Below are 56,462 nucleotides of genomic sequence, written 5' to 3'. Positions count from 1 at the left end.
CCTTTCCTCGGGGAGCGGATTCGGGCGGGGGGGTCGCGTCACCTCTCCAGTCTGAGGCCATGGGAGGCCTTTACGCCACCTCCCGTGGACAACGGGTTCTCGATCCAGTTGATCGCCACAGGCCCTGAAGGCGCCGCTACCGGGAGGTGAGGGCCTTCCCCTCCCCTTCCACGAAGGCCAGCAGCTTCGCGAGGCCCGGCCCGGGAGCGCCCTTGGTGAGCAGGGTGATGGGGCGCCCCACCTCCGGCGTGGAAGGGCTGGTGAGCTTCTCGGCCTTGAGGGCCGAAAGGGGGCCCAGGCCGATGGAGCCCGGGGTGGCGGCCAGGGCCTGGATGACTTCGGGCGTAGAGCCGGACCACCGGACGGCAGATGCATAGGCAGCGCCATCCATCACCTGCTCCTGGAAGATCTTGTTGGTCCCCGGCATCTTCTCCCCCAGGATCACCACCACCTTGAGGTCCGGCCCGCCCACGTCCTTCCAGTTGGTTGCCTTCCCGGTGAAGAGCGCCTTGAGCTGGGCCTTGTCCAGTTCGAAGAGGACCAGATCCCCATGGAGGAAGACGTTGATCTTGTCGAAGCCGATGCGCCGGGCCACGAAGGCCTCCTGCCGGATCCCCTTGTGGCCCCGGGAGGCCATCAGTTCGAACCAGGACGCCGGGCTGAGGCCGGCGGCCGCGGCGTCCACCTCGCCCTTGTCCAGGGCCAGCAGGGCCACTTCGGGGCCGTTCTCCTGCAGCTCCAGGCGCAGGCCGGCGCGGGCTTCGAAGGCCGCGCGCACGGGCTTGAAGATGTTCTCCATGGGGGCGGCACCGCCGTCGATGCGCAGCGCCTGGGCGCCGAGCTGGAGGGACAACAAGGCGAGCAGGGCAAAGCGGAACATGGCACCCCCTGGGAAGATCCGGCTCTCCTGGTTTCGGCCGTTCCCGCTAGATCTTTAGACCCGTCTCGACCATCCGGTGGAGAACGTCCGCGGCGGGCTGCAGCCGCCTGCCTTTGCGGCTGATCAGGCCCAGGGTGCGCGTGACGGACGGTTTCACCAGGGGCACGCCCACCAGGCCGGTCTGCGACAGGGCCGGTTCCGGCAGGGCCGCGATGCCCAGCCCGGCCTCCACCAGGGCCAGGGCCCCGGCCACGTGGCTGGCCTCGTGGAAGACCGCCGGACGCAGGGGCACCCGGGCCAGGGCATTGTCCAGGAGGGCCCGGTTGCCGCTGCCTGAGGCCACCCCGATCAGGCGCTCTCCGGCGATGTCGCCCCACGCCACGGCCCCGCGGGAGGCCAGCGGATGGTCCCGGCGCATGACGAGGACGAAGGGCGCCTCGGAGATGGCCTTGAACTGGATTTCCGGCTCCTGGGCCCCCAGGAAATTGATGCCGAACTCCGCGGCGCCGGATACCACCTGGGCCAGCACCTCCCGGGCGCCCTCGTCCAGGACCCGGATGCGCACCTCCGGGTGGTCCGCCGCGAAGGCCGCCAGGATCCGGGAAAGCGGACGGATCGCGGAGTGGACGCAGGCCACCGTCACCCGGGCGTTTCGCTGAGCCTGCTGTTCCTTCAGTCCCCGCATCGCGGTCTCAAGTTCCTCCACTACGGTTTTGGCGTGGACGAGAAAGTGGGCGCCGGCCTCGGTGAGCGCCACCCGGCGGGTGGTGCGCTCGAACAACCGGGCCTTCAGGGCCCCCTCCAGCTTCCCGATCCGCCGGCTCAGCGCCGGCTGGGAGAGGAACAGGCCCTCCGCGGCGGACATGAAGTTCAGCGTCTCCGCCACCGCCAGGAAGGCCTGGAGCTCGCCGAGTTCGAAATTGATCTGTTTCATGCATTGATCCATAGGAATTATGCAATTCCAAGATACTCCCGACCGGGGCCTAATGGTGCGGAAGGAGTCTCCATGTCGTCGGTTCGGCCCGCTCCCGGCTTCCGGGTCACCGCGGTCATCATCGCCAGCGCGCTCTTCATGGAGCAGCTGGACGCCACGGTGCTCACCACGGCCCTTCCGGCCATGGCGCGGAGCTTCGGCGTGCCGCCCCTGCACATGAGCGCGGCCCTCACATCGTACCTGCTGGCCCTGGCCATGTTCATCCCCGCCAGCGGCTGGTTCGCGGACCGCTTCGGGGCGCGGCGGATGTTCCGGGCGGCCATCGCCGTCTTCACCCTGGGCTCGATGCTCTGCGGCCAGGCCCCGAACCTCCCGTTCCTGGTGGCCGCGCGGCTCCTCCAGGGCCTCGGGGGGGCCATGATGGTCCCGGTGGGCCGGCTCGTGCTGCTGCGCACCGTGGCCCGGGAGGACCTGGTGGCGGCCATGGCCTGGTTCACGGTCCCGGCCCTGCTGGGGCCCGTGGTGGGCCCGCCCCTGGGGGGGTTCCTCGTCACCTTCGCGTCCTGGCGCTGGATCTTCTACCTCAACGTGCCCATCGGGATCCTCGGCATCTCCCTGGTCACGCGCTACATCCGGGACGTGCGCGACGAACCCCCGGGGCCCTTCGACCTGGGCGGGTTCCTGCTCTCCTGCGTCGCCCTCTCCTGCCTCATGTTCGGCCTGGAGGCGGGGAGCCGCGGCGGCGGCACGGCCCTGCCCGGAACGGCCGCCGCGCTGGCCGCGGGCGTGCTCGCGGGGGCGGCCTACCTGCGCCACGCGGCCGGAGCCTCCCACCCCATCCTGGACGTCTCCCTGATGCGGGTGCGCACCTTCGGCATCTCCGTCGTCGGCGGTTCCCTGACGCGCATCACCAGCGGGGCCCTGCCCTTCCTGCTGCCCCTGATGCTCCAGCTGGGCTTCGGCCTCTCCGCGGCCCGCAGCGGCCTCATCACCTTCTGCACAGCCGCGGGCTCCATCCTCATGAAGATGGTCACGCCGCGGATCCTGCGCCGCTTCGGCTTCCGGGCGACCCTCACCTGGAACGCCATGATCGCCTCATCCTTCCTGGCCGTGTGCGCCACCTTCCGCCCCGGCTGGCCCGTGCTCTGCATCAACGCGGTGCTCCTGGCGGGGGGGTTCTTCCAGTCGCTGCAGTTCACCGCGCTGAACACGGTGGCCTATGCCGACATCCCCCAGGCGCGCATGAGCGCGGCCACCAGCTTCTACTCCACCTTCCAGCAGCTGATGCTCTCCATGGGCATCTGCATCGCGTCGGCCGCGCTGGCCCTGTCCATCCGCGTCTCGGGCCACGCCGGTCCGCAGCTGTCGGACTTCTCCGCGGCGTTCCTGGCGGTGACCGCCCTCTCCTTCCTTGCGGCCCCCGTGTGCGCGCGCCTCCCGGCCGATGCCGGGGCCGGCATGACCGGGCACCGGCCGCGTGAAGCGGGTGTCGGGGAAATGTCGCGGGGCGCGTCCCGCGCCTGAGCCGTTCGGCGGCCGCCGGAACGTTCACCCTCCCTCCCGTGACGTCCGCCATCCCCCGCGCGCCGCTGGGCGGGGGCCCGCCCGGAGTCCCGGGGGCGTGGCAGGCCCCTTGCTGGAAAGGGGACAGGAGCCGCGCTCCGCTTGAGGAGATGGGAACATGGAAAGGCGCACAGGAACTGGCCCCAGGAGGGCCTTGCATCGTGCCGGCATCGCAGGGCCGCTCATGGTCCTGGCGGGGTGCGCCCTGCCGGTGCCCGCGACCATCAACATCTACGATCTCTCCGGCTCCAACCTCATGCGCTGCGAGTCCATCACGCGGGACCCGGGGCGCACCCGGGGCATCCTGCAGTGCAGCGCACCCGGCGGAGAGAAGTTCCAGGGCGAGTGGGTCACCATGGCCCGCACCGCGGAAAAGGCCACCGGCGCCTGGGCCTCCCTGCCCTCCACCTCGGGCGACGCGCTCGCGGCCCGGTGGAGCTGGGGCGCGAGCTACGGCGTGGACCTGGAGTCCCTGGCGGGGAACTACGGCATGTTCCTCCTCTACGGCAGCAAGGGCACGGTCATCGACGGGGTGTTCCTCTTCCGCGGCGACCGGGCCGGGATCATGGGCGTCGCCACGGACAACAAGGGCCACCGCTACAAGGTCATGGGCTGAGGAGCTTGGGCATGCGCAAGACGATGATCGCACTGGCCTGCGCCGCCACCCTGGCGGGAGCGGACCTGAGGGTGCAGCTCCAGGTGAGCTCACCCCAGGGCGGACTCAGGGACGTGGCCGGAGGACGGCTGGGCTACGGCCTGGGCGTCCACACGGAGATCGCCCTGGTCAACGGCGACACCCTGCGGCCCCGGGCCGACCTGAGCTTCTTCCCGGTGCTCAAGCTGGCGGGAATCGAGAACAGATACTCCAGCCTGGGCCTGGGCTGCGACTACCTCCACCACCTCCCGGGGCGCCTGGATTCGTTCTACCTGGTGGGCGGGGCCTCCGTCCTGCGCTGGTCGACGCAGACCGTGGGCATGGGCTCCGGGGACACCACCCGGCTGGGCCTGTCCCTGGGCGCGGGCGTGCGCGTCACCGCCTCGCTCGGGTGGGAGGGCCGGTACAGCTACTCCCCGCTCAGCCAGGACATCAAGGCGCGCACGCTTGGCATGGGCTTCACGTACCGGTTCTAGCTATCATCTCCTCCAGGAGGCCGGCTTGGACGTGGCATGGTACTACTCGACCGGAGGGCAGGACAGGACGGGCCCGGTGGCCTGGGCGGACATCGAGGCCGCCTACCGCAGCGGCGTCATCGGCCCCACAAGCCTGCTGTGGGCCTCCCATCTCGCGGGCTGGGTCCCGGCGGCGACCCTCCTCGACGCCCCGGCGCCGCCGCCCATCCCCGAAGCCGCCCCGTCCCCCGCGCCGGGGGCCCGGGCCGCGTTCCACTGCGGCCTGTGGTCCCTGCTCAGCATGTTCCTCTGCTTTCCCGTGGCCCTCGGCCTGGGCGTCGCGGCCATCGTCCAGAACCAGAAGGCCCAGCGCCTGGCGCGGGAGAACCCCGGCGCCTACCTGAAGCCGGGCAGCGGCGGGCTGGTGATGGCCATCATCGCCCTGGCCATCCTCCCCCTCCTGGCGGTCCTCGGCATCGCCAGCGCCATCGCCATCCCGGCCTTCCTCGGCCAGCGGGACCGGGCCCGGGACAAGGGCGCCGTCGCCAACCTGAATTCCGGACTGTACGCCCTCGCGGGCGAGTGCGACCTGCTCAAGGGCCGCTCTCCCCAGGAGGTCAAGGCCGGCCTGGAGGCCGCCCTGCGCAGGGACGCCTCCCGGAACCCCTGGAGCCCCCAGGGGCCCGCATTCACCTACGCCGTCGAGGTGGTGGGCGGCCAGGACGGGGACGGCTTCAAGGAGGCCGCCCGGGCCGCGGGCGGCGCCCTGGGGGAATGCGCCTACGTCGTGCAGCTCCCCGCGGAGCGCCAGCCCGGCATGCTGGGCGGCGCGGTGCGCCTGAAGCACCCGGTCGCGGGCTCCACCTGGTACGTGAAGGTCATCCCCCTGGACTGAAGAGGTCCTCGTGGCGGAAGGGCCTGGCGCCGGGCCCCGCGTAGTCCGCCACGACCTGGCCGCTGCCGCGCAGGAGGTACTTCACGGTGACCAGGCCCTCGATGCCCACCGGGCCCCGGGCGTGGATGCGGGAGGTGCTGATGCCCACCTCGGCGCCGAACCCGTAGCGGTAGCCGTCCGCGAAGCGGGTGGAGGCGTTGTGGTAGACGCCTGCGGCGTCCACTTCGCGCAGGAAACGCTCGGCCGCCTCCGGGTCCTCCGTGACGATGGCCTCGGTGTGGCCGCTGCCGTGGGCGCGGATGTGGGCCAGGGCGGCGTCCAGATCGTCCACGATCCGCAGGGCGAGGACGGGCGCGCCGTACTCCGCGTCCCAGTCCGCTTCGGTGGCGGGGAGCAGGTCCGGAACGAGGGCGAGGCAGCGCGGGCACCCGCGCAGCTCGGCCTCCGGCAGGCTGCGGGCCAGGAGGGGCAGGATGCCGGGGGCGCAGGCCCGGTGCACCAGCACCGTCTCGACGGCGTTGCAGGCGGCGGGGTACTGGAGCTTGCCGTCCCGGGCCAGGGCCACGGCCATGGCGGGGTCCGCGGCGGCGTCGATGAAGAGGTGGCAGATGCCCTCGGCGTGGCCCAGCACGGGGATGCGGGTGCGCGCCTTGATGGAGCGCACCAGGGCGGACGACCCCCGGGGGATGACCAGGTCCACGTCCGCGTCCAGCGCCAGGAGTTCGTCCACGTCGGCCCGGCCCTGGAGGAGCTGCAGGGCGTCGGCGGGAAGGCCCCCGGCCTCCAGGGCCCCGCGCAGGAGCCCCACCAGCGCGCCCACCGACGCGGCGGCCTCGCTTCCCCCCTTGAGGAGGGCGGCGTTGCCGCTCTTGATGGCCAGGGCGCCGATCTGCACGGCGGCGTCGGGCCGGCTCTCGAAGATCACCGCCAGCACGCCGAGAGGCACGCTCACGCGCTCCAGGAGGAGGCCCTCGTCCAGGAGCCTGCGCAGGTCCACGCGCCCCAGGGGGTCCTTGAGCCCGGCCACGGCCTCCAGTCCCAGGGCCATCTCCTCCACCTTGGCGGCGTCCAGCTTCAGGCGCTGGAAGGCCGAGGCGTCCAGTCCGCCCGCGGCCAGGAGGGCGCGGGCCGCATCCAGGTCCAGGGCGTTGGCCGCGAGGAGGGCGGGACCCGCCGCCCGCAGGTCCGCGGCGGCGCGCCGCAGCGCCCCGTTGCGGGCCTGGACGGAGGCGGCGCCCAGGAGGTTCGAGGCGGCCCGGGCCCGCCGGGCCTTGTCGCGCACGGTGGTCATGGCCGCTTCTCCTTGAGCCAGGGGCCCAGGGGATCGCCCTTGGGCCGGGGACCCGCCAGGAAGCGGGTGCATTGCGCCTCGCCCGACACCACGCGCTCCAGGGTGCCGCTCCCTTCGCCCCGGGCGATGACCACGGCCACGCCGGACTCCATGCAAAGGCGCGCCGATTCCAGCTTGGTGGCCATGCCGCCCCGGCCCCGGGCGCCCGAACCCTGGGCCCGGGCCAGGATCTCCGGGGTGATCGCCGCAACTTCCCGCAGGAGCGGCGCCTCGGGGTCGTGCTGGGGATTGCGCTCGTGGAGGCCGTCCACGTCCGACAGGATCAGCAGCAGATCCGCGCCCAGGCCCGCGGCCACCAGGGCCCCCAGCTTGTCGTTGTCCCCGAAGACCTTCATGCGGCCCAGTTCCAGCGTCGCCACGGTGTCGTTCTCGTTGATGATGGGGATGACGCCCATCTTCAGGAGCTTTTCCAGCGTCGCGCGCAGGTTGGAGCGGCGCTCGGGGTCGGAGAAGTCCTCCTGCGTGAGGAGCACCTGGGCGCAGACCGTGTCCAGGCGCCCGAAGGCGGACTGGTAGAGGGCCATGAGCTCCCCCTGCCCCACCGCCGCGCAGGCCTGCTGGAGGGAGAGGGTGCCGGGCCGCGTGGGGAGCCCCAGGCGCCGGGCCCCCAGTCCCACGGCGCCCGAACTGACCAGGAGCACGTCCCGGCCCTGGCGGCGCAGGGACGCCAGGGACTCCACCAGGGCGAAGATCCGCCCCAGGGAGGGAAAGCCGTCCCCGGAAAGCAGCACCTGGGTGCCGGCCTTGACCACGATGCGCTGGGGGGCCGCCCTTTTCATCGGCCCAGCCCGCTGGCCACCTGGGAGGCGCGCTCGATGCCCCGGGCGATGACGGAGCGGATGCGCCCGTCCTCCAGGGCCAGGAGGCCGGCGATGGTGCACCCGGCGGGGGTGGTCACCTCGTCCTTGAGGGCCGCGGGGTGGCGCCCGGTCTGCAGCACCATGGAGGCGGCGCCCACCGTCATGCGCGCCGCCAGCTCCACCGCCACGCCCCGGGGCAGGCCGCACTGCACGCCGCCCTCGGCCAGGGCCTCGAGGATCACGAAGATGAAGGCGGGACCGCTGGCCGACAGGCCCGTGACGGCGTCGAAGTGGTGCTCCTCCAGGTCCAGCACGGCGCCCAGGGGCTCGAAGAAGGTGCGGGCCAGGGCGAGGTGCTCGTCCCCCGCGTGGGCGCCGGGCGCCAGGACGATGGTGCCCATGCGGATGCTGCAGGGCGTGTTGGGCATGGCCCGGATGACCGGGGTGCCCGCGGGGACCCGGGCCTCCAGGAAGGCCAGGTCGGTGCCGGCGGCGATGGACACCACCAGGGGCCTGTGGTCCAGGGCCCCGGCGGCGGCCAGGGTCTCCAGGAGCGGGCCCAGGTCCTTGGGCTTGACGCACAGCAGGACCGCCTCGGCCCGGCTCGCGGCCTCGGCGGCGGTGGCGGCCCAGCCGACGCCCATGGCCTGGGCCCGGGCCCGGGTGCCCTTGCCCTTGTCGGTGGTGACGATCGCGCCCGGAGGGAAGCCCGCGGCCTCCACCAGCCCGCCGGTGATGGCCTGGCCCATGGTCCCGAAGCCGATTACGGCAAGCTGGGTCGTCATGATTCCCTCCGGATACGAAAAAGCCCCCGGGGTTTGGGCCGGGGGCGGGTGGAAAGCGGTTGGGGTTGCGGTTCAGCCGGCCCCATGGCCATCACCCGCCTCGATAGGGCGCGGGGAATGGGCGGGGTTGAAGGCGAAGGATCGCATGGACGGAAGTATGACCGGGGAGGTCATGACCCGCAAGGGTCAGAGGCGGGTGGTCTCGACCTTGACCACTTCGCCGTCCAGAACCAGGGTGCTGGTGGAGGTGGGGGCGTTGGCCGTGAGGGTGCGCAGGGCGCCCAGGGGGGCCTGGTATTCGGCGGGCACGCTCTCGAAGAACATGACGCCGGCCTTCCACTGCTGGGCCTGCTCGATCTGGATGCGCAGCTCCTTGAGCTGGCGGGGGTCCACCGGGGACGGTGCGCTGGTCATGAGGCAGCGGGCCTGGGCGGTCTTGGGGAAGGCGATGACCTCCCGGATGTTGGAGGCGCCCACCAGGAGCATCACCAGGCGGTCCAGGCCCAGGGCGATGCCGCCGTGGGGCGGGGCGCCGAAAGACAGGGCGTTGAGCAGATAGCCGAACTGCTCCTGGGCCAGTTCCACGCTCATGCCGATGGCCTTGAACATGCGGCTCTGGGTCTCGGCGTCGTGGATCCGGATGGAGCCGCCGCCCAGCTCGAAGCCGTTGAGGATGACGTCGTAGGCCTGGGCCCGGCACCTGCCGGGATCGGTTTCGAGAAGGTCCAGGTCGTCGGGGTGGGGGCTGGTGAAGGGGTGGTGGCAGGCGATGAAGCGGCCGGCCTCCTCGCTCCACTCCAGCAGGGGGAAGTCCACCACCCACAGGAATTCAAACTTGGATTCGTCGATGAGCTCCAGGGCCCGGGCCAGGCGCAGGCGCACTTCGCCCAGGACCTTGGAAGTCTGGTCGTCCGGTCCCACGGCGAAAACCGCCAGGCCTTCGCCCGTGACGCCCAGGGCCGACCTGAGGGCCTCCTCCTGGGCGGGGTCCACGAACTTCTTGAAGCTGGAGCCGAAGCCGTCCTTGCCCCACTTGGCGTAGGGGAGGCCGCCGGCGCCCAGGTGCTTGGCCACGTCCTGCAGTTCGTCCAGCTGCTTGCGGCTGTAGGCGCCCGCCTGGGGCCCCTCGAAGAAGAGGGCCCGCACGCGGCGCTGCCCATTGCTTTCGGAGGCCGCCCGGAAGAGGTTGAAGCCGCTCTCCGCGAAGAGCGCCGTCACGTCCTGGATGCGCACCTTGCAGCGGGTGTCGGGCTTGTCGGAGCCGTACCACTCCATGGCGTCCTTGTAGGGCAGCCGGGGGAAGGGGGCCTCCACCTTGCGGCCCACCAGGGCGGCCAGCTCCACCAGGAGCGGCTCCATGATGTCCTGGATGTCCTGGGCCCGCACGAAGCTCATCTCCACGTCCACCTGGGTGAACTCGGGCTGGCGGTCCGCCCGCAGGTCCTCGTCCCGGAAGCAGCGGCAGATCTGCACGTAGCGCTCGAAGCCGGCCACCTGCAGGAGCTGCTTGTAGAGCTGGGGGGACTGCGGGAGGGCGAAGAACTCGCCCGGGTGCACCCGCGAGGGGACCAGGTAGTCCCGGGCCCCTTCCGGAGAGGACTTGCCCAGGATGGGGGTCTCGACTTCCACGAAGTCGTTCCTGCGGAAGTAGGACCGGACGATCTGGGTGACCTCGCTGCGCAGGATCAGGCTGCGCTGGAGGCTCTCCCGGCGCAGGTCCAGGAAGCGCCACTTCAGGCGCAGGTCCTCGTTGGCCTCCGCGCTGTCGTCCAGGGGGATGGGCGGGGTCTGGGCGGTGTTGAGGATGCGCAGGCTGGTGAGCCGCACCTCGATGTCGCCGGTGGGCATGTTGGGGTTCTTCTGCTCCCGTTCGGCCACCACGCCCTCGGCGGCCAGGACGAACTCGCTGCGAACCTCCTTGAGGCGGGCCAGGAGCTCGGGGGGCACCTCGGTCTCGTTGGCCACCAGCTGCACGAGGCCCCAGCGGTCCCGCAGGTCGAGGAAGACCAGGGAGCCCAGGTTCCGCACCCGTTTGCACCAGCCCAGGAGCCGCACCTGCCTGCCTGCGTCCGGGAGGCGCAGGTCGCCGTTGCGGTGGGTACGTTGGAAGTCGCCGAGCCGATCGAGTTTCATAGCCTACTAGAATCGCACCCGGAGCCCGGTTTCTCAAGGCTTGGGTACGCGCCCCGGCCCCTTGCCGCTGGCCCCCGCGAACAGGGATTCCCAGGATACGAAGCCCGGGCTGGGCTTGAAGTCCGCCCAGGCCGCCGTGTCGAAGCCCGCCGCCAGGGCCGCCGGCGCCAGGTCGGGATGGGCCTTCACATGGGCCTGGAGGGCCCGGAGGAAGTCCCGCAGGCGAAGCAGGTCCTTTTTCGCCGCCACGGGGCCGTGGCCGGGGATGATCTTCGTGCCGTCCGGCAACCAGGTCGCGAGGTTGTCCAGGGTGGCCACCAGGCCGTCCAGGCTCCCGCCGCTCTGGGTGTCGATGAAGGGGAGGGCCCCGTTGAAGAAGAGGTCCCCCATGGCCAGCACCAGCTCCTGGGGGTAGCCGAATATCGTGTCCCCGTCCGTGTGGCCCGGGGCCAGGTGGAGCAGATGGAACTCCGAGGCGCCCAGGTGCAGGTCCATGCGGGCGCGCAGGGCCGGGTTCTCCTCGCCGTAGCAGATGGCGGGCAGCCCGGCCTGCTGGGTCCTGGCCAGCCGGGCCCGGACGTTGGCGTGGGCCACCAGGGTCACCCCCTGCTTCTCCATCCAGGCGTTGGCCCCCACGTGGTCCCGGTGGACGTGGGTGTTCACGAGGTACCGGACGGGCTTGTCGGTGACGGTGCGCACGGCCTGCAGAAGCCCGGGCGCGCCGGCCTCGAAGCGGCCGTCCACCAGGAGGGCCGCGTCGGCGGCCACGAAGAGGCCCACGTTGCCCCCTTCCCCGAAGATCGCGTAGGCATGGTCCGTGAGCTTTTCCACCCGTTGGGGCGCAGGCTCGGCCGCTATCAGGGGGACGAAAGCCAGGGCCGCCACGAGGGCCCAAAGGGTCGCGAATCGCATAACGCCTCCGGAGCGGCCATTATAAGCCGGTCCGGAGGCGGGGGACTACGAGACGGAGGGGAGCTTCCCGGGCCCTTCGACCGCGTGCTGGGGCCGGATGGGTACGCCGGGCAGGTCGTTGGCGACCATCACGTCCAGGTTCCGCATGTACTTGCAGAGCAATTCCCGCAGAGCGGAGGTCTCCTCCTCGGTCATGTTCCCCTCGGCCTGGGCGCGGAGCCCCTCGCCGATGCCCGCGAGGTTCTCGCAGAGGGTGACGCCCTCCGGAGTCAGCCGGATGCGGATCCGCCGGCCATGGTTGGGGTCGGGTCCGACCACGAGGTACCCCCGCTGGGTCATCTGCTGGACCATGCGGGAGACGGTGGGGTTGTCCATCCACATGGCCCGGGCCAGTTCGCCCAGGGACAAGGGCGCCGCCTTGGAGATGACCAGGAGCATCCAGAAGTGGTGCGGAGTCAGATCGAGGGGAACGACCTTGCCCGCCACGAGCTGTCGGATGGAGCGTCTGGCCGCCACGATCAGCATTCCGATATTTGAAACCGCCAATCCGACTTCCGATGAGTTAGACATTTCCCAAACCTCCCGTTGATGAGGGATCCAACGTAGTAAATTGTCTTCCCAAACGAAGCCTTGTCAATGAAATTTTAATGACAAATTTTACCCGAATCGCAAGAATGTCTCATGGCCAAAATCACAAAGAGCATTAACCATATTGAAATTAACAATGATTAACAAACTATTTTGGATTGCCTAGTGCTATGTCCAGGCGCTTTTGATTAATATTGAGTCTCATATCTAATGTAATTTTTAGAATATTTCATTTTGCAAAACTCATGCGACCTCCCGGCCAACGGGTGGCACGAATGTTGAAATCGCGATATGTCTATATTATTTAATAAATTTTTTATTTAACAAAATTTAACAATTCGAGGCGAGGACCTTCCCGGGCCTCCGGCGTGCCCCATTGTGACAATTAACCTGCCATTCCTTCGGGCGCTGGGTGCGGCGTCAGCCGCGGAGGTCCGCCAGACGCTCCTGGACCGTGTCCAGGGCCCAGGTCTCCTGGGTTCCGGCGGTCAGGTCCTTCACCGCCACCATGCCCTGGTCCAGCTCCCCGTCGCCCAGGATCAGCGCCAGGGGCGCCCCCTGGCGGTTGGCGGTGGTGAGGGCGGTCTTGAGCTTCACCCCCCGGGTCTCCAGGACCACGTCGAGACCGGCGGCCCACCAGCCGCGCGCCAGCTCCAGGGCCTTGAGGGTCGCCACCGGGCCAAGGGGGATGAGGACGGGCGGGGCCTGCCGGGGGGCCTTGCCGTGCAGCTGCTGCATGAGGGTCACCAGGCGGTCGAGACCGATGGACCAGCCGAAGGCCGCCACCTGGGGGCCGCCCAGCTGCTTGACCAGGCCGTCGTAGCGCCCGCCCCCCAGGAGGGCCGACTGGGCCCCCAGATCCGTGGAGAGGACTTCGAAGGCCGTGCGGGTGTAGTAGTCCAGGCCCCGCACCAGCCGGGGGTTCTCCTCGAAGGGAAGCCCCAGGGTGGTGAGGATCTCCTTCAGGCGCACGTGGTGCTCGAGGGAGGCCGGGTCCAGGAAGTCCACCAGGACCGGGTGGCCCTCCAGGGCGGCCTGGCACCGGGCGTTCTTGCAGTCGAGGACCCGCAGGGGGTTCTCCTCGATGCGGCGGTGGCAGTCCTCGCAGAACTCCGCCTCGCGGGTGCGGAAGAAGGCCCGGAAGGCCTCGTGGAAGGCCGGCCGGCACTCGGGGGTGCCCACGGAGTTGATGCTGAAGGTCAGCTGGGCCAGGCCCAGTTCCCGCAGGAAGTCGTAGAGCATGACCAGGGACTCGGCCTCGGATTCCGGGGTGGACACCTGGAAGCTTTCGGCGCCGATCTGCCAGAACTGCCGGTATCTTCCCGCCTGCATCCGCTCGTAGCGGAACATGGGGCCGATGTAGTAGAGGAGCTGGGGGTCGCTGGTGGCCAGGAGCTGGTGCTGGATCACGGCCCGCACCACGCCGGCGGTGTTCTCGGGGCGCATGGCCACGTGGCGCTTGCCCTTGTCGAAGAAGTCGTACATCTCCTTGTGGACGATGTCGCTGCTCTCGCCGACGCTGCGCTTGAAGACCTCGATCTCCTCGAGGATGGGGGTCCGGATCTCGGAATAGCCGTGCCGGTGGAACGACCGCCTTACGGTATCCTCGATACGCTGGAACCAGTCCAGTTCGCCACCAAACAGATCACGAGTGCCTTTAACGGATTGGGCCATCTTGAAACTCCACGGAATCCTGCCGCTTCTCTTTCCTAGCCTACTGGCACTGGCGCAAACTCCCAAGCTTCCTTCCGGGGAGGGCCGCCTCCTGGTCTACGTGGACCCGGGCCACGGCGGCGAGGACGTGGGCGCAAAGGGGGCCAAGGGGCTCAAGGAGAAGGACGCGGTGCTGGACCTCGCGGAGGCCCTGGTGAAGGAACTGGAGCAGTGCGGCATGGAGGCCCGGCTCACCCGCGGGGACGACACCTTCGTGGGACTCTGGGACCGGGCCCGCATCGCCAACCAGGCCGGGGCCGACCTCTTCATCAGCCTCCACCTGAACGCCGCCCGGGCCCGGCAGGCCAAGGGGTCCGAGGTCTATTTCCTGACCCTGGGAGCAGGGGACGGGGAAGCGGCGGAGATCGCCGCCCAGGAGAACGGACCCGAGGCCCGCGCCGGCCACGCCAACCCGGACAACGTGGTGGCCGGCATCCTGGACACGCTCAGCCAGGAGGCCTTCCTGCGGGACTCCGAGCGTCTGGCCGTGGCCATCCAGGGCCAGCTCAACAAGCTGGGCGGGATCAAGCAGCGGGGCGTCAAGCAGGCCCCCTTCGTGGTGCTGCGGGGCGCCGCCATGCCCGCGGTGCTGGTGGAGACGGTCTTCATCTCGAATCCCAGGGAGGAGGTCAAGCTGAGGGACCCCGCCTTCCTGCGCAAGGCGGCGCAGGCCATCACCCAGGGCGTGCGCCACTATTTCGCCGGCGCCGACGGCACGCCCAGGCGGAATTCCGTGGAGGGGGCCAGGCTGCCCTAGAAGGGGAATGCCTCGGGTCCTTCCCCGGCGAACCTCGGCCTCTCGGCCACCCCGGCGAGGCCGTTCTTCTCATTGCTCTTGCGGCGCATGGATTACAATTCGCGGAAGTGGCATGCAACAAGAGGCATCGCCGAGGTGGCCGAGGAAGATGACGATTTGGCTATTCGTACCTCAGGGCCTCGATGGGGTCCTGCTTGGCGGCCTTGAGCGCGGGCCACATGCCGAAGCCCAGGCCGATGGCGGTGCTGATGCCGAAGCCCAGGACCACGCTCCACAAGGGGGCAGCGGCGGGGAAGTCGAAGGTGAAGCGCACCAGGAAGGCCACGGCGAAGCCCGTGGCGATGCCCAGCGCTCCGCCGCAGCAGGTGAGGGTCACGGCCTCCACCAGGAACTGGGCGGCGATGTCCTTGCGGGTGGCGCCCATGGCCTTGCGCACGCCGATCTCCCGGGTGCGCTCGGTCACGCTCACCAGCATGATGTTCATGATGCCCACCCCGCCCACCAGGAGCGCGATGCCGGCGATGAAGATCATGGCGATGGCGATGGATCCCGTGACCTGCTGGAAGGTCTGGAGGGTCTCCTCGCTGGTGAAGATGGCGAAGTCGTTGGCCTGGTGGGCCCGCAGCCCCCGGTGCTGGCGGAGGATGGCCACCTCCTGGTCGGTCATGTCGTGCACGAAGGCCGGGTCCTTGGGCACCGTGGCGATGTGCAGGGTGTCCCCGTTGCCGTTCTTCACCTCTGGGAACATCTCGTCGAAGACCGACAGCGGGATGAGCAGGAAGTTGTCGGCGCTGCCGCCCATCTGGGAGCCCTTCTTCTCCAGCACCCCGATGACGTGGAGCGGGACGCCCTGGAGCAGGACCTCGCGGCCCACCGGATCCCGTCCCGGAAAGAGGGCCTTGACCACGTCGTACCCGATCACACAGGTGTGGGAGGCGTGGGAGACGTCGGTTTCCGAGAAGAAGCGGCCGTCCTCCAGGGTGGAGTTGTTGGCCAGGAGGTAGTCCGGGACCACCCCGGCGATGGTGGGGCCGTTGGCCTCGGCGCCCTCGCGGTTCTTCACGGAGGTGGTGGCGGTGGCCGCGCCCAGGTAGCGCTCCGGGGACACGGCGGCGGCGAGGGTGGCCAGGCGCTTCAGGGCCGCGGCGTCGTCCAGGGTGAGGTTTCGCCGGCGCCGCTGCTCCTCGGGGATCAGCTCGGGGGGCCCGCCGAAGCGCGGTTCGAACTTCTGGAACTGCACGAGGGTGGTGCCGAAGGTGGAGAAGGCGCCGGTGATGGCCTCGTTGAAGCCCGCCACGAAGCTGACCATGGCGATGACGGTGGCCACGCCGGCCACGATGCCGAGCAGGGTCAGGAAGCTCCGCAGCTTCTGGGTGATGATGGCCCGGAAGGCGAAGAGCATGTTCTCCTTGCCTAGGGCGTGGACGAGGGCGCTGTTCCTGATGAAGTCCATCCTGGGCCCCTCCTATTCGGCCCGGAGGGCGTCGATGACGGGCAGGTTCGAGGCGCGCCTGGCGGGCAGGAAGCCCGCGGCCAGGCCGATCAGGGTGGAGACGGTGACGCTCGAAGCCACGATGCCCAGGGTGATCTGGGCCGGGAAGCCCCCCACAGTGCGCACGAGCCAGGCCACCAGGGCCCCCGCCATCACCCCCACGACGCCCCCGCACAGGCTCAGAAGGCAGGCTTCCAGGAGGAACTGCCTCCGGATGTCCCGCTTGCGCGCGCCGATGGCCATGCGGATGCCGATCTCGGTGGTGCGCTCCACGACGCTCACCAGCATGATGTTCATGATGACGATGCCGCCCACCCCCAGGCTCACGGAGGACACCAGCAGCATGAGCACGAAGGCGGCCTGGCTGATCTGCTTCCACAGTTCCTGCAGGGAGTCCTGGGTCATGATGCCGAAGGGGTCCGGGTCCCGGTAGGCGGTGTGGCGCATGGCCCGCATGAGCGAGCGCACCTCGGAGACCGCGTCGTCCAGGTCCGCCACCCCGCCCCGGGCCTCCACCTGGATGTTCAGGGAGTCCTTGGCGCCCATGAAGTTCTTCCGGTAGACCTGGATGGGCAGGCACACGATGCTGTCCCGGCTGAAGCCCAGGGAGCGCCCCTGGCGCGGGAACAGGCCGATGATGCGGAAGGGGAGCCCCCGGATGAGGAGGGTCTTGCCCATGGGGTCGACGCCGGGGAACAGTTCCTCCCTCACGTCCATGCCGATGACGGCCACGTTGGCGGCCAGGTCGTTCTCGTTCTCGTTGAAGTAGCGCCCGTCCTCGAACTCGAACTTGAAGAGCCCGGCGAAGTTCGCCGTGGAGCCCACCACCGTCACGTTCTTCAGGTGCCGGGGTCCCGAGTCCACCCGCAGCGACTTCACCGCCCGGGTGCTCACCCGGGACACGTGGGGCAGGTTGGCCCCCGAGATGCGCTCGAAGTCCGTCCAGGTGAGCAGGGGCCGCTTGAAGGCCAGGAGGAAGTCATGGCGCGACTGGATGATCCCGAAGCGGTCCACCATGAACACGTCCGGCGCCAGCCGGATCACCTTCTCCTTCACGTAGGTGTCCAGCCCGGAGATGACCGCCACCACGCCCACGATGGTGGTCACGCCGATGATGACCCCCAGGAGCGTGAGGAAGCTCCGCAGCTTGTGGGCCCGGAGGGCCCGCAGGGCGGAAAGGAACAGCTCGGTGAGCTGCATTCAGCTTTCCTTCTTGTCGGTCTTCTTCTTCTTCTCGACGCGGATGTCCTCGCCGCCCTTGAGCTCGCGCAGGGCCTTGAAGGGCCCCGTGACCAGGCTCTCGCCGCCCTTCAGCCCGGAGATCACCTCCACGTTCAGCTCACCCATGAGGCCGGTCTTGAGGGGCCTGAAGGCCGCCTTGCCGCCCTCCATCACGTAGACGCCCTCCTCCTCCCGGGGGGCGCCCGGCGCGAAGGTCTCGCCCTTCTTCAGCTTGATGTCCCGCATGACCAGGGCCTGGAGGGGGATGGCCAGCACCTGGTCCCGGTTCCCGGTGAAGATGTCGGCCTGGTTCGAGAGGCCGGGCTTGATGGTGGAGGGCGGATTCTTGATCTGCACCTTCACCTTGAACTTGATCGCCTCGTTGACGTTGGTCTGGACGATGGGGGAGCCGCCCACCTCGGTGACCACGCCGTCGAACACCTGGTTGGGGTAGGCGTCGATGCGCACCTGGGCGGCCTGGCCCGTCTTCACGGTGGGGATGGAGGCCTCGTCCACCTCCATCTCGGCCTCCACCCGGCTCATGTCCGAGATGGTGACCAGGACGGTGCCGGGCTGGTTCTGCAGGCCGATGACGGCCGTCTCCCCCAGCTCGATGCGCTTGGCGGTGACCACGCCGTCCATGGGCGCCAGGATCCGGGTCTTGTTCAGGGCGTCCTGGCCCCCGGCGAGGTCGGCCCGGGACTGGGCCACCCGCTGCTGGGCGCTGTCGAAGGCGGTCTGGGCGGTGCGCAGGGCCGTGGAGGCCTGGTCGAAGTCGCTCTGGGAGGTGATTCCGGCCTTGTGGTTGGCCGAGGCCCGGGCGAAGTCCTTGCGGGCCTGCTCCAGGCGGGCCCGGGCGGTCTCGAAGTCGTGGGCCATGGCCTGGGAGGCCGAGCGCAGGCTCTCCACGGCGGCCTTGGAGCGGATGTTGTCGATCTCCAGGAGCAGGTCCCCCTTCTTGACGACGTCCCCCTCCTTGACCTTGAGGGCCGTGACCTGGCCCATGACGTTGGCCGTGATGTCCACCTTGACCACCGCCTGGATCTTCCCGTTGGCGCTGACCTTGGCCTGGATGTTCTCCCGGGCCACCGTGGCCACCTGGACCGGAACGCCCTTGTCGCCGCGGCTCGCGGCGATGCCCACGGCCACGATCACGGCCAGTCCCCCGCCCAGGATCCACATCTGCTTTGGCTTCATGTATACGTCCTCCTGGACCAGGGCCCACCTCTAGGTAACGCCCGGACCGCATCTTCCGTTTAGTTAATCATGCTCCAGGTTCTGCCCCGGAGGGGAGCCCCCGAATAAAGCCCGGTTGGAACCTTCGTCACTCTATAATTTAGGAATCACCGCCCTGGAGCCCCATGTCCCGCCTGTCCGAGTCGCTCCGCTCCCTGGGGTTCCGCAATTTCCGGCTCTTCTTCACGGGACAGCTGGTGTCGCTGGTGGGCACCTGGATGCAGAGCGTCGCCCTGTCGTGGCTGGTGTACCGGCTCACCGGGCAGGCCACGCTCCTGGGGCTGGTGGCCTTCGCCAGCCAGGCCCCCATCTTCCTCCTGGGCAGCTTCGGCGGCGTGCTGGCGGACCGGGTGGATCCCCGGCGCCTCCTGGTCGTCACCCAGGCCCTTCAGATGGTGCAGGCCTTCCTCCTGGGCTGGCTGACCCTGGCCGGCCGGGTCCGGCCCTGGGAGATCATCGTGCTGGCCGTGGGCCTGGGCATCGTCAACGCCTTCGACCTCCCGGCCCGCCAGGTGCTGGTGGCCAGCACCGTGGACCGGGACCACCTGCCCAACGCCATCGCCCTCAATTCCTCCATCTTCCACGGCTCGCGCGTGGTGGGGCCCGCCGTGGCCGGCCTGATGGTGGCCGCCATCGGGGAAGGCTGGTGCTTCCTGGTCAACGGCGTGAGCTTCCTGGCGGCCATCACCGGCCTGCTCATGATGGACCTGCCCCCCTGGGTCTCCCGCACGGACCACCCGCCCGTGCTGGACCACATCGTGGAAGGCGTCCGGTACGTCCACGGGAACCGGGAGCTCAGGCTCCTGTTCTTCCTCCTGGGCGTCGTCTGCCTCCTGGGCATGCCCTACGCCGTGCTGATGCCCATCTTCGCCGACGGGATCCTCCACGGAGGCCCCAGGGCCCTGGGCCTCCTGATGGGCGGCTCGGGGGTGGGCGCCGTCCTGGGCGCCGCCGTGCTGGCCGGCCGCAGGAGCATCCACGGCCTGGAGCGCATCGCCTACCTGGGCGCCACCGCCACCGGCATCGCCCTGGCCGCCTTCGCCTACTCCAAGGTCCTGTGGCTGTCGCTGGTCCTCATCGTCCCCGTGGGCGGCGCCATGGTGGCCCACATGACCAGCAACAACACCCTGGTGCAGGTGTTGATCCCCGACGAGATGCGGGGCCGGGTCATGGCCTTCCACGCCATGGTCTTCACGGCGGCCATGCCCATCGGCGCGCTGCTGGAGGGCCTCCTGGCCAACCACATCGGCGCCCCCGCGACCGTGGCGCTGGGGGGCTTCGGATGCGTGATCGGGGCGTGGTTCTTCGCCGTGCGGTTCCCAGCGGGGAAGTTCGAAGGCAGGGCCTGAGAAACGGACGGGCCGCTACCGGTCCAGCTCGCCCGCGATGATGTTCATCGCCCCCAGGATGGATACAGCATCGGCGATCAGCCTCCCCTTCACCTGCTCGTCGAAGCTGCTGAAGATGGGGAAGCAGGGCGGCCGCACGTGGATCCGGTACGGCGCCTTGGTGCCGTCCGACACCAGGTAGAACCCCAGCTCGCCGTTGGCGGCTTCCGTCGCGCTGTACACCTCGCCCACCGGCATGTCGATGCCGTGCATGATGAGCTTGAAGTGGTGGATCAGGCTCTCCATGCGGGTGTAGACCTTCTCCTTGGGAGGGAGGGCGATCTTGTAGTCGTCGATGATGACGGGCCCCGGGCCGATCTCCTTGAGCTTCGCCAGGCACTGGCGGACGATGCGGAAGGACTGGCGCATCTCCTCGGTGCGGACCAGGTAGCGGTCGTACACGTCGCCGGTGGTGCCCACGGGCACGTCGAAGTCGTAGGTCTCGTAGTCCAGGTAGGGCTGGGCCACGCGCAGGTCCTGGGCGACGCCGGCGGCGCGCAGGCAGGGGCCGGTGTAGCCCCAGCTGATGGCGTTCTCGGGCGTGATGGCGCCGACGCCCTTGGTGCGGTCGGCCCAGATGGGGTTGTGGGTGAGCAGGCGCTCCATCTCGTCCACGGCCCTGGGGCAGCTCTCCAGGAACTGCTCGCACAGGGGCTCGAACTCCGCCGGGATGTCCCGGAAGAGGCCGCCGATGCGGGTGAAGCTGGAGTGGAGGCGCTGGCCGGCCATCATCTCGAACAGGTCGTAGATGGTCTCCCGCTCCTTGAAGAGGTACAGGAAGGCGGTGAAGGCCCCGATGTCCACGGCGTTGATGCCGATGCACACCAGGTGGTCCCCGATGCGCGCCAGCTCGGAGCAGAGCACGCGCAGCACGCGGCTCCGGGGGGGATCCTGGATGCCCAGGAGCTTTTCCACCGCGAGGGTGTAGCCCACGTTGTTCATGAGGGAGCTGCAGTAGTTCAGGCGGTCCGTGAGGGGGATGAACTGCTGGTAGGTGAGGTTCTCCCCCAGCTTCTCCACGCCCCGGTGCAGGTAGCCGATCTGCGGGGTGGCCTTGACGATGATCTCGCCCTCGAGCTCCAGGACGATGTGCAGGGTGCCGTGGGTCACCGGGTGGGAGGGGCCCATATTGACGATCATGCGATCGCTGTCGGAGGTGCGGGTGGGTTCCACGTTCAGCTCAGCCATTGAGGGATCTCGCGTCGGGGGCGTAGGACACGCCGATGTCCTGGCTGCAGAAGGCGTCGCCGCCGTCCAGGGGGTAGTCCTTGCGCAGGGGGTGCCCGGGGTAGTCCTCCCACATGAGCAGGCGCCGGGGGTCGGGATGGCCGTCGAAGGGGATCCCGAACATGTCGGCCACCTCGCGCTCGGACCAGTCGGCGGACTTGAACCGGGCCGTCAGGCTGGGCACGGACTCCTGGTCGGCCACGCGCACCTTGAGGCGCAGGCGCTCCTGGCTGGCGAGGTTCAGCAGGTGGTAGACCACGTCGAAGCGGGGGTCCCGCTGCCCGCCGTCCACCGCCGTGACGTCCATGAGCTGCTGGAAGCCCTCCCGGTAGATGAAGTCCACCACCTCGAGCAGGCGTTCCCGCCCCACCACGATGGTCTGGTCGCCCCGGAAGGCGTGCCGGTCAAGGATGGCTCCGGGGAGCTGTTCGTCGATGCGTTCGATCACCATGCGCTCACCAGATCTTCTGTTCGCCGTTCTCGCCGGCCGCCAGCACCATCTCCCGGACCACCTGGAAGTTGGTGAGTCCGCGTTCCAGCTGGAGCTTCTCCTGCCGGTCCATGGACGCGTAGAACTGCTCGATGTGCTCCCGGCGGCCCATGAGCGTCTCCTTCTCGATCTTCTTCTGGAGCTGCATGGCGCCGAAGATGATGGACTCGGGACGGGGGGGGCAGCCGGGGACGTACACGTCCACGGGGACCACCCGGTCGATGCCCTGGAGGGTCGCGTAGGTGCGGTACATCCCCCCCGAGGAGGCGCACACGCCCACGGAGACCACCCACTTGGGTTCGGCCATCTGGGCGTAGACCTGGCGGAGGATGGGGGCCTGCTTGTTGGTGATGGTGCCCAGCACCAGGAGCATGTCGGACTGCCGGGGGGAGAAGCGCAGGGCCTCGGCCCCGAACCGGGAGAAGTCGTAGCGGGAGGCCATCATGGACATGAATTCGATGGCGCAGCAGGCCGTCCCGAAGGGCAGCGGCCAGAGGCTGTTCTTGCGGGCCCAGTTCACCACCGCGTCCAGGCGGGTGGTCATCACCGTATCGTCGAGGTTGATGGCCGCCATGTCAGCGCTCCCAGTCCAGGGCGCCCTTGCCCCAGGCGTAGACGTAGCCCACCAGGAGGGTCCCCACGAAGCTAACCCCCGCCCAGAAGGTCCAGAGGTGCGCCTTGTACTGGACCGCCCAGGGCAGCAGGAAGGCGGCTTCCACGTCGAACAGGATGAAGAGCATGGCCACCAGGTAGAACTTGACGCTGTAGCGGTGCCGGGCCCCCGCCTGGAGGGGGGGCGCCCCGCATTCGTAGGGGGTGAGCTTGTGGCCCTTGGGGTTGTCGGGCTTCATCAGCCCGGGCAGGATCCAGCCCGACACCACGAGGATCGCCGCCCCCACGATGGCCGAGAGGATGAGCAGGAGCAGGATCGGCAGGAAATAGGATACGGGTTCGGTCATGGTGGGTTCCGGGGCGGCGTGGCGCCTCAGAGATCATAGCGTCATCCTCCGGATATTGGCTCCGGTACTCGTTATAATCCCCCCCATGGCCGTCCGCGATTCCCAGACCGTCGTTTTGAGCCGTCAGGCCATCCTCCTGGTGACCGCGGTGGGCGTGGGCCTCCTGACCCTGTGCTACGTGCTGGGGGTCCAGGTGGGCAAGCAGAGCGCCGCCCTCCGACGGCCCCTGTCCCGGGACACCGGGGAGGAGCTGGAGGAACTCCCCGCCACCATGGCCGAACAGCTCAAGGCCCTCGAGCAGTCCGGCTCCGGCGCCGGCTTCGAGAAGCCGCAGGAGCCCAAGGCCCCTGAAGCCCCCAAGGCCAAGGCCCCCGAGCCTCCCAAGCCCGAGGCGAAGAAGCCCGAGCCCCCGAAGAAGGAGGACGGCCGCTGGACCCTCCAGCTGGTTTCCACGCCCGACGCCGCCGAGGCCCGGACGGTCGCGGGCAAAGCCAAGGCCGCGGGCTTCAAGACCGAGACCCTTTCCGAGAAGGGCCTCTTCAAGGTCCGCCTGGCCACCGCCACGAAGCGCGACGCCGCCGACGTCTCCATGCAGAAGCTGAAGAACCACGGGTTCAAGCCTTTCGCCATCAAGGTGGACTGATGAAGAACATCATCCCGTCCCTGCTCCCCATTCCGCGCTTCATCGAACAGGGGGAGCAGGTCCGGCTGCCCCATGCCCGGAAGGTCTTCCCCTTGCGGAACATCCACTTCCGGGACGTGCGGGCGGTGGGGTTCGACATGGACTACACGCTGAGCCACTACAAGTCCCCGGAGATCGAGGAACTGGCCTACTGCCATTCCGTACGCCTCCTGGTGACCGAAAAGGGCTACCCGGCCCGGCTCCTGGACACCCACTTCGATCCCGCCTTCGCCATCCGCGGTCTGGTGCTGGACGGCTCCCGGGGCAACCTCCTCAAGCTGGACAGCGCCCGGCAGGTGGTGCGGGCCTGCCACGGCAGCCGGCCCCTTGGGCGGGAGGAGGTGGACGCCATCTACGGGAGAAGGCGGCTGGTGTCCCGCGCCGGGGCCTTCCGGAGCATCGACACCCTGTTCGAGATCCCCGAGTGCCACCTCTACGCCGTGCTGGTGGACGCCCTGGACGGGGGAGAGCTCCCGGGGCGGGACTACCTCCAGGTCTTCCAGGACGTGCGCTGGGCCATCGACTCCGCCCACCGCAACGGGGTCATGAAGGCGGAGATCCTGGCCAACCGGGAACTCTTCATCCTCCGGGACCCGGACCTTCCCACCGCGCTGGACCGCTGGAAACGGGCGGGCAAGAAGCTGTTCGTGGTGAGCAACAGCGAATGGAGCTTCACGGAGGGGGTGCTCAGCTTCCTCCTGGACGGGCAGGATCCTGCCCGCCCCCTTTGGACCGACTACTTCGACCTGGTCGTCGTCAGCTCCCGGAAGCCCGTTTTTTTCCTGGAAACGCCCCCCGCCGAGCCGCTCCCCGGGCAAAAGGCCGCCTATTCGGGGGGTAATGCGCTATGGATGGAGGAGTTGCTGGACGCCAGGGGGGAGGAAATCCTCTACGTGGGGGACCATATCTACGGCGATATCCTCCGGTCCAAAAAGAATGTTTCCTGGCACACCATGCTGCTCATTCCGGAGCTGGCCTGGCAGCTTGAGCAACTGGAAGAACAGGCAACCGAATTGCAGGATTTCCTTCGTCTGGAGTCCGCCCGGCGGAAATCGGAGATTCGGGCCTCCCTCCTTGAGAACTTATATAAAAGAAATAGGGAACATCGGCACCTCCTGGCCCCCCGGGTTTCCCATGAAGCCCTCCAAGCCTTGGACTTGGAAGCCAGGGCCATGAAAGACGAAATTGACGCTTCACGAACCGCCACCCAGGCCCAGGCCCTGGAAATCGCAAGTCTGGATGCCCGGCTGGAATCCACCTTCAATGCCCGATGGGGGTCCATTTTCCGCGATGGGTATGAACAAACCCGTTTCGCGGATCAAATTCAAACGTATGCTTGCGCATATACCGGGCGAATCAGTAATCTGTACCTGGTAGATCCCTCTACGGCTCTTTATGCACCGGTGCCGACACTCCCGCACGAACGGATCTGACTTCTTTTTCACAGTCACGTTCCTGGCCGGCCTTGGAACAAAGCTCCATCTCTTTTCATCAAAGGGTCGTGCCGTTGCATATTGTGGGGCATTTAAGTCAATCTTAGGACGACAGTAGGAGTGATCCAATTGAAGCGATTCGATTCAAATTCCGACGCCCCACTCTCCGTCTCCTCCTTGGGAGACCGCATCAAGGCGGTTCGTCTCACCTGGCGATGGTCGCAGGAGGAGATGGCCGAGGCCCTGCGCGTTGATCAGGCCTCCATCTCCTTCTGGGAGCGGGACAAGATCAAGCCGTCCGGGTCCGCCATCGTGGCCCTGGCCTCCCTTTTCCGAACCAGCACCGAGGCCCTGGAGGAGGGCACGGGGTTCCGCATCCCCGATCCCCCGTCCCATCCCGAATCCGCCAAGGTGGACCGGGAATTCCCCCGGAGCGTCAGCCTCCCCGCCGGCAGCGAGGATGTGGTGATGGTCGTGGATCTGGCCGACGGGTCCTCCAAGGGCAAGCAGCTGTCCGAAGCCATGATGAGCCTCGTCCAGGGCGTCAAGGACAGCCGGCGCGTCTGGGTGGTCCTGGAGTAGGGCTACTGCATCTCGGCCTTGAACTCTCCCAGAAGCCTCGGGAGCCAGCGTTCGATTTGCCGGCGGAACTGGTTCACCATGCCTTCCGGGGAATCCCCCTGGACGATGACGATGGGCACGGTGCGGGTCAGGGGGGCGCCGCCCCCTTCCGTGAGGGTCAGCTTGGCCTCCATGCGGTAGGTCACGCCGCTGTAGATGTCCAGGTCCGTGAAGATGAACTCCGGCCCCCTGGCGCCGCCCGCGAAGGCGAGGTCCAGCACCAGATCCGGGTCCATCTCCCGGGCGATGAGCCCGCAGGCGGTCACCTGGGTCTTCAGGTAGGACTCCACCCCCAGGGGAAGGTCCACGTTGGAGCGGACGGACATGGCCGTCTTCGAGAAGTCCACGGGGGGAAGGTCCGCCTGGTTCAGCTGGTCCATGCGGAGGTCGACGGCCGCGCGCTCGGCTTGGAGGGCTGGCCGGAGGTCCGCCCCCACCCCGGTCACGGCCAGGAGGGCGATGGACTCGTCCAGCCTGTCCAGGTCGAGGGTCATCTTCCGGAACTTCCACAGGGCCTTGCGGCTCAGCTCCCGGCCCAGGCGGGCGCGGCTCTGCCCGACCCGGTCCAGGCGGCTGGCCAGGGTGGTGCGGGCCAGCGACAGGTCCAGGTAGGCCAGGGCATAGACGGTACGGGCGCCGGGGTCGGTGAAGGTCTGCTCCACCACCAGGCCGGGCAGATCCTCCGCCCGGGCGCCCACGCTCACGTCGTCCCGGACCACACGCTCGCCTGACCCCACGGTCGCAAGGCCTTCCCGCTTCAATTCGGCGGTGCGGGTGGCGACGCTGGTCTGCCCCTTGACCGTGGCCCGGAGGCGGGTCACCACCTCCAGGCGCGCGCGGTCCGAGGCCCGGGTGATGGACTGGCCCTCCCGGGCGCCCAGGTCGGCGGTGCCCATGGCGTACAGGCGACCGGGTGCCTCCGGCAGCCGCCCCACCCAGTCGGGGCGGGCGGAGGGGGCGGGCTGGAGGGACAGGGCGGCGGAGAGGAGGAGCGCTGGAAACATGGCCATCTCCCAGATTGTCGGTCGTTCGGCCTAGTTTGCCAGCACGTGCCGGATGGCCGCCACCACCTGGTCCTGGTCCGCTTCGGTGAGGCCGGGCCAGAGGGGCAGGCTCATGAGGCGCTCGCCGCTCCACTCGGTGTGGGGCAGGCCCTCCGCGGGCAGGGCGTGGGCGTGCTCCCGGTAGAAGTCCCGGTAGAAGCTGTGCACGTGGGCGGGGCGGTAGTGGATGCCGGTTCCGATGTTCTCGTCCTTGAGCCGGGCCACGAATGCGTCGCGGTCCATGCCGGCCACTTCGGGCCGGATCCGCGCGACGAACAGGTGGAAGCAGTGCTGGTGGACCTCGTCCCCGGGCACGGGGAGCACGAGGGCCTCCACGTCCCCGAGCAGCTCGAGGTAGCGGCGGAAGAGTACGCCGCGGCGCTGGTTGAAGCCGTCCAGCTTCTTGATCTGGTGGAGGCCCATGGCGGCCTGCAGGTCCATGAAGTTGGCCTTGCGGGCGGGTTCCGTGACGTCGAAGTGGGGGCTGCCCTCCTTGGACTGGCGCTTCCAGGCGTCGCGCTCGATGCCGTGGAAGCGAAGGCGCTTGATGCGGGCCTCGAACGAGCCGTCGTGGAAGGCGATGCCTCCGCCCTCGCCGGTGGTCATGTTCTTGTTGGGGTGGAAGCTGTACACGGAGAAGACGGAGCGGGGGTCTGAGCCGATCCTGCGCCCGCGGTAGGCGGCGCCCATGGCCTGGGCCGCATCCTCCACCACCCAGAGCCCGTGGGCCTGGGCGATGCGCCACACCTCGTCCATGGGGGCCGGCAGGCCCGTGAGGTGCACGGGGATGATGCCCCGGGTGCGGGGGGTGATGGCCGCCTCCAGCCTGGAGGGATCCAGGTTCAGGGTGACCGGGTCGATGTCCACCAGCACGGGCACGCCCCCCTGCAGGAGGACGGTGCTGAGCGTGGACACCCAGGTGAGGGCCGTGGTGATGACCTCGTCCCCGGGCCGGATGCCCAGGCACTGCATGGTGATCTCCTGGGCGGTGGTGGCGCTGTTCATGACGAGGCAGTGGGGAACGCCGTTGTACTCCTGGAGGGCCTCCTCGAAGCGGCCCGACTTGGGCCCGGTGGTGATCCAGCCGGACTCGATGGAATCGATGATCTCTGCGATCTCCTCCTGGCCCACCATGGGCCGGGTGAAGGGGAGGAACGCCTCCCTGCGGACATAGGACATGACGGCTCCGTGAAGGTGAAGGGTGATTCTAGCGGGCCTCGCAGGCCTGGAGGGTGTTGGCCATGAGGCCGGCGATGGTGAGGAGCCCCACGCCGCCGGGCACGGGCGTGATGGCGCCGGCCACGGCCGCGGCTTCCGCGAAGCGCACGTCCCCGCAGAGAACGCCGCCCTTCTCCTTCAGGATCCGGAGCTTGCCGGGGTCCGCCGCGAAGATGGCCTCGCCCAGGGCCGGGTCCTCCACGCGGTTGATGCCCACGTCCAGGACGACGGCCCCGGGCTTGATCCAGGAGCCCTCCACCATTCCGGGCCGGCCCACGGCGGCCACCAGCAGATCGGCCTCCCGGCAGAGCGCGGGCAGGTCCCGGGTGCGGCTGTGGGCCATGGTGACGGTGGCGTGCCGCTCCAGGAGCATGAGCGCCATGGGCTTTCCGACGATCTCGCTGCGGCCCAGGACGACGGCGCGCATGCCCTTGAGGTCGATGCCGTAGGTCGCGAGCATGTTCATGCAGGCTGAGGGGGTGCAGGGGCGGAGCCCGGGGAGGCCCTCCAGGAGCAGGCCCTGGTTCAGGGGGTGCAGGCCGTCCACGTCCTTGGCGGGATCGATTCCGTGGGTGGCCCGCCGCGCGTCCAGTCCCGCCGGGAGGGGCAGCTGGACCAGGATGCCGTCCACCAGGGGATCCCGGTTGAGCCCGGCGACCACCGCCTCCAGCTCCTCCTGGGAGACGCCCTCCGGGAGGCGCCGCTCCACCGAGCGGATGCCGGTGCGGGCGCAGGCGGCCACCTTGCCACGCACGTAGACCTGGCTGGCCGGATCGTCGCCCACCAGCACCACCGCCAGGCAGGGGGCGCGCAGCCCCCGGGCCGCCCGGGCCTCCACGGCCGAGGCCACCTCGCCCAGCATGCGGTCCGCATGGGCCCTTCCGTCGAGAATCGTGGTCATGATGGCGCTCCCGGAATCCATGGTGCCCTCAATCGGCGACCTTGTCTTGGGGCGGGATGGTTTGTGCCTCAAGGATATTTCGCTTGTTATGCGGCACGAAGGACGATATTCTTCTCCGTTGAATTCGGCCTGGATTTTTCCGGGCTCCAGGGCAATCGGTGGAACCCGGCCGCTGCACCCAGAGCTTTGGAGAGCCTTGTCGGGTGGGTTCAGCCCGCCCCAACAGCTTTTAAGGTTTCCCCCCCATGGATGTGAAAAAACTCAAGGACCCCGTCGAACGGCAGCTGGCGCTGCTGGGATTCGAGCTGGTGTGCCTGGAGACCGCCAAGGAAGGCCGGGACGACATCCTGCGCCTCTACATCGACCACCTGGACCGGGGGCCGGAGGGCGACCGGGCCATCACGCTCGACGACTGCGTGGCCGCCAACGACGGGCTCGTCACCTGGCTGGACGTGGAGTTCCCCAACCTGCGGGAGACCATGAACCTGGAGATCTCCAGCCCGGGCATCGAACGCCCCCTCACCAAACCCGACCACTTCCGCCGGTTCCTGGGCAGGCTCTGCCGCGTGCAGACCGCAAGCCCCATCAACGGCCAGAAGCGCTTCAAGGGATGGATCACCGAAGTCACGGAGGAGGCCGTCGTCCTGGAAGAGGACAACGCCCTCAAGACCGTGCCCTTCGAGTCCGTCCAGAAGGCCCGCCTCGCTCCCTTCGACGAGGACAAGGCCCCCAAACCCCGGCACGTGCCGGAACAACCGACAGCTGCCCGCGTAGAGAAAAGCGCCGGCAAGGAGACCGCATGGCACTCGTAGCAACCAGTTTCTTCGATTCCGTGAAGATGATCGCCGCCGAGAAGGGCATTCCTGAAGAGGACGTGTTCAAGGCGGTGGAGGAGTCCCTCGTCAAGGCCGCGGAGAAGTACTTCCAGAGCTTCGACTTCTACGGCAACTTCCAGGCCCAGATGGACCGGGAGACCGGCGAGTTCCACGTCTACGCCCTCAAGATGGTCGTGCCCATCGTCGAGGAGGAGGACCTGGAGATCAGCCTCGAGGAGGCCCAGGCCCTGAACCCCGACGCCGCCGAGGGCGACACCCTCTGGCTGCCCCAGGACACGAGCCAGCTGGGCCGCATCGCGGCGCAGGCCGCCAAGCAGGTCCTGGTGCAGAAGGTGCGCGAGGCCGAGCGCGACCGCATCTTCACCGACTTCGCCGACCGCATCGGCGAGGTGGTGGTCGGCGAGGTCAAGCGCTTCGAGAAGAGCGCCATCATCCTCGAAGTGGACCGGGTGGAGGCCATGCTCCGGCGCTCCGAGGCCCTGCGCGGCGACCGCTTCGACAAGGGCCAGCGCATCAAGGTCGTCATCTCCGCCGTGGACAAGTCCGCCAAGGACCCCCAGGTGCAGGTGAGCCGCACCGATCCCCGGCTCCTGATCAAGCTCTTCGACCAGGAGGTCCCCGAGATCCACGACGGCACGGTGGTCATCCGCTCCTGCGTGCGGGAAGCCGGTGACCGCGCCAAGGTCGCCGTGCACTCCCTGGACCCCGACGTGGATCCGGTGGGCGCCTGCGTGGGCCTCAAGGGCAGCCGCGTCCAGGCCATCATCCGCGAGCTCAAGAACGAGAAGATCGACATCGTCCGCTTCGACGAGGACAGCAGCCGCTTCATCGCCAACGCCCTCAACCCGGCCAAGGCCCTGCGCGTCACCGTCACCGACCTGGAGCACCGCCGGGTGGAAGTGGTGGTGGACGACGAGCAGCTCTCCATCGCCATCGGAAAGCGGGGCCAGAATGTTCGCCTCGCCGCCAAGCTGACTGGCTGGAACATCGACGTTCGCAGCGAGGCCGAGAAGCGCCGCGACACCGAGGCCGCCATGGGGCAGGCCCTCTCCGAGGCCCCCCTTGTGGAGGAGGCTCCCAAGTCCAAGATTCCCGAAGAATTGGGAGCAGTCGAAGGCCTCACCGAGGCCATCGTGGAAAACCTCGCCGCCGCCGGTCATCTGGATATCAAATCCCTGTACACTATGACCGTAGAGCAACTGCTCGCCATCGAAGGCATGGATCAGGACTTGGCCTTCCGTCTCATCGACGCCGTGCACGCCCGGTTCGGAGAGTAGACCCTGGGCCCCTCCCGGTTATCTCCTCCGCCCCTTCCACCTATCGAGGTAAGCCCCTTCATGCTGCGCATCAACCAATTAGCAAAAGAGCTTGGCGTGAGTAATCACGAAGTGATCGACGCCCTCGAAAAGCGCCTGAACATCCAGGGCAAGAGCCACAGCTCCAACCTCACGGACGACCAGGTCCAGTCGGTGCGTCGCGTCATTGAGAACAAGCCCCGGACCCACGAGGAGCCCGCGGTCCAGCCGCGCCCCGTGATCCAGACGCCCGTGCGGGTGGTGAAGTCCGTGACGCCGGCCCCCGCTCCCGTCCCCCCTCCGCCGCCCCCGGCGCCGGCCGTGCTCATCAAGAAGGCCGAGCCCGCCGTTCCCGCTCCCGTGGCCGAGCCGGCGCCCGTTGCCGTTCAGCCGCCCGCCCCCGCGGAATCGCCCGCCCAGGCCCCCGTGCCGGTGGAAGTGCGCGCCTCCGAGCCTGCCGCCGAGCCCGCCAAGGCCCCCGCCCAGGAGACCTTCAGCCGTCTGCGCGTCTCCCAGGCCCCGGCCCCCGTGGCCAAGGCCCAGGAACCCGCCCGCTACATCCAGCTGCCCCAGCCCGCCCCGCCCCGGATCCGTCCGGAAGCCGGCGCCCGGCCCGTGATCCAGCGCCCCGGCCAGCAGCCCCAGGTGCAGCGCTCGGGCCAGCCGCAGCCTGAGAAGACCGTCCTGCCCATGGCCACCAACACCGGGAAGGGCGAGATCCGCCACGAGCCCACGGCCCCCGCCCCCTCCCGGCGTCCCTTCATCCCGCCCTCGATCACCGAGCTGCGGCCCGAAGGCGGCTTCACCCGCATCAAGATGTCCGACACCCCGGCCCCGGCCCCCAAGACCACCGAGCCGGCCCGGTACATCCAGCTCCCGCAGGCCCGTCCCGCGGGCGGCGCCCCCCGCCCCGGCGGCCCCGGCGCGCGTCCCGGCGGTCCTTCCCGGCCCGGCATGGGCGGGCCCTCCCGTCCCGGCATGGGCGGACCTTCCCGTCCCGGCGGTCCCGGAGCCCGCCCAGGCGGCCCCGGCGGTCCCCGTCCCGGAGGTCCCGGCAGGCCCGGCGGCCCCGGCCGCGGCCCCTCGCTGCCCGCCACCACCGCCATCGACCCCAACGCCCAGAAGGGCCCGGGCCGCGGCGGCCACTTCACCGGCAAGAAGAAGGACGACAAGCGCAGCAAGGCCGAGCGCCTCGCCGAGGAGCTCGAGCTCAAGCTCAGGCAGCCCCGCAGCCGCGCCCAGCAGATCGCCACGGAGTACGTGAACGACGAGATCGGCATCGTGATGCTGTCCGAAGGCGTCTCGGTGAAGGAACTGGCGGAGAAGTGCAACCGCCCCGCCAAGGACGTCGTGGCCAAGCTCCTGCACCGCGGGATCTTCGCGACCATCAACCAGCCCCTGGACACGGAGCTGGCCAAGGAGATCGCCCGGGAGTTCGGGTACCTGGCCGACATCGTCTCCTTCGAGGAGGACGTGCAGATCGCCGCCGAAGAGGGCAGCGACGTGCAGGGCGAGAAGCTTCCCCGGCCTCCCGTCGTCACCATCATGGGCCACGTCGACCACGGCAAGACGTCGCTGCTCGACGCCATCCGGAAGAGCAAGATCGCCGCGGGCGAAGCCGGCGGCATCACCCAGGCCATCGGCGCCTACCACGTCAACGTCAAGGACGGCACCGAAGGGGCCCGCCGCCAGGTGGTCTTCATCGACACGCCCGGCCACGAGGCCTTCACCAAGATGCGCGCCCGGGGCGCCAAGGTCACCGACATCGTCATCCTGGTGGTGGCGGCGGACGACGGCGTCATGCCCCAGACCATCGAGGCCATCAACCACACCAAGGCCGCCGACGTGCCCATGGTCGTGGCCATCAACAAGATCGACAAGCCCGGCGCCAACCCCGAGAAGGTCGAACAGATGCTCCTGCAGTACGGCATCCAGACCGAGGCCTTCGGCGGCGAGATCCCCTGCGTCAAGGTGAGCGCCAAGACCAAGGAAGGCCTGGATCTCCTGCTGGAGACCCTCCTCCTGGTGGCCGACCTCAAGGACCTCAAGGCCGTCTACGAGTGCGCCGCGGCCGGCTCCATCCTGGAAGCCCGGCTCGACCGCGGGCGGGGCCCCGTGGCCACCGTCCTCGTGCAGCAGGGCACGCTCCACGCCGGCGAGATCTTCGTGGCCGGCGCCACCATGGGCCGCGTGCGGGCCATGTTCAACGACCGCGGCGAGAAGGTGACGGAAGCCACCCCCTCCATGGCCGTGCAGATCCTCGGTTTCGAGGCCGTGCCGGTATCCGGCGACAACCTCCAGGTGGTCGAGGACGAGGCCAAGGCCCGCAACATCGTGTCCTTCCGGCAGGAGAAGGCCAAGGCGGCCGCGCAGATCAAGCAGCGCGTCACCCTGGAGAACCTCTTCTCCACCCTCAAGGACGGCCAGATCAAGGAACTGCCCCTCATCATCAAGGCCGATACCTCGGGTTCCGTGGAATCCCTGGTGGGCAGCCTCGAGCGCCTCTCCACCGAGAAGGTGCGCGTGCGCATCATCCACGCCGCCGCCGGCACCGTCACCGAGAACGACGTCCTGCTGGCCGAGGCCTCCAAGGCCACGGTCATCGCCTTCTCCGTGAAGGCCGAGCGCAAGACCGAGGAACTCGCCCAGGAAGAGGGCGTGGACATCCGGTTCCACGAGATCATCTACAAGGTCACGGAGGAGATCACCGCGGCCATGATGGGCCTGCTGGACGCCGAGGAGCGCGAGACCATCCAGGGCCTCGCCGAGGTCCGGCAGATCTTCCGCGTGGGCAAGTCGGTCATCGCCGGCTCCTTCGTCACGGAAGGCAAGGTCCAGAAGCCCTTCAAGGTCCGCGTCAAGCGCGGCCCCGACACCCTCTGGGAAGGCGGCATCAAGACCCTCAAGCGCTTCAAGGACGACGTCCACGAAGTGAAGAACGGCCTGGACTGCGGCATCGACCTGGACGGCTACACGGGCCTGAAGGAAGGCGACCTCCTGGAGTTCTTCACCCGGGAGAAGTTCGCCGCCACCAGCCTGGGCTAGAATTGTCCTGAACCTGGATGCCGATCGGCGCACAATCCTGGTAGGGTCCATCCATGCGAAAACAGCGCGGCTTCACGCTACTTGAACTTCTCACGGTGATGACCATCCTGGCCATGCTGGCCACGGTGGGCATCGTGGGCTACCGCCGTCACACCAAGGCCGCCAAGGAAGCCGTCCTCAAGGAGGACCTCTTCCAGCTCAACCACTGCCTGGAGCAGTTCCGGGCGGACAAGGGCAAGTATCCCACCGCCCTCGACATGCTGCGGACCCAGGGCTACATCCGGGATATCCCGGTGGACCCCATGACCCAGTCCAAGGACACCTGGGTGACCGAGTTCGAGACCCCCGACACCGACAGCCCCGACGCGGAGGTGGGCATCTTCCGCATCCGCAGCGGGTCCCAGGACCTGGGCGAGAACCAGATCCCCTATAACGAATGGTGAGCATGAAACCCCTGGTCCGCACCGACGCCGCAGCCGCCGGCATTCTCATCCTCTGGACCGGCATGGTCCTGGGCTTCGCCTTCCTGGTCGCCCCTCTGCTCTTCTCGATCCTCCCCAGCCGGGACGTGGCCGGCCATATCGCCGGTCGTGTGGTAGGCCGCCTGGACTGGATGGCCTGGGCCGCCTTCGGCGCCGCCGGCGCCCTGGTGCTCTTCCCCCGCTGGCTGAAGGAGATCCGCGAGGATCAGCCCGTGGGCCCCCAGCGCCTCTGGGCCGCCACGCTCCTGGTGACCCTGCTCATGTGCTTCACCAGCCAGTTCATCGTCAGCCCCGGCCTGGAACGCATCAAGGCCCGCATGGACGGCCCCGTGGAGGCCCTGGCGAAGGACCATCCCGACCGGGTGGCCTACCAGAAGGCCCACGGGATCTCCCGGCAATTGATGTTCATTCGCCTGCTGCTGGCCCTCGGCCTGGCCGCCGGAGTGGCCTGGCTGCCCAGGGAAGCCAAGGAATCCTGAGCTCTTTTCTCGGCGAACCTCGGCCCCTCGGCTACCTCGGCGATGCCTTCTTTTCCCAAAACCTGCGGCGCAACCGTTCAATGCGCCGCAAGGTCAAGAAACTGAATGCATCGCCGAGGTAGCCGAGGGGCCGAGGTACGCCGAGGAAGAATGGGCTACAGCTTGAACCTGCTCACGAGGTTCTTCAGGCCTTCCGCCACGGAGGCCAGGTCGTCCGAGGTCCTCGCCACCTCCCCCACCGCCGTGGACAGCTGGTGGGCCGCGGTGGCGTTCTGGTCCAGCTGGCGGGCCGTCGTGTCCATGAGCTGGCCCACGCGGCCGCTGGTCTGGGCCTGTTCCCGGCTCAGCGTGCCGATCGTCCCGATCCGGCCGGCGATGCCGGAAATGCGGGCGCGCACCGCTTCCAGGTGCTCCAGCGTGACCTTCACGCTGGCGCCGCCTCCGGCCACGGCCTCCTCCGTGAGGCGGAGGATCCCCTCGATCTCCCGGGCGGCCTGGGCGCTGCGTTCGGCCAGCTTGCGCACCTCCTCGGCCACCACGGCGAACCCCTTGCCGGCGTTGCCGGCCTTGGCGGCCTCGATGGCGGCGTTCAGGGACAGGAGGTTGGTCTGCCGGGCGATGCCCTGGATCGCCTGGACTGCGGTCACGATGCGGGTGGTGGCCTCCTGGATGGCCCGCATCCCTTCGGCGGTGCCCCGGCCCTCCCGGGCCCCCTTGTCCGTGTCCTCCACGGCCGCGCCGGCTTCGGTGCCGGTGTGGCTGGACTGGGCGGCCATGGTCTCGGCGTTCTCGTCCAGGATCCGCAGGGCATCCTGCACGCCGCGGCCGGCGTCCCTCAGGCCCGCGCTGACATGGGCCACCTCCCCCACGGACTGGGTCATCTGCTCGGCGCTGGCCGCCAGCTCCATGCTCCCGGAAGCCACCCGCTGGGAGGCCAGGTTCACGTCCAGAAGGGCCCGGTTCAGTTCTCCGGCCATGCGGTTGAAGGCCCCTGCCAGCTGCCCGATCTCGTCCCCCGTAAGCACTTCGGCCCGGGCGGTGAGGTCCCCCCCGGCCATGCGCCCGAAGGCGGCCGAGAGCCCCAGGAGGGGCGTCAGGACGTTGCGCCGCACGGAGAAGGTGACCATCCAGCTCACGACGGCCAGGAGGGCCAGACCGGCCGCCGCGGTCACCAGCCGGGTGCGGGCCACGCTGCGCTCCAGGTCGCCGGTGGGCACGGAGACGCCGAAGGCCGCCACCAGGTCGCCGGGCTTGCGGTCCTTGAAGGCGTCCATGCCCACGGCGCCGTGGCACAGGATGCACTCCTCCTTCAGGCGCGCGGGGGCGAGGGTGTACTTGAAGTCCTTCCCGTCCTCCTTCAGGTTCCCCTTGCGCAGCTCGAGGCCGGGGTCGGCGGCGAAGGCGTCCATGGACGCCCGCTCGAAGTCGCCCGCGACGCCCGGGGCGTAGCGCCCCGGCTCCACCCGGTGGTAGGCCATGCCGTGGGCCGCGCAGTAGGCCTGGGCGGTGGCGTGGAACATGTTCCGGGAAGCCACGGACATGGTGGTGAGGTTGTCGTCGAAGGCCCGCTCCATGAGGGTGGACTCCTGGGAGCCCACCACCCAGGCCGCCACCAGGACCACCAGGGCCAGGACGACCCCCACCGACAGGAAGATCTTGAAGGACAACTTCGTGTTGTTCATCGCGGGGACTCCGTGGAACCTGCTTCCTGATCGGTTCGGAGCGGAAAATAGTTGACTATTGAACTACGGAATTGGTTCAGGCCGATAGCCCTTTCTCGGCTTAATGTTTTTTAACAATTCATATCTTGACCCGGGTTTTGCAAACGCCAATCATGACCTAAATCCCAACCGGGCGTCCGGAACGCCTTTCAGCCCATTTCCACGCCATTTCCCCACCGAAGGAGGGAGCAATGCGTCTTCGCCACCACCTCTCGCTTGCCGGCCTCGCCCTGATCCTGGGCGCCGGCAGCATCCCCGTCCTGGCCGACACCCCGGTCGCAGTCGCCCCCGAGGAACCCCAGACGGTCTCCCTGGTCTTCAAGCTCCGCAACACCCAGCTCCTCGAACGCTTCATCGAAAACAGCGTCGATCCCGACCACTGGGGCTTCCGCCATTTCCTCTCCACCCGTGAGTTCGCAGAAAACTTCGGACCTCTGGACTGGCAGTTCCACGAGGTGCTCGCCTTCATGAAGAAGAACGGCATCACCATCAACGAGATCTACGACAGCCACATGATCGTGCGAGCCACAGGCACCGCCTCCCAGTTCAGCGCCCTCCTGTCCACCGACCTCGTGACCTGGAAGGAAGGCCGCCACCGCTATCAGCGGCCCACCCGCAGGCCGAAGGTCCCCAAGGAGATCGGGGACATCGTGCTGATCGTCGCGGGGCTGGACACCGAGCCCGCCGTGCATTCCCACACCGTCACGACCGCCCGGGCCCAGGACGCCGCCATGGGCGAGGCTGCCACGCCCCTGGTGATGCCCGTTCCCGGCACCCTGGCCACCAACACGCCCGGCAGCTACACCGTGGGCGACGTGGCCAACTTCTACAACATCAACCCCCTCTATGCCCGCAACATCACCGGCAAGGGCACGACCCTGGGCATCGCCACCCTGGCGACCTTCAACCAGGCCGACGCCTACAAATACTGGTCGGCCATCGGGCTGCCCGTGCTGGCCAACCGCATCACGGAAATCCCCCTGGACGGCGGCACCGGCACCGACGGCTCCGGCGAGACGACCCTCGACGTCCAGCAGTCCGGCGGCATCGCCCCCATGGCCAGGATCCTGGTCTACGAGGCCCCCAACACCACCTCCGGCTTCATCGACCTGTTCTACAAGGCCGTCTCCGACAACAAGGTGGACTCCCTCTCCGTGAGCTGGGGCTCCGCGGAGGTCTACCTGGACGGCGACACCGCCACCGCCTACAAGCAGGTGATGATGCAGGCCGCGGCCCAGGGCATCCCCGTCATCGCCTCCTCGGGCGATTCGGGCGCCTTCGACCTGAACCGCAACTGGTTCACCCCCTACTACTCCCCCATCAACTCCGTGAACCACCCCGCGTCCGATCCCTACGTCACGGCCGCAGGCGGCACCACCCAGGCCGTGGTCATCCCGCGCGCCCACGGCACCGTGACGGTGCCCCAGGAGCGGCCGTGGGCCTGGAACTACCTCGAGGAGTACTACGTCAAGTGGTTCGGCCAGTTCTACTACGACTACAACCTGTTCCCCGTGGGCGGCGGCGGCGGCGTGAGCTGCTACTTCGAGGCTCCCCACTACCAGCATGGCCTGGCCGGCAGGCAGCGCACGCCCGCGGCCTTCAACAGCCTCTTCTTTTACCCCAGCTACCCCAGCCAGACCGGCGCCGAGCTGTTGCTCACCATCGACCCCGGCTACGCAGGCCGCAACCTGCCCGACGTCTCGCTCAACGCCGACCCCTTCACGGGCTACATCACCTGCGAGGGCGGCCTCTTCTATGCCGGCAATGGCGGGACCAGCTTCGTGGCGCCCCAGCTCAACGGCATCGCGTCCCTGCTCACCCAGGCCGCAGGCCACCGCATCGGCTTCCTGAACCCGCAGCTCTACGATATCTACAAGAAGCACGGCTACGGCGCCAGGAGCCCCTTCAACGCCATCACCACCGGCGACAACCTCTACTGGAAGGCCATTCCCGACTACAACCCGGCCTCCGGCATCGGCACGCTGGACGTGACCCGGCTCGAAGGCCTCATCAACAAGCGCCGCCACTGAAAGGCGGCCCCGCCCCGGCCCCCGGTCCCCTGGACCGGGGGCCGGTCCCGTTTCAGAGCTCCCACGCCTCGGGGGTGCGGGGCCGGGGGGGGCCGGGAATCAGTTCCAGGAGCCACTCGCGGATCTCCTCCACCCCGTCCCGGGTGAGGGCGCAGGTGAGGACGGCCTCGGGGTGGGCGCGCTTGAGGTCCAGGCGCCGGGGACGGGTGAGGCGGTCGGCCTGGTTGAGCACCAGGAGCCGCGCATGGTCCTCGCACCCGATCTCCTTGAGGGTGGCGCCCACGACCTTCAGGTGCTCCTCCAGGTCCGGGCTGGAGGCGTCGGCCACCACCAGGAGGGCCTCGGCGGTGCGCACCTCGCCCAGGGTGGACCGGAAGGCGGCCACGAGCTGGTGGGGCAGCTTGCGGATGAAGCCCACGGTGTCCGAGACCAGGGCCTGCCGGGGCTCGCCGGTGGTCTCGTCCACGCCCAGCCAGGCCTTGCGGGTGGTGGTGTCCAGGGTGGCGAAGAGCATGTCCCGGGGCTCCCCCTCCCCGGTCAGCGCCTTCAGGATGCTGGTCTTGCCGGCGTTGGTATAGCCCACCAGGGCCACCCGGGGGGCCTTGGGGCTGCGGCCCTGGCCCTGGGTCTTCCGGACCCGCTGCAGGTGCTCCAGCTCCTTCTTGAGCTGGCTGATGCGCAGGCGGGTCATGCGGCGGTCCACCTCGATCTGGGTCTCGCCGGCGCCGCCCCGGACCCCAACGCCGCCCACCTGGCGTTCCAGATGGGTCCAGGCGCCCTTGAGGCGGGGCAGCTCGTACTCGTACCGGGCCAGCTCCACCTGGGCCTTGGCCTCCCGGGTCTGGGCCCGCTGCTCGAAGATGGCCAGGATCAGACCGGTGCGGTCGAGGCAGGTCATGCCGGTGGCCTTTTCCAGATTGCGGATCTGGCTTCCGGAGAGGTCGTTGTCGCACAGCAGCAGGGTGGCGCCCAGGTTCCGGGCCTTCTGGGCCACCGCCTCGATCTGGCCCTTGCCGTAGAAGGTCCGGGATTCCACCGTCGCCCGTTTCAGGCGCTCGCGCCCCGCGGGCTCCAGCTCGCAGGCCCGGGCCAGTTCTTCCAGTTCGGCCAGATGCACTTCGATATCATTATCCCGGTCCTGGGGTCCTTGGTGGGCGATCAGGAAACATCGGGGAATGAGCTCTGGCATAGGCAACGAGGTTACCATCAATTTCTGAGTTCACTTCAGTTCAAGGGCAGGTTCCGGCGGGCCGATGCTAGCATCAGGAAACCGTGAGGGCATATGGCCATTTTTGGCTTCGGCAAGGACAAGAAGGACGGCGGGGGTTCCCAGGAACTGGTTCTGGCCTATCTGGAGGACGCCCAGCGCGTGCGGGCGCCCTTCACGCTGTCCGGGCCCCGCAAGGCGGAGGTGTCGGCCATCCTCCAGGGCATCGACGAATCCGAAGGCACGGCCACCTTCCAGACCACCGGGCCCCTGATCGCGGAGAAGGGCAACGCCGTCGAGCTGATCTTCATCCAGGAAGGGCTGCGCATCGGGGGCTCGGCCCGCCTCCTGGAGACCCGCAGCGGCGTGGCCGTCCTGGAACTGCCCGACGCCCTGGAGCTGAAGGAGCGCCGGGGCGCGCCCCGGGCCCGGCTCAACCCCAAGGAGGGCGCCACGATCACGGCCCTCACGGGGCTCTTCGACGGCGTGGGCATCACGGGCGTCATCGAGAACATCTCCGAGACGGGCGCCCGGGTGCGGGTGGAGAAGGGCATGGCCATCAAGGGCGAGAAGCGGCTGCCCCTGGGCACGGCGCTGGTGCCGGTGGGCCAGCCCTTCATGCTCATCAAGCTCAACAAGCTCCCCAAGTGCCCGGCAGCCATGGAGCTGGAAGGGAAGGCCGTCTACCTCGACGCCGGCGGCGGCGGACTGACCATGGGCTTCTCGTTCTCCCGGCCCAAGGCGGACGTGGCCGCGGCCCTGCGGGGCCTGGTGGCCTCCCGCACCTCCTCGGTCCCCTCGTCGCTGCCGGCCAAGTCCCGGCGCAAGGCCGAGGCCGCGGCCTCCGGCGCGCTCGCGGACGAACCCCTGGTGCGCCCCAGGCCCCCGGAAGAGCCCAGGCCCAGGCCGGTGGAGGCCAAGCCCGAGGCGCCCAAGGCCGAGGCCCCCAAGGCCCCGGAACCCCCGCCCCCCGAGGAGGAGGCCCAGCCCGCCGCCAAGAGCGACAGCCTCGTGCGCCTGAAGAAGCGCAGCCGGGCCGTGGTGGCCCTTTCGCGCACCGCGGCCTTCGACGACATCCTCAGGAGCTTCCTCCAGGAGGACGGCTACGGGCGGGTGCTCACCACGACCTTCCCGGAGGAGGTCTTCGAGCTCCTGCGCCAGCCCAACCTGGGGGTCCTGCTCCTGGACGGGAACATGTCGGTCGTGGAGTCCCTGGAGTTCGTCAAGCGCCTCCAGGGGGCCTGCGAGGACCTGCCGCCCATCGTCCTGGCGGCGGAGGACATCTCCACCGCCATCGTCCTGGCCGCGCGCAGGAACGGCGTGGCGCAGCTGGTGGTGAGGCCCTACGCGCTGGACGCCACGTTCTCCGCCCTGCTGAGCGAGCAGGTCACCTTGAAGTAGAGGAGCCGCCATGCATCCGCGACGCTGGGCCGCGCTGCTCGCCCTCCTCCTCCCGCTCCAGGCCCAGGAGACGCCCCACCCCAACCGGCTGGCCTGGCTGATGATCTTCCCGGAGCCCCTGCCCGAGGGGGTCACCCAGTTCTCGCTGGAGGCCACCAACCAGTTCCTGCGGTCCGACCGCCGGGACATCACGAACAACGGGACCACCCACGCCCATCTCCAGGGCGAGGAATGGCAGCTCACGTCGGACCTGGCCGGGGGGCTGGGCCCCGGGCGCTTCAATGTCCGGACCCGCCTGGTCTACCGCTCCTCGGGCCTCGCCTCCCGGGCGATCATGAACTGGCACGACCTCCTGGGCGTGGAGCAGGGCGGCCGGGACCAGGACCCCACCTTCGACGACCGCTACCACCTGGAGCGCAACGGGGTCACGGTCTTCGACCTGGAAAGGCCCCGGCTGCAGGTGCAGGGCGTGGACCTGGGCTACGTGCTGCCCTGGGGGGACCGCCGCCGGGGCGGACGCGCCGGCCTCACCGCCCAGGTGCCCACCGGGCACGCCTCCGAGTTGCAGAGCAGCGGCGGCACCAACTTCCTGGCCGGCGCTGCCGCCTGGACGTCCTTCGGTCCCTTCCGCGCCTGGGCCCAGGGCGAGGAGATCTGGATCAGCCTCCCGCGGCACAGCCCCCTGCGCACGGTGGTGACCCGCGGCCAGTTCTGGCGGGCGTGGGCCGGCCTGGCCTGGCAGGGCCCGGGCGGCTCCTTCTGGAAGGGCTTCGGCCTGGACCTCTCCTTCGCGTACAACGAGACCCCCTACCGCACCCACCTCACGCGGGTGGACAAGTACGGGCTGCAGCAGACCTGGGTCTTCAGCCACGAGCGGCTGCCCCGCTGGCGCTTCGGCTTCACGGAAAAGGGAGGGACCTTCGCCACCCCGGAGATCACGGGGTTCGTCACCTTCAGGCCGTAGGGAACCCGCATCCCGGAGGCCACACCTAGACGGCACGGAGGTGGGCCTTGAGGCGTTCGCTCGCAAGCGCGGTCCTGGCCGGGGTTCCGGGCCTGGCCCAGGTGCAGGTGACCCCGCCGGCGGTGGTGCTGGGATCCGGCCAGACCTGCGCCTTCCGGGCCACCTTGGCCCAGGCCCCCGGCGCCGTGCCAACCAGGTCCCCGTCCTGGGCCCGGGCGGCCCAGGATCCCTCCCAGTGGCGCTGGACGCTCCCGGACGGGGGCCGGGGCACCCTCGACGGGCGGGGCGTCTTCATGGCGCCGGCCGAGGGGCGGCCCCACCGCACGCGGGTCCGCGCCACCCTCGCGGGCTGCCCGGACATCTGGGGGGAGGCCGTGGTGACGTCCCTCCCCCTGCCCGAAGTCCCCGTGGACCTTGTGGGGCAGGTGCTCGGCCCCGACTGGGCGTCCCCCTACACCGCCGCCCTGCCCTTCATGGACTGGGACACCCGCCGGCGTCCCGGCGCGGCGCTTCCCATGCGGGACACCATCCGGGCCCAGCCCCTGGAGGTGGGCTATGGCCTGCCCGCGCAGCTCACGTGGAAGCCCCGCCCGGTTTCTGCCGGCACGCTGCTCACCTGCCGGCAGGGCGCGGAGACCGTGCGGCGCGACGTCTCCGGGCAGGACCGGGCGGTCCTCACCCTGAACGCCTGGGCCGACCTGTGCCGGGTGGAGTCGCTCGTCCCGGACCCGGACACGGCCTGGGCCAGCTGCGTGGAAACCCGGCCCCTCCTTCCCCGGGGCCTGTTCCCCTGGCCGGGCCGCCCTGAAACCCCCTCGGCCGGGTTCAGCGAGCCCTCCGGCCTGGCCGCCCTGAAGCCGGGTCACGGCCCCCAGGGCGCCGCCCTGGTGGCCGATGCCGGGGACCATGTCCTGCGGGTCCTGGACGGGGAGGGCGAGGTTCGGACCTGGTGCGGGGAACCGGGCCAGCCGGGCCACCTGGACTCGCCCGTGGCCCGGAGCTGCCTGGGCCGCGCGCTGGCCTTCCTGACGGGGGCCCGGAAGGGTCCCGTCCGGTTCAACCGGCCCACCTTCCTGACCCTGGCCCGGATGGCCTGGGGGGACATGCCCTGGCGCCTGCTGGTGGCCGACAGCGGCAACCACGTCATCCGGACCGTGGCGGCCGACGGCACCGTCGGAACCCTCGCGGGCATGCCCGGCGAAGCGGGACATGCCAATGCCGCCGACGACCCGGGCCTGGCCCGCTTCAGCACGCCGCTGGGCCTGGCCTGGAACCGGCTGGACGCGACTCTGTACATCGCGGACCAGGGCAACGCGGCGGTGCGCAGGCTGGACCTGTCCGGCCGGGTCTCCACCTTCGCCGGCCAGCCCGGCAACCCGGGCACCCGGGACGGCCTGCCCCGCACGGCCCAGTTCACCAACCTCAAGGGGATCGTGCTTCCTCGTCGTTTGGCCGACCGGACCAGGCTCTATGTGCTGGACGGCCACGCGGTGCGGGAGATCAACCTGGGAAACGGCAGGGTGACCACACGCCTCGGACAGGTGGATGCCCCGGGCTTCCGGGACTTCGGCCCGGCCCCGGAATCCCGTCTCGTTCCCTGCCTGAACGACCCCTGGGACATCAAGGCGTGCCACCCCGGCTACCTGATCGCCGACCGCGGCAACGTGGACCCCCGGGGCGGAACCTGCCAGGCCCGCTTCACGATGCAGGGCGGCCCGAACGATATCCTGCCCGTCGCCTATACGGCCGACTTCCTGGAGCCCGACGGCACCCTGGCCGAACGGCGCACCGGCGACGGCTTCACCTGGCAGCCCATCAAGGCCGATGGCGTTTTCGCCCAGTCCGGTACCGGAACCGTCGTGGTGCGCTGCGTGACCCATCAGGGCCGCTCCGCGGGGGCGAAGGCCGATGTGGTGATTCCCTAGGCGTTCAGGGCCCGGCCGTACACGGCGCGGGCCGCCTCGGGGAAGGCCTCGTTGAGGGTGGGGTGGGGGTACATCGTGTTGATGAGCTCGTCCACGGTGAATTCGCCGCCCAGCAGCGCGAGGCTCGAGGCCACCAGTTCCGTGGCCTTGGGGCCGACGATGTGGATGCCGAGGATCTCGCCGTACGTCTTATCGGCCACGATCTTCACGAAGCCGTGGGGCTCGCCGATGATGTTGGCCTTGGCCAGAGGCATGAAGGGGAAGGAGCCCACCTGGACGTCGTAGCCCTTGTCCCGGGCCTGGGCCTCGGTGAGGCCGATGCAGCCCACCTCGGGGTCGCAGTAGGTGACGCTGGGCACCCGGTCGTAGTTGATGGGGTGGGGGTGCGCGTCCCTGCCCAGTTCCTTCGCGGCGTGCTCGGCGGCGACGATGCCCTCGTCGGAGGCCACGTGGGCCAGCATGGGGGTGCGCACGATGTCGCCGATGGCGTAGAGGCCGGGCTCGGCGGTGGCGAGGAAGGCGTCCACCTCCACGAAGCCGCGGTCCACCACGGCCTTGGTGGCTTCGAGGCCCACGCCGGCGGTGACCGGGCCGCGGCCCACGGCCACCAGCAGGTGGCTGCATTCCACCACGCCGCCCTTGTCGCCCTCCAGGCGGCAGACGACCTTGTCGGGGAAGCGCTCGATGGAGGCGATCTTCGTCTTCACCCGAACGTCGATCTTGTCCTTCTTGGCCAGGATCTTCGCCAGCTCCTCGCCCATGGCGGCGTCCTCGATGGGCAGGATCCGGTCCATGAACTCCACCAGCGTCACCTTGGAGCCCAGCCGCGCGAAGACCGAGGCGAACTCCACGCCGATGGCGCCCGCGCCCAGGATCACGAGGTGGCTGGGCAGCTCGGTCATGTCCATGAGGTGGTCGCTGTTCACCACGCGCACGCCGTCGGTCTCCATGCCGGGGAGTTCCTTGGGCACGGAGCCCGTGGCCAGGATGATCTTCCGGGCCTCGTGCGTCTCCCCCGCCACGTCCACCTTCCCGCCGCCCAGGAGCCTGCCGGCGCCCTTGAGCACGGTGACCTTGTTCTTCTTCATGAGGAACTCGACGCCCTTGCCGTTCTTCATGACGATGCGGTTCTTGCGCTTCACGATGGCGGCAAGGTCGGCCCTGAGGGCCGAGACGTCCACGCCGCCGATGCCGTACTCGGCGAGGTCGGACATCTGGTCGTACCGGTGGGCCGTCTCCAGCCAGGTCTTTGCGGGAATGCAGCCCCGGCGCAGGCAGGTGCCCCCCAGGCCCGCGGGATCCTTTTCCACGATGGCGGTGGCCAGCCCGAGCTGGGCGCCGCGGATGGCCGCGATGTAGCCTCCGGGGCCGGAACCGATGACGATGAGGTCGAATTGGGCCATTGCCGCACTCCTGGAAGGTCAGAAAGATCCAACCCCCATGTTCCCACCCTCGCTACCCTTTGGCCACCAGCGCTTTCACGGCTTCCCGGGCCGTCTCCCTGAGGAGGTCCAGGTCCTCAAAAGCGGAGGGATGGATGGGCCGGCCCACGTGGATGCGGAAGGTGCCCGGGGTCACCCGCCATCCGCCCGCGGGGAGCATCCCGAAGCCGCCCGTGAGGCCCAGGGGCACCAGGGGGACGTCGGCGTCCTGGGCGAGGTTGAAGACTCCCTTCTTGAAGGGCAGCAGCTCCCCGTCCCGGGTGCGGGTGCCCTCGGGGAAGGCGGCGACGGTGGCCCCGTCGTGGATGAGGCGCGCGGCGCGCTTGAGGGACGCGATGGCCTTGGGCCGGTTGCGGCGGTTGATGAAGATGCACCCGCCCATCCAGCAGGCCGGGCCCAGCACAGGGATGAGCAGCATCTCGATCTTGGCGAGGTACACCGGATGGTTCGGCAGGTTGCAGGTCAGCATCATGGCGTCCAGGTAGGACGTGTGGTTGGCGATGTAGATCACCGGCTGGCGCCCCTCCCGGATGTCCTCGGGCAGGTCCTCCCACCCGTCGACCTCGTGGCGCACCCCCCAGATCCGGCCCATGTGGGCGAAGTAGATCTGGGCCACCCTGCCCATGGCCCGGCGGCCGCCCATGAAGGCCGCCATCAGGAAGCCCGCCACCGTGAAAACGAAGAGCATCAGGAAGGCGTACATCAGCACCAGGAAGGGCTTGAGGAAAGGCCTTTTCATGGCGCGGCGACCACCTCGGCCGACTTGATCCTCACCGCGTATTCAGGGACGTTCTGCATGCCCTTGCGCATGATGGTGTTCACCTTCTCGATCTTGTCCACCGCCTCCATGCCCGCGACCACCCGCCCGAAGGCGCAGTAGCCCGCGCCGGCCGCCGTGGCGTCCTTGTAGTCCAGCATGGCGTTGTCGGCGGTGTTGATGTAGAACTGCGCGGTGGCCGAGCCCGGGTCCTCGGTGCGGGCCATGGCGATGGTGCCCCGTGTGTTCTTGAGGCCGCCCTGGAGGGTCGCGGCCGCCTCGTTGGGGATGGGCTCGTGGACGGGCTTTTCCGTCAGGTCCGGCAGCATGCCGCCGCCCTGGATCATGAACCCGGGGATCACCCGGTGGAAGACGGTGCCGGCGAAGTGGCCCTCCTGGACGTACCGGAGGAAATTGGCGACGGTCTTGGGCGCCAGGGCGGGCTCGAGCTCCACCACGAGAGGACCGTAGCTGGTGACGATCCGGACGCGGGGCTTGGCCGGCGCGTCCGGGGCCTGGGCCAGGGCCGGGAAGGCGCAGAGAAGGGCGGCGAGGAGGAAGGCTTTCATGGTCGACTCCAGTGGATATTCTAAGTGATTTATTCGTTATGGATGTCAACGAAGGGTCCCAGGTTCCCCATCTTGCTATGCTTTTCGCATGCCGACCTTCGATTTCCCCACGTGGTTCCTTTCGGCGATGCTGGCCCCCTTCGGGCTGGTGCTGGGTTCCTTCGCCAACGTGCTCATCCACCGCCTGCCCCAGGAGGCCGAGGCCGACCGGGACGTGGTCAGGCGCCCCAGCCACTGCCCCAGTTGCAAGGCCCGCATCCGCCCCTGGCACAACATCCCCCTCCTGGGCTGGCTGTGGCTGCGGGGCCGCTGCGCCAGCTGCGGCTGGCGGATCCCGGTGCGCTACCCTCTGGTGGAGCTCCTGGGCGGAATCATCCTGGCCGGATCGGTGTGGGTGTTCCCCTTCGGCACCCTCATCTGGCTCAAGGGGATCGTGTGCGGCTTCGCGCTCCTGGTGCTCTTCTTCACCGACATCACCGAGTTCATCCTGCCCGACGCGGTCCAGTTCCCGCTGATGGTCCTGGGGATCCTCTTCACGATCCCCCAGCTGATCTGGCCCCTGCACCTCACCTCCGTCTGGGCCCCCGGGCTCACCATCCTCCGCGTGGACACCTTCGCCAACGCCCTCCAGGCCGCCCCCTGCTGGAGCCTCATGGGCCAGCGCGTGACGTGGCAGGACAGCCTGCTGGGCCTGGCCATCGGGTACGGCGTGCCCTGGGCCCTCAACCTCGTCTACCGCCTCATCCGCAGGACCGACGGCATCGGCATGGGCGACTTCAAGATGCTGGCGTGGCTGGGGGCCTTCTGGGGCTGGGCGCCGATGCTGGGGATCCTGTTCGGGGGGGCACTCCTGGGGAGCGCCGTCGGGGTGCCGCTGCTGCTGATGAAAAAGGCCAAGGCCCAGACGATGCTGCCCTTCGGCTGCGGGCTGGCGCTGGCGACGCCGGTGGTGGTGTTCTACGGACCGGCGCTGTGGATGGCCTACATGGGGATGGTGCGCTAGCTGTGCAGCATCCGGCGAGGCAACCCTGCTTCCAGCGCGACACCCCGGCCGCGATGCTCGATCCGCTTGTGGTCCCAGGGCTGTAGGCCTGGGGTAGAAGGGGCGGGGCTCGCCGCATCGAATTGTCCATTCTCCACGGGCGGCCCGTTACCTGCCCTGTTATTTGTCGTTCTGGAGAAAGAACGATGGGCAAACGAGCCTAGAGATTGATCCAACAACCCAACATTAAATAAGATAAAAGCCGCACTCAATTGAAATGACCAATAACGACTGCGCGAAGAATGGAAGTCCCCAAAAACAATGCCCCATACCAATACAATTAATGAATGGAAACCCACCGCCCGTAACGATAGAGATAATTGTCAATTGCTTGATTCTTGACCTGCTTATGGACACGTCATTCCTTCCCGATCGGGTAATTTATCACTTCCGGCCGTGCCGACCCGCGGCCGCTACCCGCCTTGTTCATTATTATAATTTTGTGAAATTAATTTCAAAATCATTTTAACTATACACTCCAAAAGATCACAAAGCCCACACACAATCGTAATACCTAGAATTACCTGCTTATACAATGGAAGAACAAGATAACAATGGGCCAAGCCTAGAGCACCCATGTAGGCTTGGTAACCGCCTGCAGCTATTGCTATGATTGCAAGCTGTAAAATACGTGATCGACTTATGGCCATTCGACACTCCAAACCATTTGATTTCCCATGCCTGGTTGGCACTAGACCATTGCGCAAAAAAACCATGGGCAATTCGTTTCAAAAAGGCATAAATGAAATATTTTAGATGGCGATGTGTTCATGATATTTCGACACGGAGCCTAATACCTGACTTCGGGTTTTGCACCTACGCAGGAAATGTCTGAATAATTTTGAATCGCGCGGTGGTTTGTTTTCCAATTTTCTTCGTTTTTCCGAAAAGCGTCCCTAAGTGATACCCCTCCAGCCACGGAAGTCGGCACGAGCCCTGCAAATCCCCCAATGACCGCTCCGCCGAGTGCACCTGCGCCCAAGGCCGTCGTGGCCCCCACCGGGCCCCCAAACAATGTCCCAAGAGTCCCAAGGATTTCTCCCCCCTTCACGGCACCACCCCCTGCACCTATCAGTACCGCTGCCCCAATCGACTTCAGATAGCGGTTAAGTGCTTCACAGTCAGCCTTGTTCTTGCCAGCATCATTGGCAATCGCCAAGTTATTGATGATCTGCCTATTTGCTTGCGCCTGCGCGTCCACCTGACCCGAACCGTCGTTCAAGCCACCGTGGTTCCCCATGGGATCAACGCCACTCACCCACGTTCGGACGATCTCACACCTTACGCCTGTGCCGGCACTTTCGGTTCCGTGCTCACGCCGCCGTTCAAGCTCCGATTGAGCCTCGGCTTCATTTGTGGTGGCCATGGTGACTTGGCCCCGACAGACGATCTTGTATACCCAGAACCCACCGGGAGCAAATCGAATGGAATCCCCCTGGAGAAGTCGGTGGCCCTCTGCGCTGGCCGATGGGTCGGAGGCGAACGTCGTCGTCCAGGCCTGCGCTCCCTCCGAGGCGATCGTGATCTTCTGTACCCTCGAAAGGGTTGCATTCACCCCGCTTCCTTCGGGACTCCACTGGATGGACGTCGAAATCAAGGTCTTCCCCGAACCGTCCTCCAAGACATCCTGTTGAGGAACCCCGTTGCCGAAATTCAAGGCGTCCGCCGGAAGGGTGATCAGATGAAAACAATCTGGGTGCCCCGTGTCCAAATCCCACCGGTTCTCCACCTTGATGGTCATGGGGACTGAACCATCCGGAAAAGCCCGCATCCAGCGTATGGATCGGTGATTCGAGTCGGTGTCCACCGCGCGGACTTCGGAAACCCCCCTTACGTAATTCGTGGCGGCGCTGTAATACGTGGAATACAAGAAGGAAGTAACGACTCCCATCGGGTCGGTGATCGACTTCAGTTCGGCTGCGTTGTCATCGTAGGTGAAACGCCATGTACGGTTGGGGGAGTCGGTGATCCAAGCCTCCGGAGAAACAGTTGGGGTCACGGATGGCGAGCATCCGGAATCCGCCCAGCTTGGCTGGGGCAACGCAGCGCAGCTTCCGATTGCCAGGGAACCCGGCGTGCATAGAAGGCCCGCATCCATCTGGCCGACAATGAAAAGGCGATCATGGGCGGGGAGCGAAAATCCTGCAGGACCGCGGGAAGGCGGCCCCCCGTAACCCTGGATCAAGGCCGAGGGGGCATGAACCCCAACGAAATCCACGCGGCAGAGGTCCGAAAGGAAGGTGATGCTCCCGGGGTCGGCCCACCTCACGACCACGCCCTGGGAATGCTGATTCAACGCGGTGACCTTGGTGATGGACTTGAAGCCGGGCGGTATGCCGGTCGTGGAGCGCTCCCATTTGAAGGTGACGCAATGGCCGGACCGGTCTGTCCAAATCACCGGCAACCATGCCCCCTTTTCCGCCGCGTAGCAATAGACACGGGCGAGACGCTCATCCAGCACGATACGGAAGGATCCCAGATGCTCACCCTGCCCGCCGAATCCCGAGGGGGCCAGCCCTGGCATCAGGTTCTGGCACTGCGCTCCGAGTCCGGCCTCGCTGGTCGTGCATTGTAGACAGGTCGCGGTGGAATCCACTCGGACGCCTTGGAGGGCGGCCGACGCAAACCCGAAGGCCTCGGGCAGGTTCAACGCGGCGCCCAGGCCGGGGTCGCCCGCAAGGGCCGTCCATCGGGGATCCGGGATCTGCTTCCCGGTCTCCAGAACGACCATCCCCCGGCCGGAAGGGGCCCCGGGCATGGACGAAACCGGAGCGTCGCCGTAGAGATTGTCGGTCAGATAGCCGAAATGGATTCCCGCGGAAATCGGCCAATCCATCCGGCACCGGACGACCCGGGCGGCGCAGCGTTCCCCTTCGTTTTCCGTGTGCCCCCACAGCCTGGCCTGCCACGTCGCGTCGAACCCGAAGCTTACAGGAATCGGCACCTCCCCTGGAACGGCGGAGATGGGCATTGCGAACGTCAGATTCCCATTCTGGAGCGTGGTCCTCCACCCGCTTGCCCGAAGGTCGACTTCGGCCGGCATGATGCCGTTGGCGGACACCTGGGCGACCAGATTTCCCGTTGTTAGAAGCATATAGAAAGAAAATAAGTCTATTAAATATTTGTTCATTCTAAAATCCAGTGCGTGTTTTTCACAAACCAGTCTAGCTCCCTCCAAACCTTTGGCAAGGGGTTATCGGCGATCTGGTTCGATCACCGTTGCACCTTGTCGATGCGGAAACGTGCCGCAGGAGCCCGGCACCCTCGCGAGGACCCTTGACCCTGGGTCCCCAAGGAAATCCGCGGCGCGCTAGCTTTGCTTCCGCCGGAAGACGAACGTCTCCACCCGGCTCCCCTCCTTGCGGGGGATCTCCAGCCGGACCCGCATCGTATCGCCGTCCCGGACGTAGTCCAGGGTCGCGCCGCCGGGTTCGTTCACGAAGCGCGCCCGGCCGGGGGCGGCCTCGGCCACGCGCCAGCGCAGGGGGGTTTCCTCCCGGGGCTTCAGGCCCGGTCCGAAGTGGCGCATGGTGAGCCAGGGGCCGTCGGCCTCCTCCGAGAAGGAGAGGAGCTCCATGACCAGGATCCGGCCGCCCTTGAGCTCCCGGTACATGCCCTGGAGGTTGCCCTGCGCCGGGGCGCTCCAGGTCTCCTCCTGGAGGACGCCGTCCGCCTCGCCCACCCAGGCGCCCTCCAGCCACGCCAGGCGCGGCAGGGAGGGCGCCTGGGCGGCCAGGGCCGTGGCGAGGAGGAGGGCGGGAAGGAGGCGCATCTAGGCCAGGGCGGCCCTGAGGGCGGCGAAGGCTTCGGGCAGGCCCTGGGGCTTCGTGCCGCCGCCCTGGGCCAGTTCCTTCTTGCCGCCGCCGCGGCCGTCCACGAAGGGGGCCATGGCCTTCAGGAGGGCGCCGGCGTCGGCGCCGCCCACCAGGTCCAGGGACACGCTCACCAGGATGGCCAGCTTGTCCTCGGCGAGCCTGGACGCCAGGGCGATGACGGCGCTGCGGTGGCGGGTGCGCACCTGGTCCATCATCTCGCGCAGGGCGGGACCGTCGATGCCCTCCACGGAAAGGGTGACCACGGTGCGGCCTCCCACCTGCTCCACCTGCTCGGCGGCGCCGCCGGAGCCGGCGGCCTTGAGCTTGGCTTCCTTCAGCTCCCGCTCCAGCTCGTGGATGCGGGCCTCCTTGGCGGCGATGACGCCGCCCAGGGCCTCGCGGGGGGTGTTCACCTGGCGGGCCAGGGCGCCCAGGAGGTGCTCGTCCTCCTGGAGGCGGTGCAGGGCCGCGGCGCCGGCCACGGCCTCCAGGCGGCGCACGCCGGCGGCAACGGCGCCTTCGCTGACGATCTTCACCAGGCCGATCTCGCCGGTGTTGGCGACGTGGGTGCCGCCGCACAGCTCCCGGGAGAACCCGGGCACCGAGACGACCCGCACGGTGTCGCCGTACTTCTCGCCGAACAGCGCCATGGCGCCGGCGGCCAGGGCCTCCTCGATGGGCATGACCTGGCTGGTGGTGCGGTAGGCGCCCAGGGTCTGCTCGTTGACGAGGCGCTCGATCTCCAGCACCTGGTCGGGCTCCAGGGGGGCGAAGTGGTTGAAGTCGAAGCGGAGGCGATCGGCGTCCACCACGGAACCGGCCTGCTTCACGTGGGTGCCCAGCACGTCGCGCAGGGCGGCGTGGAGCAGGTGCGTGGCGGTGTGGTGGGCCCGGATGCGGGCGCGGCGCTCGGCGTCCACGGTGGCCAGGACCGTCTCGCCCTCGCGCAGGGCCCGGCTGCCGGAGACCGCCACGTGGTGGAGGTGGCGGCGGGGGGCCGGCGCCGTGGTATCGGTGACCTGGCAGGTGACTCCGTCGGCCCGCAGGACGCCGGTGTCCCCCACCTGCCCGCCGCTCATGGCGTAGAAGGGGGTGTGGTCCAGCAGGACGAAGCCCGTGCCGGTGAGCTCCTTCACGCGCCGGCTCCCGGCGTCGAAGAGGGCCACCACCTTGCCCTGGGCCTCGGTGACGTCGTAGCCCAGGAAGGCCGTGGCGCGCAGGTCGGCCAGGGCGGCGAGGTCCCCGCCCAGGCGGATGTCATGCACCTTCATGGCCGCGCGGCCCTTGGCCTTCTGCTCGCGCAGGGCGGCGTTGAAGCCTTCCAGGTCGCAGGCCAGCCCCCGCTCCCGGCACCAGTCCTCCACCAGGTCCACCGGGAAGCCGAAGGTGTCGTAGAGCTTGAAGATCTCGGTGCCGGGGATGGCGCCGGAGGCGGTGTTGAGCGATTCCAGCTGCTTGAGGCCGGTGGTGAGGGTGAGGCTGAACTGGTTCTCCTCGCGGGCGAGGGTCTTGGCGATGCGGCTCAGCTCCCCTTCCAGCTCGGGGTAGGCGTCGCCCATGGCGGCGAAGACGGAAGGCGCGAGTTCGGCGAAAAAGCGGCCCTCGATGCCCAGCTTGCGGCCGAAGCGCAGCGCCCGGCGGATGATCTTGCGCAGCACGTAGCCGCGGCCCTCGTTGCTGGGCACCACGCCGTCGTAGACCATGAAGGTGGCGGCGCGGATGTGGTCGGCGATGACCTGGCTCGCGGTGCGGTTGGTGGTCTCGGCGCGCTGGGCGGGATCGACCTTGGCGCGCTTCCAGATGGCCTCGAAGATGGGCCTGAACAGGTCGATCTCGTAGTTGCTGTCCACGCCCTGGAGGATGGAGGCCACGCGCTCGAGGCCCATGCCCGTGTCGATGCTGGGCCGCGGCAGGGGCTTGAGGTTGCCCTGGGCGTCGCGGTCGTACTGCATGAAGACGAGGTTCCAGATCTCCATGACCCGGTCGCCCTCGCCGTTGGGGAGGTCGTCGCCGGCGTACTGGGGTCCGCGGTCGTAGTGGATCTCGCTGCACGGGCCGCAAGGGCCGGTGTCGCCCATCTGCCAGAAGTTGTCCTTCTTGCCGAAGGCCAGGATGTGGTCGCGGGGCACGCCCGCCTTGGCCCACATCTCCCGGGCCTCGTCGTCGGCGGGGACGCCGTCGGCGCCTTCGAAGACGGATACCCAGAGGCGCGAGGCGTCCAGGCCCAGGCAGCCCTTGTCGACGGGCCCCGTGACCAGTTCCCAGGCGTAGGCGATGGCGTCGGCCTTGAAGTAGTCGCCGAAGCTGAAGTTGCCGAGCATCTCGAAGAACGTGTGGTGGCGGGCGGTGAAGCCCACCTGGTCCAGGTCGTTGTGCTTGCCCCCGGCCCGCAGGCACTTCTGGGAGGTGGCGGCCCGGGTGTAGTCGCGCTTCTCCTTGCCCAGGAAGAGGTCCTTGAACTGGACCATGCCGGCGTTGGTCCACATCACGGTGGGATCGTCGGCGGGGCCCACCACGGAACTGGAGGCGACCACGCGGTGGCCGCGGGAGGCGAAATAGTCCAGGAAGCGCTGTCGGAGTTCGGAGGTTTTCATGATCCCACTTTCTAGTGACGGAAATGCCGGGTGCCGGTGAAGAAGAGCCATACCCCCAGGCGCTGGGCGGCCTCGATGACGTCCTTGTCGCGCAGGGAGCCGCCGGGTTCGATGATGGCGGAGACCCCGTGCGAGGCGGCCAGTTCCAGGCCGTCGGCGAAGGGGAAGAAGGCGTCGGAGCCCAGGATGGAGCCCCTGGCGCGGTCGCCGGCCTTGCGGCAGGCGATCTCCACGGAGTCCACCCGGCTCATCTGGCCCGCGCCGATGCCCACGGTGCCTCCGTCCCGCACCAGGACGATGGCGTTGGACTTGACGGCCTTGGCCACGGTCTGGGCCAGGATCATGTCCTCCACCAGGGGCTTGGGGCCCCTGCCGGTGGCCTTGACCTGCCACTGCTCGACGGGGGTGAAGGCGTCGTCGGGGCGCTGCACCAGGAAGCCGCCGCCGATGCTGCGCAGGTCCAGGCCGTGGGCCGAAAGGGGCCAGGTGGCGGGGGTTTCCAGGAGCCGCAGCTGCTTCTTGGCGGCGAAGAGGCCGAGGGCCTCCGGGGAGAAGGCCGGGGCCATGACCACTTCCCAGAAGCTCTGGACCATGGCCTGGGCCACCTCCACGCCCACGGGGCGGTTGAAGGCGGCGATGCCCCCGAAGGAGGAGACGGGGTCCCCCGCCTGGGCCTTCAGGAAGGCCTCGAGCACGTGGGGCCCGCGGCCCACGCCGCAGGGGTTGTTGTGCTTGACGATGACGCAGGAGGGGGCCGCGAACTGGAAGACGGTGCGGGCCGCGGCGTCCGAGTCCAGGAGGTTGTTGAAGCTCAGCTCCTTGCCCTGGAGCTGGCGGCAGGCGGCGATGCCCTCCTCCGGGGCCCCGGGGCGCACGTAGAAGGCGGCGGGCTGGTGGGGGTTCTCGCCGTAGCGGAGGGTCTGCTTGGCCTCCAGGCCGATGCTGAGGCGCTCGGGCAGGCCCTCCCCGAGGGCGCCGGAGGCCATCCAGGCGCTGATGGCGGCATCGTAGGCCGCGGTGCGCTGGAAGGCGGCCAGGGCGCAGGCCCGGCGGTCCTCCAGGGACCAGGTGCCTTCGGCCAGCTTCGCCAGGAAGGTCCCGTACTGGGCGGGATCGGTGAGGACGGTGACGGTGGCGTGGTTCTTGGAGGCGGACCGGAGCATGCTGGGGCCGCCGATGTCGATCTGCTCGATGCACTCCTCCGCCGTGGCCCCGGCCCGGGCCACGGTGGCCTCGAAGGGGTAGAGGTTCACCACCACCAGGTCGATGGGGCCGATGCCCAGGCGCTCCGCGTCGGCCGCGTGGGCCGGGTCGTCCCGGCGGAACAGGAGGCCCCCGTGGATCCTGGGGTGGAGGGTCTTCACCCGGCCCCCGAAGGCCTCGGGAGCGCCGGTGTAGTCGGCCACCTCCCGCACCGGCACGCCGGCGTCGGCGAGGGCCTTGAGGGTGCCCCCGGTGGCCAGGAGGTCCCAGCCCTGGTTCACGAGGCCCTTGGCCAGGGGCAGGAGACCCGTCTTGTCGTAGACCGAAATCAGAGCCGTAGCCATGGCATTCCCCGGAAAGATCCATTCTTTCACGGAGAAGCGAAGGGGAAAACCCCGGAAGGGCGATAGGATGCAGGGCAGAGTTAACGGAATTAGCCAATCCGGCCGATCAGGATCAAAAAAGGAGGTCCCCGTGGACGTTCAGGTGGAGGTCCAGTTCACGATCCAGCACACCATGGAGGAGCTGAAGGACCAGTTCGTCCGCCGCGGGCACATCCCCGACTGGCACGTCATCGACGCGGAGACCCGGCCCCAGCTCTTTTTCGAGACCCGCATCGTCTCGTTCAACCTGTCCTCGGAGGAGGACCGGCGGGCCTGGTTCGTGTTCAGCCTGGAGGCCTGCGGGGAACTGCGCAAGCGGGTCCACATCCGTAATGTGGTGCCTTCAGGGGTGACGATCGACATCCCGAACTTGGTGGAATTCCTCAACTTCTGCCGAAATTGCCTGATCGCCACCCCGGGCGCGCCCTAAAGCACCCCTGGTCCGTTCCACCCCTTTGCCTCATGCTTGAAGGCCTGACTCGGGAAAAGCCATGCCGACACTTAAAATCAACGACATCGAGGTGAAGGTCGAGCCCGGGACCCTGCTCCTGGACGCGTGCGCCCAGGCCGGATACCCGGTGCCCAGCTACTGCTACCACTCCGCCCTGACGCCCGTGGCCACCTGCCGCATGTGCCTGGTGGAGATCAAGGGGCAGCCCAAGCTCGCCACATCCTGCACCACCGTGGCCGGGGACGGCCAGGAGGTCTTCACCAACTCCAAGGCCGTGGCCGACGGCAGGGCCGGAGTGATGGAGTTCCTGCTCATCAACCACCCCCTGGACTGCCCCATCTGCGACCAGGCCGGGGAATGCAAGCTCCAGGACTACAGCTACCAGTACGGCAGCGGCGACAGCCGCATGGTCGAGCCAAAGCGCCGCTACCGCTACGAGGACCTGGGCGCCAAGATCGTCATCGACAAGAACCGGTGCATCCACTGCAC

Annotated in this window: 49 protein-coding genes (1 of these 49 running past the window's edge); 21 read left to right on the top strand and 28 right to left on the bottom strand. The window is 68.4% G+C overall.

Features of this window, described 5'->3' with window-relative positions; genetic code table 11:
* Positions 1-136 precede the first annotated feature (136 nt).
* A complete protein-coding gene (locus tag RAH40_RS16085; protein ID WP_306598587.1) occupies positions 137-880 on the bottom strand; it encodes a substrate-binding domain-containing protein in 744 nt (247 codons plus the stop codon).
* Between the two features lie 46 nt (positions 881-926).
* Positions 927-1,814, bottom strand: coding sequence for a LysR family transcriptional regulator (locus RAH40_RS16080; RefSeq protein WP_306598586.1), 888 nt, complete (start codon positions 1,812-1,814; stop codon positions 927-929).
* Between the two features lie 72 nt (positions 1,815-1,886).
* On the opposite strand from RAH40_RS16080, the gene RAH40_RS16075 reads away from it, so the two are divergent.
* The 4 genes from RAH40_RS16075 to RAH40_RS16060 all read left to right on the top strand — a co-directional run bounded on the left by RAH40_RS16075 (position 1,887) and on the right by RAH40_RS16060 (position 5,382).
* Positions 1,887-3,338 (top strand): MFS transporter, encoded by a 1,452-nt coding sequence (locus RAH40_RS16075; RefSeq protein WP_306598585.1) that lies wholly within the window; start codon positions 1,887-1,889, stop codon positions 3,336-3,338.
* 193 nt (positions 3,339-3,531) lie between these two features.
* Positions 3,532-3,993, top strand: coding sequence for a hypothetical protein (locus tag RAH40_RS16070; protein ID WP_306598584.1), 462 nt, complete (start codon positions 3,532-3,534; stop codon positions 3,991-3,993).
* An 11-nt stretch (positions 3,994-4,004) separates the two neighbouring features.
* The gene (locus RAH40_RS16065; protein ID WP_306598583.1) at positions 4,005-4,508 is read left to right on the top strand and encodes an outer membrane beta-barrel protein; all 504 of its coding nucleotides are present in this window, start codon (positions 4,005-4,007) and stop codon (positions 4,506-4,508) included.
* A gap of 31 nt (positions 4,509-4,539) precedes the next feature.
* Positions 4,540-5,382, top strand: coding sequence for a DUF4339 domain-containing protein (locus RAH40_RS16060; RefSeq protein WP_306602307.1), 843 nt, complete (start codon positions 4,540-4,542; stop codon positions 5,380-5,382).
* Here RAH40_RS16060 and RAH40_RS16055 read toward each other — a convergent pair.
* The 7 genes from RAH40_RS16055 to hisS form a co-directional block, all read right to left on the bottom strand.
* The gene (locus RAH40_RS16055; protein ID WP_306598582.1) at positions 5,366-6,673 is read right to left on the bottom strand and encodes a glutamate-5-semialdehyde dehydrogenase; all 1,308 of its coding nucleotides are present in this window, start codon (positions 6,671-6,673) and stop codon (positions 5,366-5,368) included. The two genes, RAH40_RS16060 and RAH40_RS16055, sit on opposite strands and share 17 nt — an antisense overlap.
* Positions 6,670-7,512 (bottom strand): glutamate 5-kinase, encoded by an 843-nt coding sequence (proB, locus tag RAH40_RS16050; protein ID WP_306598581.1) that lies wholly within the window; start codon positions 7,510-7,512, stop codon positions 6,670-6,672. The genes RAH40_RS16055 and proB overlap by 4 nt, the downstream gene beginning before the upstream one ends.
* Positions 7,509-8,318 carry a pyrroline-5-carboxylate reductase gene (gene proC, locus RAH40_RS16045; protein ID WP_306598580.1) on the bottom strand — a complete coding sequence of 270 codons (810 nt, stop codon included), beginning with the start codon at positions 8,316-8,318 and terminating at the stop codon, positions 7,509-7,511. Before proC ends, proB begins: the two co-directional genes overlap by 4 nt.
* 186 nt (positions 8,319-8,504) lie before the next feature.
* A complete protein-coding gene (gene aspS / locus RAH40_RS16040) occupies positions 8,505-10,451 on the bottom strand; it encodes an aspartate--tRNA ligase (protein WP_306598579.1) in 1,947 nt (648 codons plus the stop codon).
* 33 nt (positions 10,452-10,484) lie between these two features.
* On the bottom strand, positions 10,485-11,363 hold the full coding sequence (locus RAH40_RS16035) for an MBL fold metallo-hydrolase (protein ID WP_306598578.1): 879 nt from the start codon (positions 11,361-11,363) through the stop codon (positions 10,485-10,487).
* A 45-nt stretch (positions 11,364-11,408) separates the two neighbouring features.
* Positions 11,409-11,879 (bottom strand): MarR family winged helix-turn-helix transcriptional regulator, encoded by a 471-nt coding sequence (locus RAH40_RS16030; protein ID WP_306598577.1) that lies wholly within the window; start codon positions 11,877-11,879, stop codon positions 11,409-11,411.
* Between the two features lie 492 nt (positions 11,880-12,371).
* Positions 12,372-13,625 (bottom strand): histidine--tRNA ligase, encoded by a 1,254-nt coding sequence (gene hisS, locus RAH40_RS16025; protein WP_306598575.1) that lies wholly within the window; start codon positions 13,623-13,625, stop codon positions 12,372-12,374.
* A gap of 1 nt (position 13,626) precedes the next feature.
* Between hisS and RAH40_RS16020 the strand changes: the two genes are divergently transcribed.
* On the top strand, positions 13,627-14,421 hold the full coding sequence (locus tag RAH40_RS16020) for an N-acetylmuramoyl-L-alanine amidase (protein ID WP_306598573.1): 795 nt from the start codon (positions 13,627-13,629) through the stop codon (positions 14,419-14,421).
* 160 nt (positions 14,422-14,581) lie between these two features.
* On the opposite strand, the gene RAH40_RS16015 is transcribed toward RAH40_RS16020, so the two are convergent.
* Genes RAH40_RS16015 through RAH40_RS16005 form a run of 3 tightly spaced genes read right to left on the bottom strand, consistent with a single transcriptional unit; the run spans position 14,582 to position 18,331 of the window.
* Positions 14,582-15,874 carry an ABC transporter permease gene (locus RAH40_RS16015; protein ID WP_306598572.1) on the bottom strand — a complete coding sequence of 431 codons (1,293 nt, stop codon included), beginning with the start codon at positions 15,872-15,874 and terminating at the stop codon, positions 14,582-14,584.
* Between the two features lie 12 nt (positions 15,875-15,886).
* Complete coding sequence (locus RAH40_RS16010) at positions 15,887-17,113, bottom strand: ABC transporter permease (protein ID WP_306598571.1); 1,227 nt, start codon at positions 17,111-17,113, stop codon at positions 15,887-15,889.
* A complete protein-coding gene (locus RAH40_RS16005) occupies positions 17,114-18,331 on the bottom strand; it encodes an efflux RND transporter periplasmic adaptor subunit (protein WP_306598570.1) in 1,218 nt (405 codons plus the stop codon). It abuts the gene before it with no gap.
* A 164-nt stretch (positions 18,332-18,495) separates the two neighbouring features.
* On the opposite strand from RAH40_RS16005, the gene RAH40_RS16000 reads away from it, so the two are divergent.
* Positions 18,496-19,719 (top strand): MFS transporter, encoded by a 1,224-nt coding sequence (locus RAH40_RS16000; protein ID WP_306598569.1) that lies wholly within the window; start codon positions 18,496-18,498, stop codon positions 19,717-19,719.
* 15 nt (positions 19,720-19,734) lie between these two features.
* Here RAH40_RS16000 and nuoD read toward each other — a convergent pair whose 3' ends face one another.
* Genes nuoD through RAH40_RS15980 form a run of 4 tightly spaced genes read right to left on the bottom strand, consistent with a single transcriptional unit; the run spans position 19,735 to position 22,434 of the window.
* On the bottom strand, positions 19,735-20,946 hold the full coding sequence (gene nuoD / locus RAH40_RS15995; protein ID WP_306598568.1) for an NADH dehydrogenase (quinone) subunit D: 1,212 nt from the start codon (positions 20,944-20,946) through the stop codon (positions 19,735-19,737).
* Positions 20,939-21,436 (bottom strand): NADH-quinone oxidoreductase subunit C, encoded by a 498-nt coding sequence (locus RAH40_RS15990; protein WP_306598567.1) that lies wholly within the window; start codon positions 21,434-21,436, stop codon positions 20,939-20,941. The genes nuoD and RAH40_RS15990 overlap by 8 nt, the downstream gene beginning before the upstream one ends.
* A 4-nt stretch (positions 21,437-21,440) precedes the next feature.
* Entirely contained in the window at positions 21,441-22,049 is a 609-nt protein-coding gene (locus tag RAH40_RS15985; protein WP_306598566.1) for an NADH-quinone oxidoreductase subunit B, read from the bottom strand.
* A 1-nt stretch (position 22,050) separates the two neighbouring features.
* Positions 22,051-22,434 (bottom strand): NADH-quinone oxidoreductase subunit A, encoded by a 384-nt coding sequence (locus RAH40_RS15980; protein ID WP_306598565.1) that lies wholly within the window; start codon positions 22,432-22,434, stop codon positions 22,051-22,053.
* A gap of 85 nt (positions 22,435-22,519) precedes the next feature.
* Here RAH40_RS15980 and RAH40_RS15975 point away from each other — a divergent pair, with 85 nt between their 5' ends.
* From RAH40_RS15975 to RAH40_RS15965, 3 genes are all read left to right on the top strand, one after another.
* Positions 22,520-23,077 carry an SPOR domain-containing protein gene (locus RAH40_RS15975; RefSeq protein WP_306598564.1) on the top strand — a complete coding sequence of 186 codons (558 nt, stop codon included), beginning with the start codon at positions 22,520-22,522 and terminating at the stop codon, positions 23,075-23,077.
* A complete protein-coding gene (locus RAH40_RS15970) occupies positions 23,077-24,549 on the top strand; it encodes an HAD-IG family 5'-nucleotidase (RefSeq protein ID WP_306598563.1) in 1,473 nt (490 codons plus the stop codon). The genes RAH40_RS15975 and RAH40_RS15970 overlap by 1 nt, the downstream gene beginning before the upstream one ends.
* A gap of 120 nt (positions 24,550-24,669) precedes the next feature.
* On the top strand, positions 24,670-25,131 hold the full coding sequence (locus RAH40_RS15965; protein WP_306598562.1) for a helix-turn-helix domain-containing protein: 462 nt from the start codon (positions 24,670-24,672) through the stop codon (positions 25,129-25,131).
* Positions 25,132-25,133: 2 nt separating this feature from the next.
* On the opposite strand, the gene RAH40_RS15960 is transcribed toward RAH40_RS15965, so the two are convergent.
* Genes RAH40_RS15960 through folD form a run of 3 tightly spaced genes read right to left on the bottom strand, consistent with a single transcriptional unit; the run spans position 25,134 to position 28,332 of the window.
* Positions 25,134-26,174 carry a hypothetical protein gene (locus tag RAH40_RS15960; RefSeq protein WP_306598561.1) on the bottom strand — a complete coding sequence of 347 codons (1,041 nt, stop codon included), beginning with the start codon at positions 26,172-26,174 and terminating at the stop codon, positions 25,134-25,136.
* Positions 26,175-26,204: 30 nt separating this feature from the next.
* Entirely contained in the window at positions 26,205-27,392 is a 1,188-nt protein-coding gene (locus tag RAH40_RS15955; RefSeq protein WP_306598560.1) for a DegT/DnrJ/EryC1/StrS aminotransferase family protein, read from the bottom strand.
* Positions 27,393-27,420: 28 nt separating this feature from the next.
* A complete protein-coding gene (folD, locus tag RAH40_RS15950; protein WP_306598559.1) occupies positions 27,421-28,332 on the bottom strand; it encodes a bifunctional methylenetetrahydrofolate dehydrogenase/methenyltetrahydrofolate cyclohydrolase FolD in 912 nt (303 codons plus the stop codon).
* A gap of 245 nt (positions 28,333-28,577) precedes the next feature.
* Here folD and rimP point away from each other — a divergent pair, with 245 nt between their 5' ends.
* The 5 genes from rimP to RAH40_RS15925 are packed head-to-tail and all read left to right on the top strand — an operon-like array spanning position 28,578 to position 34,469.
* Entirely contained in the window at positions 28,578-29,144 is a 567-nt protein-coding gene (gene rimP / locus RAH40_RS15945; RefSeq protein WP_306598558.1) for a ribosome maturation factor RimP, read from the top strand.
* Positions 29,132-30,445: a transcription termination factor NusA gene (gene nusA / locus RAH40_RS15940; RefSeq protein WP_306598557.1), complete on the top strand. Its 1,314-nt coding sequence runs from the start codon at positions 29,132-29,134 to the stop codon at positions 30,443-30,445. The genes rimP and nusA overlap by 13 nt, the downstream gene beginning before the upstream one ends.
* A 60-nt stretch (positions 30,446-30,505) precedes the next feature.
* On the top strand, positions 30,506-33,508 hold the full coding sequence (gene infB, locus RAH40_RS15935) for a translation initiation factor IF-2 (RefSeq protein WP_306598556.1): 3,003 nt from the start codon (positions 30,506-30,508) through the stop codon (positions 33,506-33,508).
* 53 nt (positions 33,509-33,561) lie between these two features.
* Positions 33,562-33,951 carry a type II secretion system protein gene (locus RAH40_RS15930; RefSeq protein WP_306598555.1) on the top strand — a complete coding sequence of 130 codons (390 nt, stop codon included), beginning with the start codon at positions 33,562-33,564 and terminating at the stop codon, positions 33,949-33,951.
* Between the two features lie 2 nt (positions 33,952-33,953).
* Positions 33,954-34,469, top strand: a complete 516-nt coding sequence (locus tag RAH40_RS15925; protein ID WP_306598554.1) for a DUF4149 domain-containing protein — start codon at positions 33,954-33,956, stop codon at positions 34,467-34,469.
* Positions 34,470-34,624: 155 nt separating this feature from the next.
* On the opposite strand, the gene RAH40_RS15920 is transcribed toward RAH40_RS15925, so the two are convergent.
* On the bottom strand, positions 34,625-36,151 hold the full coding sequence (locus RAH40_RS15920; RefSeq protein ID WP_306598553.1) for a methyl-accepting chemotaxis protein: 1,527 nt from the start codon (positions 36,149-36,151) through the stop codon (positions 34,625-34,627).
* Between the two features lie 230 nt (positions 36,152-36,381).
* Between RAH40_RS15920 and RAH40_RS15915 the strand changes: the two genes are divergently transcribed.
* Positions 36,382-38,220 (top strand): protease pro-enzyme activation domain-containing protein, encoded by a 1,839-nt coding sequence (locus RAH40_RS15915; protein ID WP_306598552.1) that lies wholly within the window; start codon positions 36,382-36,384, stop codon positions 38,218-38,220.
* A gap of 52 nt (positions 38,221-38,272) precedes the next feature.
* On the opposite strand, the gene hflX is transcribed toward RAH40_RS15915, so the two are convergent.
* Complete coding sequence (gene hflX / locus RAH40_RS15910; RefSeq protein ID WP_306598551.1) at positions 38,273-39,409, bottom strand: GTPase HflX; 1,137 nt, start codon at positions 39,407-39,409, stop codon at positions 38,273-38,275.
* A gap of 93 nt (positions 39,410-39,502) precedes the next feature.
* Here hflX and RAH40_RS15905 point away from each other — a divergent pair, with 93 nt between their 5' ends.
* The 3 genes from RAH40_RS15905 to RAH40_RS15895 are packed head-to-tail and all read left to right on the top strand — an operon-like array spanning position 39,503 to position 43,717.
* Positions 39,503-40,828: a hypothetical protein gene (locus RAH40_RS15905; RefSeq protein ID WP_306598550.1), complete on the top strand. Its 1,326-nt coding sequence runs from the start codon at positions 39,503-39,505 to the stop codon at positions 40,826-40,828.
* A 10-nt stretch (positions 40,829-40,838) separates the two neighbouring features.
* Positions 40,839-41,792, top strand: a complete 954-nt coding sequence (locus RAH40_RS15900) for a DUF3187 family protein (protein ID WP_306598549.1) — start codon at positions 40,839-40,841, stop codon at positions 41,790-41,792.
* Positions 41,793-41,839: 47 nt separating this feature from the next.
* A complete protein-coding gene (locus RAH40_RS15895; RefSeq protein ID WP_306598548.1) occupies positions 41,840-43,717 on the top strand; it encodes a hypothetical protein in 1,878 nt (625 codons plus the stop codon).
* Here the strand turns inward: RAH40_RS15895 and lpdA are convergent.
* The 3 genes from lpdA to RAH40_RS15880 are packed head-to-tail and all read right to left on the bottom strand — an operon-like array spanning position 43,714 to position 46,485.
* Positions 43,714-45,120: a dihydrolipoyl dehydrogenase gene (lpdA, locus tag RAH40_RS15890; protein ID WP_306598547.1), complete on the bottom strand. Its 1,407-nt coding sequence runs from the start codon at positions 45,118-45,120 to the stop codon at positions 43,714-43,716. The genes RAH40_RS15895 and lpdA overlap by 4 nt on opposite strands.
* Before the next feature lie 52 nt (positions 45,121-45,172).
* On the bottom strand, positions 45,173-45,898 hold the full coding sequence (locus RAH40_RS15885; protein ID WP_306598546.1) for a 1-acyl-sn-glycerol-3-phosphate acyltransferase: 726 nt from the start codon (positions 45,896-45,898) through the stop codon (positions 45,173-45,175).
* Complete coding sequence (locus RAH40_RS15880; protein WP_306598545.1) at positions 45,895-46,485, bottom strand: peptidylprolyl isomerase; 591 nt, start codon at positions 46,483-46,485, stop codon at positions 45,895-45,897. The genes RAH40_RS15885 and RAH40_RS15880 overlap by 4 nt, the downstream gene beginning before the upstream one ends.
* A gap of 88 nt (positions 46,486-46,573) precedes the next feature.
* Here RAH40_RS15880 and RAH40_RS15875 point away from each other — a divergent pair, with 88 nt between their 5' ends.
* Entirely contained in the window at positions 46,574-47,488 is a 915-nt protein-coding gene (locus tag RAH40_RS15875; protein ID WP_306598544.1) for an A24 family peptidase, read from the top strand.
* Positions 47,489-48,317: 829 nt separating this feature from the next.
* Here RAH40_RS15875 and RAH40_RS15870 read toward each other — a convergent pair.
* The 4 genes from RAH40_RS15870 to purH form a co-directional block, all read right to left on the bottom strand.
* Positions 48,318-50,657: a hypothetical protein gene (locus RAH40_RS15870; RefSeq protein WP_306598543.1), complete on the bottom strand. Its 2,340-nt coding sequence runs from the start codon at positions 50,655-50,657 to the stop codon at positions 48,318-48,320.
* Positions 50,658-50,837: 180 nt separating this feature from the next.
* Complete coding sequence (locus RAH40_RS15865; RefSeq protein ID WP_306598542.1) at positions 50,838-51,299, bottom strand: DUF6265 family protein; 462 nt, start codon at positions 51,297-51,299, stop codon at positions 50,838-50,840.
* The gene (gene alaS / locus RAH40_RS15860) at positions 51,300-53,936 is read right to left on the bottom strand and encodes an alanine--tRNA ligase (protein WP_306598541.1); all 2,637 of its coding nucleotides are present in this window, start codon (positions 53,934-53,936) and stop codon (positions 51,300-51,302) included.
* Between the two features lie 11 nt (positions 53,937-53,947).
* Complete coding sequence (gene purH / locus RAH40_RS15855) at positions 53,948-55,483, bottom strand: bifunctional phosphoribosylaminoimidazolecarboxamide formyltransferase/IMP cyclohydrolase (RefSeq protein ID WP_306598540.1); 1,536 nt, start codon at positions 55,481-55,483, stop codon at positions 53,948-53,950.
* A 130-nt stretch (positions 55,484-55,613) separates the two neighbouring features.
* Here purH and RAH40_RS15850 point away from each other — a divergent pair, with 130 nt between their 5' ends.
* Both RAH40_RS15850 and RAH40_RS15845 read left to right on the top strand, forming a co-directional pair.
* On the top strand, positions 55,614-55,952 hold the full coding sequence (locus RAH40_RS15850) for a hypothetical protein (RefSeq protein ID WP_306598539.1): 339 nt from the start codon (positions 55,614-55,616) through the stop codon (positions 55,950-55,952).
* Positions 55,953-56,013: 61 nt separating this feature from the next.
* On the top strand, positions 56,014-56,462 hold the beginning of the coding sequence (locus RAH40_RS15845) for a 2Fe-2S iron-sulfur cluster-binding protein (protein ID WP_306598538.1). 979 nt of this gene lie beyond the right edge of the window; only the first 449 of its 1,428 coding nucleotides appear in the window; the start codon lies at positions 56,014-56,016; its stop codon lies off the right edge, out of view.

Source organism: Geothrix sp. 21YS21S-2 (assembly GCF_030846775.1).
Lineage (GTDB): Bacteria > Acidobacteriota > Holophagae > Holophagales > Holophagaceae > Mesoterricola.
Note: the sequence above shows the minus strand (reverse complement) of the source record. Positions and strands in the feature narration are given on the sequence as shown.

Excerpts from the sequence above, each read along its gene's own strand:
- RAH40_RS16085 (WP_306598587.1), bottom strand. The coding sequence starts at position 880 with ATGTTCCGCTTTGCCCTGCTCGCCTTGTTGTCCCTCCAGCTCGGCGCC.
- RAH40_RS16080 (WP_306598586.1), bottom strand. The coding sequence starts at position 1,814 with ATGAAACAGATCAATTTCGAACTCGGCGAGCTCCAGGCCTTCCTGGCG.
- RAH40_RS16075 (WP_306598585.1), top strand. The coding sequence starts at position 1,887 with ATGTCGTCGGTTCGGCCCGCTCCCGGCTTCCGGGTCACCGCGGTCATC.
- RAH40_RS16065 (WP_306598583.1), top strand. The coding sequence starts at position 4,005 with ATGCGCAAGACGATGATCGCACTGGCCTGCGCCGCCACCCTGGCGGGA.
- RAH40_RS16055 (WP_306598582.1), bottom strand. The coding sequence starts at position 6,673 with ATGACCACCGTGCGCGACAAGGCCCGGCGGGCCCGGGCCGCCTCGAAC.
- proB (WP_306598581.1), bottom strand. The coding sequence starts at position 7,512 with ATGAAAAGGGCGGCCCCCCAGCGCATCGTGGTCAAGGCCGGCACCCAG.
- proC (WP_306598580.1), bottom strand. The coding sequence starts at position 8,318 with ATGACGACCCAGCTTGCCGTAATCGGCTTCGGGACCATGGGCCAGGCC.
- aspS (WP_306598579.1), bottom strand. The coding sequence starts at position 10,451 with ATGAAACTCGATCGGCTCGGCGACTTCCAACGTACCCACCGCAACGGC.
- RAH40_RS16035 (WP_306598578.1), bottom strand. The coding sequence starts at position 11,363 with ATGCGATTCGCGACCCTTTGGGCCCTCGTGGCGGCCCTGGCTTTCGTC.
- hisS (WP_306598575.1), bottom strand. The coding sequence starts at position 13,625 with ATGGCCCAATCCGTTAAAGGCACTCGTGATCTGTTTGGTGGCGAACTG.
- RAH40_RS16015 (WP_306598572.1), bottom strand. The coding sequence starts at position 15,874 with ATGGACTTCATCAGGAACAGCGCCCTCGTCCACGCCCTAGGCAAGGAG.
- RAH40_RS16010 (WP_306598571.1), bottom strand. The coding sequence starts at position 17,113 with ATGCAGCTCACCGAGCTGTTCCTTTCCGCCCTGCGGGCCCTCCGGGCC.
- RAH40_RS16005 (WP_306598570.1), bottom strand. The coding sequence starts at position 18,331 with ATGAAGCCAAAGCAGATGTGGATCCTGGGCGGGGGACTGGCCGTGATC.
- RAH40_RS16000 (WP_306598569.1), top strand. The coding sequence starts at position 18,496 with ATGTCCCGCCTGTCCGAGTCGCTCCGCTCCCTGGGGTTCCGCAATTTC.
- nuoD (WP_306598568.1), bottom strand. The coding sequence starts at position 20,946 with ATGGCTGAGCTGAACGTGGAACCCACCCGCACCTCCGACAGCGATCGC.
- RAH40_RS15990 (WP_306598567.1), bottom strand. The coding sequence starts at position 21,436 with ATGGTGATCGAACGCATCGACGAACAGCTCCCCGGAGCCATCCTTGAC.
- RAH40_RS15985 (WP_306598566.1), bottom strand. The coding sequence starts at position 22,049 with ATGGCGGCCATCAACCTCGACGATACGGTGATGACCACCCGCCTGGAC.
- RAH40_RS15980 (WP_306598565.1), bottom strand. The coding sequence starts at position 22,434 with ATGACCGAACCCGTATCCTATTTCCTGCCGATCCTGCTCCTGCTCATC.
- RAH40_RS15975 (WP_306598564.1), top strand. The coding sequence starts at position 22,520 with ATGGCCGTCCGCGATTCCCAGACCGTCGTTTTGAGCCGTCAGGCCATC.
- RAH40_RS15970 (WP_306598563.1), top strand. The coding sequence starts at position 23,077 with ATGAAGAACATCATCCCGTCCCTGCTCCCCATTCCGCGCTTCATCGAA.
- RAH40_RS15960 (WP_306598561.1), bottom strand. The coding sequence starts at position 26,174 with ATGTTTCCAGCGCTCCTCCTCTCCGCCGCCCTGTCCCTCCAGCCCGCC.
- RAH40_RS15955 (WP_306598560.1), bottom strand. The coding sequence starts at position 27,392 with ATGTCCTATGTCCGCAGGGAGGCGTTCCTCCCCTTCACCCGGCCCATG.
- folD (WP_306598559.1), bottom strand. The coding sequence starts at position 28,332 with ATGACCACGATTCTCGACGGAAGGGCCCATGCGGACCGCATGCTGGGC.
- rimP (WP_306598558.1), top strand. The coding sequence starts at position 28,578 with ATGGATGTGAAAAAACTCAAGGACCCCGTCGAACGGCAGCTGGCGCTG.
- nusA (WP_306598557.1), top strand. The coding sequence starts at position 29,132 with ATGGCACTCGTAGCAACCAGTTTCTTCGATTCCGTGAAGATGATCGCC.
- infB (WP_306598556.1), top strand. The coding sequence starts at position 30,506 with ATGCTGCGCATCAACCAATTAGCAAAAGAGCTTGGCGTGAGTAATCAC.
- RAH40_RS15930 (WP_306598555.1), top strand. The coding sequence starts at position 33,562 with ATGCGAAAACAGCGCGGCTTCACGCTACTTGAACTTCTCACGGTGATG.
- RAH40_RS15925 (WP_306598554.1), top strand. The coding sequence starts at position 33,954 with ATGAAACCCCTGGTCCGCACCGACGCCGCAGCCGCCGGCATTCTCATC.
- RAH40_RS15920 (WP_306598553.1), bottom strand. The coding sequence starts at position 36,151 with ATGAACAACACGAAGTTGTCCTTCAAGATCTTCCTGTCGGTGGGGGTC.
- RAH40_RS15915 (WP_306598552.1), top strand. The coding sequence starts at position 36,382 with ATGCGTCTTCGCCACCACCTCTCGCTTGCCGGCCTCGCCCTGATCCTG.
- hflX (WP_306598551.1), bottom strand. The coding sequence starts at position 39,409 with ATGCCAGAGCTCATTCCCCGATGTTTCCTGATCGCCCACCAAGGACCC.
- RAH40_RS15905 (WP_306598550.1), top strand. The coding sequence starts at position 39,503 with ATGGCCATTTTTGGCTTCGGCAAGGACAAGAAGGACGGCGGGGGTTCC.
- RAH40_RS15900 (WP_306598549.1), top strand. The coding sequence starts at position 40,839 with ATGCATCCGCGACGCTGGGCCGCGCTGCTCGCCCTCCTCCTCCCGCTC.
- lpdA (WP_306598547.1), bottom strand. The coding sequence starts at position 45,120 with ATGGCCCAATTCGACCTCATCGTCATCGGTTCCGGCCCCGGAGGCTAC.
- RAH40_RS15885 (WP_306598546.1), bottom strand. The coding sequence starts at position 45,898 with ATGAAAAGGCCTTTCCTCAAGCCCTTCCTGGTGCTGATGTACGCCTTC.
- RAH40_RS15880 (WP_306598545.1), bottom strand. The coding sequence starts at position 46,485 with ATGAAAGCCTTCCTCCTCGCCGCCCTTCTCTGCGCCTTCCCGGCCCTG.
- RAH40_RS15875 (WP_306598544.1), top strand. The coding sequence starts at position 46,574 with ATGCCGACCTTCGATTTCCCCACGTGGTTCCTTTCGGCGATGCTGGCC.
- RAH40_RS15870 (WP_306598543.1), bottom strand. The coding sequence starts at position 50,657 with ATGAACAAATATTTAATAGACTTATTTTCTTTCTATATGCTTCTAACA.
- RAH40_RS15865 (WP_306598542.1), bottom strand. The coding sequence starts at position 51,299 with ATGCGCCTCCTTCCCGCCCTCCTCCTCGCCACGGCCCTGGCCGCCCAG.
- alaS (WP_306598541.1), bottom strand. The coding sequence starts at position 53,936 with ATGAAAACCTCCGAACTCCGACAGCGCTTCCTGGACTATTTCGCCTCC.
- purH (WP_306598540.1), bottom strand. The coding sequence starts at position 55,483 with ATGGCTACGGCTCTGATTTCGGTCTACGACAAGACGGGTCTCCTGCCC.